The organism is Ruegeria sp. ABF4_144, assembly GCF_056160045.1.
Genome location: NZ_JBSWWK010000001.1, coordinates 3,461,993 through 3,517,735, shown reverse-complemented (window position 1 = coordinate 3,517,735; position 55,743 = coordinate 3,461,993). Strand labels below are relative to the sequence as shown.

Below are 55,743 nucleotides of genomic sequence, written 5' to 3'. Positions count from 1 at the left end.
CGAGGCGGTCAGGAAGTCGATCGCCTTTTCGATACCGTTCAGCCCGCTGCCCGGCATGGACAGGTCGCGCGAATTGTAAACACCTGTCGCGATGATCACGGCATCATGTTTGGCACGGATCTCTGCAAACTTGGCGGCATCCACGTCGCAGTTCAAAACAAACTCGACCCCGCCATCCGCCAACAGATCATTGCGACGCTGCACGATATCCTTTTCCAGCTTAAAGCCCGGAATACCGTACATCAGCAAACCACCGGCACGGTCATAGCGGTCATAAACGGTGACTTGGACACCCGCACGGCGCAGCATATCCGCTGCGGCCAGACCGCCGGGGCCGCCGCCGATGATGCCGACGCTTTCGCTGCGCTCAGCAACGGGAACAACCGGTTTGACCCAGCCTTTGTCCCAAGCAGTATCAGTAATGTATTTCTCGATAGTACCAATGGTGACGGTGCCATGGCCCGACTGTTCGATCACGCAATTGCCTTCACACAGACGGTCCTGCGGACAGATGCGGCCACAGATCTCGGGGAAAGTATTGGTAGCTTGGCTGGTCGCATAAGCCTCTTCCAGACGACCTGTTGCGGTCAAGCGCAGCCAATCGGGGATATTATTGTGCAGCGGGCAGTGCGACTGACAGTAAGGCACACCACATTGGCTACAACGGCTGGCCTGCTCTTCTGCCTTGGCCGATGCGAATTCCGCGTAGATTTCGTCAAAGTCTTCTTTGCGCACGTCGGCGGCACGCTTTTGCGGCATGACGCGATCAATCTGCACAAATTTTAACATCGGTTGCTTGGCCACGGGTCTGACTCCATGAATTGGCTGAGTTCGACTTCTTTAAGAGATACATTCCGGGATGAAAAGTCAATTATGCTGACCTAAAATGAAAAAACTCGAACCCAAATTCGGAATCAGCGAAAAATATTCAGTTTTTTAGCTCCGAATCGGACCTATTTACACACTTTCCTTTTCGACACCACACTTATACCCATTGCGCGCAAAGAACACGTGACGGCGGCACGGCAGGTTATATGAGTTTTTTTCAACTGATTCTCGCGGCAATTATTCAGGGTATCACCGAGTTTTTGCCAATCTCCTCTTCGGGCCATCTGATCTTGTTGCCCAGCCTGACCGGCTTGGACGATCAGGGGCTGGCCATCGATGTTGCCGTGCATGTAGGCACTTTGGGTGCCGTGATCCTGTATTTCTGGTCGGACGTAAAACAAGCCATGGCCGGTCTGCCGCGCGCATTGACCGGCAAAACCGACACCCCGCAGGCCCGACTGGCGATGGGTTTGATCATCGCCACGATTCCCACCGTCGTCGTTGGCACCATCTTGTTCAAAACTGGGCTCAGCCAATCTTTACGCTCGATGACAGTGATCGGCTGGACCATGCTGGGTTTCGGGTTGGTGCTGTATTGGATGGATCAGAAGGGTCCGCAAACCAAGCAAGCCAAAGACTGGGGACTGCGTGACGCCTTGATCATGGGGTTGTGGCAGGTTCTGGCACTGATCCCCGGTACATCGCGATCAGGCATCACCATCACCGGCGCGCGGCAACTGGGGTACAGCCGAGAAGACGGCGCACGGATTGCGATGCTGATGTCGATCCCGACGATCTTGGCTTCGGGCGTGTTGCTGTCAGCAGAGGTGATCCGAGAAGCGGATGCGCAACTTGCCAAAGACGGCGCGATCGCCGCTTTTTTTGCCTTTGTCTCGGCCTTGCTTGCGCTGACGCTGATGATGCGCCTGCTGCGCAGCGTCAGTTTCACACCCTATGTCATCTATCGCGTGATCCTGGGAGCAATCCTGTTGGTGATCGCTTACAGCTGATCAGGTCCGCAGGTTGTCAGCCGAGTTCTGGATGTCGTCATACTGACCAGCCGGGCGGAACTTCCACAGGTAATCCGGCAGCACCGATTCCAGAGTGGCCGGTTCGATACCCAAATCGTCAAAACCCTTGGCTCCCTCGGACACCACATTGTCGCGGCGCAGGTTTTTTAGTTGATCGCGGGTCAGGATGTGGTTCGGGAACAGCTGAAAGCTGACGAATTTCGCAATATCCAGTATGCCCGCCATGACCTTGGCCGCGAAGAACGGCACACTGATGATGACACGGCGGCGGTGGATTACGCCCAGCATCTGCTGCATCAGCGCGCGGAAGGATTTCACCTCGGGTCCACCCAGCTCATAGATACCAGCCTCAGCCTGACCCAACACACCCTGCACGGCGGCCTTGGCCACGTCATCCACATAGACAGGCTGGAACTTGGTATCCGCGCCTACCAGAGGCAGGAACGGCCCCATGCGGGTCATGCCTGCGAAACGGTTAAAGAACTGGTCCTCGGTTCCGAAAATGACCGAGGGCCGCAGGATTACCGCGTTCGGCATATGTGAAAGCACGCCGGCCTCGCCATGCGCTTTGGTGCGGGAGTATTCACTGTTGGACTCGGCGTCCGCTCCGATGGCCGAGATATGGACCATCCGCGCGACACCCTGTTCAGCGGCGATCCGCGCGATCCGCTCGGGCCCTTCTGCCTGCACGGCATCGAATTCGTTCTTGCCCAGCTCGTTCAGCACACCGACGCAGTTCACCACCGCATCGGCACCATGCATCACCGCGGCCACTGAGGCATCATCGCGGATATTGCACAAAATGGGTTCGACCTGACCAACCACACCATAAGGTTTGACGAACATCGCCTCGTTCGGGCGACGCACCGCGACCCGCACGCGCCATCCTTCGTTCGCCATGCGACGTGCGATGTAACGACCGACAAATCCCGATCCGCCATATATCGTGACCAGTTTGGACATGCGAGGGCTCCTGCTGAAGGGTCTTGATCCGATCTAGCGCCCAAAGCCCCGGCAAACAAGGCGCAATAACGCCGCGCATCCGGGAAAAAACCCACCGTTTCCGGAGTGTTTGAGGCATGGGTCAAAAAACTTTCAAAAAACTTCCCGAATCCTGTTGACGCCCCCCGCCAGTAGGCTTAAACGCCCCTCCACGACACCTGCCCAGGTGGCGGAATTGGTAGACGCGCTAGCTTCAGGTGCTAGTGTCCGTATGGACGTGGAGGTTCGAGTCCTCTCCTGGGCACCATATCCCCGATAACCTTCTGATAGTGTTATGACTTTCTACCCGAGCTAGACAGTCTCAGAATATCGCGTGTAGCGTCACAACTCCTATCACGCACACTAGGAACGGCGGCTACTGTTTCGAGGGGCGGGTGCCGTAGAACTGATCTTTTTGGGATGGGTGGGGTTTCGGCCTCGAACCAAGTTGCACGGATCAGCATTGAACGTCTTTGATGTGCATTGACCCGTTGCCGAATTTCCGGGTGCGCAACAGATCCTGCGCGATTGCGTGTGATCTAAGCTGAAATCCAGGAAGCAAGTGTAGACTTCGAAATGCGCAGTGTTTATGGCGTGGCTGCGGCGCAAAGCTCAGACGACAGGCCAATCATAGTGTAAGGACCCTCAACAACTTTTTGTCGAAAAGCTCACAAAACCGACCACTTCGGACATTATTGACGCCGTTGCGGTTTCAACTTGAGCCCCCAATGCCCTTTATTCAGGCATTTAGTTCATCCGCTACAAATAAATCCTTACGCTTATCGTCGTGATGACACGCAAACTGAATTTCATCGTTGCTCACCGCGTTAAAAGTACAAGCCACGCGGCAATTATTGGCGTCATCAGAGGTGAAGATTTGACTTACGGTTACGATTTAAGGGGAATTTGGAATACAGGGATCGAGCTCAGAATACTAGCGATTTGAGCAAAGTGCATTTTGCGGAAACGCCCACTCTTTCAGAGATGAACAAAGCCATTAATGCGGAAAACTGGGTTAAGGCGACGAGTTGCTTGGCATGCGGCTGCGACGATATCAAATTTTTCGCCAATATCAGAAGTCTGGACTATAGCCGTTGTGCAGAATGCGGGTTCACTTTCGCCAATCCGGTGCCATCTCTTGACGATATTGATACCTTCTACAATTCCCCATTTTACAATAATTACAGGGTTTTAGAGAGTTCAAAAATTCGAAATGACAAGTTTTACAGTGTCAGCTTCGAAGCCAACGCAGATCTCGCAAAATGGGTAGAAATAGACCCCGAGGCCCACATACTTGACTTCGGATGCGGCCCGGGCAGTTTTGTTGCGTACATGCATGAACAAGGGTTTTCAAACACCGACGGGTTTGAACTGAACCGCAGGAGCGCTGACGTCGCCCGGGAATGTTATGACCTTGAATTGATAACGGATACCCAATCGCTACCACTCGAAAAATATGACCTGGTTGTTCTGATAGAAGTGGTCGAGCACCTCGCAGACCCCGTTTCTGTCCTCGAAGACATCAAGCCACATATTAAGCCCGGAGGACGGATGCTTATTACCACCGATTCTGTGCGCAATTTGGTATCGCGACAGTTTCCGGCCTATTCTTCACACTTCACCGGACCCAGCCATATCAGCCTGTTTACCGAGCAGGCCATGAGCGCAATGCTCGGCAAGATAGGGTTCGAGGTTGAGAAGATCGAAACGTCAAAATCAGTCGAGACGTTCGGCTATCTCATCGCCAGTCCTTTCTACACCTTGGATTTCCTGAGCCCGCAGTCCGAAAGTGACACGTCGGATCTTCTTCTTGTTCCCAGCGGATTTGGCAAGATGCTGGATCTTAAGCCGGTGCGAACAATGCCGCTTCCCTTGCGTGCGCTGCGCAAGATTGATCACTTGATTACAAATGCGATAGGTCGGTTCGCGCCCGATTTATCCACCGAAGGTATGACGGTATTGGCACGCAAAAAGTAGTGAAGCCCCCGAAGGCCTGCCCAACCCGCAATCCTGGAAACCTCCTGCGTCAGCTGGGGGTCATACTCTGTGTTCACCATTTTCAATGCTGCCCAATCAGGCAGGGAATCCCGTGAATTCATCCGGCCTGAGCGACTCTTGCTGGCGGTTTTTGCGGTAGCTTAAAAAGTGACGTGACGTCACGAAAGGTAACCTCTCCTTCAACATCTTTACGTAAAGGTAAGGGGAAAAACCACTTTTTGATTGAACAGTCAAAAATGACGTAAATCGGCAGATTCTTCCCCCTTGCTCAAAAAAACTCGATGCGTAAATGCCCTCTGTCGCTGCGGATCACCACTCACGGATCACCGATCCTTGAGCCCGAAGCCAGCGGGTTCGGATCAGGTCCGCAGCGGCAAAGTTGTTTTTTTTAAAGACCAGAATTTTGGAGGAAAGCGAAAGTGCCGATCAAATCATTTCTCAATCGCTTCAAAGTGGCCAAATCTATGCAGGGCGCTGTTTCAGAAGACATAGAAACCACTTCGGCACAGGGTCGCAGAGCGCGTCCGATAAAGAAATCCGAGCTGACTGCACTGTTTCAAACCGTTCTGGAAGAAAAACGCGACGATCTTCCGGCCGGGCGCAAGTAACTTGCGCCTGACCTTCCCTCTCTCCGGTGCTATTTCGTAATCGGGGACCGTTTCAAACCCGCGATTTTTCGAATTTCTCCCAGGCCGATTGAAAGGCCGGAAAATCAAAGCCCGGCTGAGTGGCGGCATCAAGGACGATCCGTTCCGTCGTCAGCAGTTTCTGAATCGCTGCCTCAAGCTGATCAACTACATCTGTCGGTACCACCAGCGCGCCATGCCTGTCGGCGTGGATCAGATCACCGGGATTGACCGTCAGGCCAAAGACCGACACCGGCGTGCCGATCTCACGCACATGGACAAATCCATGGCTGGGCCCGACAGAACCGGCAACCACAGGAAAGCCTTCGGGCAGATCGCCGAGGTCACGCATGACGCCGTTGGTCAGGGCGCCCGACATGCCAAAGCCTTTGTGGACAGTGGTATTGATCTCACCCCAATAGGCACCGATGCAGTTGGGAAAATCCACGTCCTCAACTACCGCGACCGAGGGCGCGGGACCTTCGGCCATGTATTTGTAATAGGCCATGCGTCGTTCCCGGATGACCTCTGGCGCCTCGGACGGTGGCGCGACTGCAGCGATTCTGGCGGTGCGAGCGTATCCCACGATTGCGGGTTCGGACGGGGCCGAGCTCAGCATCGTTCCGCGGGTGAACGCATTGAACCCGCGCTTGCCTTGAGCAACCTCGATGGCGTTGCAGACGGTGGGGGTATCGACCTTGCGCAACAGGGTCAGAAGGGACGGTGTCATGTGGCCTCCAGCCAGCGGATCAAGGCCGCTGTCGTGTCGTTGGGTTGTTCAAGAGTGGGCAAGTGTCCGGCCTCTTCGATGATTTGCAGGCTGCTGCCGGGCAGCAGATCGTGCATGAGCTGGTGCCGCTCGACCGGGCATAAGCCGTCGTCACGGCCGCACAGAACCAGCGCTTTGCCGGGATAGGTTTTCAGTGTTTCGGTTTGGTCAGGGCGATCCATCAATGCGCGGGACTGCCGCAGGAACACACCGGGACCCAAGGCCTCGGCCATTGCCATGCACAAGTCCAGAATAGCGCCCTGATTGGGTCCATCAGCCAGATAGTTGGGCTTCATCTCGTCCCGCATCACCTGCCGCAGCTTCCCTTCGCGGACGGCCTCCATTTGCGGGCCGCGCCGCTCCTTGACCTCGGGCTTTTCGGCCAGCGGGTTGGTGTCCAGCAGGGCCAGCCGATCGACGCGGTCAGGGGCTTGCCGCACGACCTCCATCGCGACGATGCCGCCCATCGACAAGCCTGCCAGCGCAAAGACAGGCGGCGCGTTGACCAAGATATCGGCGGCCATTGCCTGCACGCTGTCCTGCGCTGCCAGCGGGAAGGTCAGCAAGGGTCTGGACCCGGACAATGCGGCGATCTGAGGCTGATACAGCCGCGCGTCGCACATCATACCGGGCAAAAGAACCAGTGGTGTCATGCAGACGCCAGTTTCGCGCCTTCGGACAGCGCGGACAGCTTGGCATAAGCGATGTCGGGGTCGACTGCGCCAAAACCTGCAAAGGTACCAAAGCCACAATCGCTGCCCGCGATCACCCGGTCCGCTCCGACGATATCGGTGAAACGCGTGATGCGCTGCGAAACCAGTTCGGGGTGTTCGACAAAGTTCGTCGTGGTGTCGACGACACCGGGCACAAGAACCTTGTCGTCCGGAATCTCGGCCTTGCGGTCACGGAACACGATCCATTCATGCGCGTGGCGCGGATTCGAGGTTTCGAACAGCACATAGCGGGATTTTGTGTTCATCAGAGTCGCAAACACCGTGTCCATCGCAATGTCACAGCAATGCGGGCCTTCGTAGTTGCCCCAGCAGATATGCACGCGCACGCGGTCTTGAGGAACGTTCTGCAACGCGTGGTTCAGGGCCTCAACATGCATGTCGGCGATCTTGACGAATTCCGCGTCGGACAGATCGGTGAACAGCATATGACGCGACAACGCCAGATCTGGGCAATCCAGTTGTAAATCCAGCCCGGCGGCCACGATGGTTTCGTATTCGTCCTTCATCGCATCGGCCAGCGCAGCCAGATAGGCCTCACGCGTGGGATAGAAATCGTTCTGCAGAAACAGCGAAATCACACCCGGAGATGCAGCGTTCATGAAACCGCGCTCGGCCCCGTGCTGCGCCATCGCCGACTTGAGGTTGGCGATGTCCTTCTCCAGCTCGCCCTGTCCCTTGGAGCGCACCTCTCCGGTGCATTGCGGGCGGGCGTATTGCGGCGTTCCGCCATCGTCAGCCAGACGTTGCAGAAAGCCGGGGAACATCTTCAGATCAGCCGGAGCATTGCGCGGGCTGTCACCTGAAAACCCGGTATAGCGATCCTTGACGTAAGTCGCGTAGGAAATCTTCGAGGTCTCGCCGTCGCTGACAATATCCACCCCGGCCTCAACCTGTTTGCGCACGGTCTCGGCCACAGCGGCGGCCATGCTTGCGTCAAAGGCGGCCTGATCGAAAGGCTCTTCGCGTTCGCGGGCAAAGATGAAATCCACCACCTCTTGCGAGCGTGGCAGAGACCCGACATGTGTTGTCTTTACGGTCATGTAACCTCCGTTAAATCTTGCGTGCCATCAGCACGGTGTGGCTTTGGGTGTCCGGGTCCTTGGCCAGAAACCCGGTCAGGATCATCCCGTTTTCCTCTAGGCAGGTGGCGTATCCTGCGGGCGAGAGGGAGGCATGATAAACCAACTCTCCGCCGACTGTTCCCTGTTCCTCGCCTGCGCTGGGGCCGACGGTCAGCATCAACATCCCACCCGGACGCAAATGACGCGCCATGCGGGCGATGCAGTCTTTTTGTTCGTCAGCTGTCAGGTGAAAAAAGCTGTTCCAGGCGATGATGCCATCAAAGCGGCGGTCCAGTTCAAAACCACGCATATCCGCCTGTAACCAATCGCCGTCGGGCCAGCGGCTGCGGGCGATCTCAAGCATCGCTTCCGAAAAATCGACGCCGGTAACGGCGAATCCTTCGGCCTTGAACCAGCGGGCGATAGGCTCACCCGTCCCGCAGCCCAGATCCAGCACATGATCACCGGGTTTCAGGCTTGCGGTGAAGCGCGCCAACCAGCGCGCTTCGAACAGGGCCTTCGAGCGTTGCTCGTCATAGGCCCTGGCCTGCCGTTCATAGACGGCATGGGTATCGTCGGGATCGACGGTCATCCGACCCAGGTCGCACCGGCAGGATCGTCGGTGGCCGTGATACGATACAGACCCGCCTGGCCGGTCATGGAAGGAGCGACAGTGTAAGTTTCACCCGGCATGACAACCGCAGTGTCACCGTTCGACAAAGTGGTCGAATAGCCATCGACGGTGATCCGCCAGTGACCGCTGGCTGGCATCAGAACCACAGGCTTCTCAGCCTTGACAGCATCATTCTGGGCCGAACCACGGGTCAGGAAATCAACCTCAAAGCCCGGCTTGTCTTTGATGAGGCCGTTTTCACCGATCACAGTCGCAGGTTTGTCCGCTCCCAGCGCCATCAAGTCCCAATAACGCGCAACGTACTTGCCGATCACGGCATCAACGGGAACCTCGGGATAGGCTTTCAGCTCTTCTTCGGTCAGCAGAGGCATAGGCTGCACATTGTGTGGCAGTTCCTGACCCTTCTTCGAGTCATACAGAACGCCGTTGTTGCCCAGCATCAGGCCATGCGCCTGCGCGTCTTCGATCACCTGCGGGGCCCATGTCACACCGCCGCCTGCATCGTCGCCGCCGAGGATCGACATGATCATGCCGTAGTCCTGACCAACGTTCTCGAACCCGCGGAAGATGCCGGTCGGGATGTTAAAGATATCGCCTTCCTCGGCAATGAACTCGCCCGCCGTGCCATAACGGCCCCAGAAGAACCGCCAGCGGCCCTTGGCGACAAAGAAAACCTCAGCAGTGGTGTGGCTGTGCAGTGAGTTGCGGCATTTAGGGGGTTGCCCTGCCGCGCCAATGTTAAAGCCGATCTTGTCGGTGATGTGGACGTGCTGATCGGGGGATTCCGAGACGCCGCCACCAACGATGGTAAAGTTCTCTTTCTGGTCGCTGCCCGGGGTGTGGGCGTCGATAAAAGCGGTTTTGCAGGGTTGCAGCTCGCCATAGCGGACGATGCGTTCTTGGATGGTGCTCATTCTAGTCTCCTAACGGGTTTGATGTTGCAACAGGGTGTTAGCCCGCTGCCCCGGGAGGTCGGTTGTTCAACCGCTTGGCCCGCAATGAGGCCCGGTGGCAATGATACCGCCGGGTTCCTTCGCTGGCATCAAGAATTGCAGGCACCAGAGGCATCAAATGTCCCCAGTCGCCAGGATGAGTTGTTTCCACACCGCTGTTTCATCGAACAGCGTCCACTCACGACGCAGCCTGATGTCTCCGCCAATCAGTTCACCCCACTCGGCATGGCTGATGCCCAATACATAGAGCTCGGCCCCGGTCGGAACGCCAAAGGCGCCCCAGCCGTCATGCTTGCCGTGCAGGCTCCAGCGAATGGCCGAGCGCGGCGGCATGTTCGGATCGTCACGCCCGATCTGGTGGTGGATGGTGAAGGTCGCGCTGGGCATCGCTGCACGCAAGGACATCCAGAAACTGTCAACCGGGCCACGCCCGTGATCGCTTGCGCCGCCGGGATATTCGGTCTGAACCGCGCGGTCATATTCACGCTCGATCGCGCCCATATCCGCGCTCATCATCCGGGTCAGCAGATCGGCGTGGCGCTGACCCCATTCGTTGTCATTGCCACGACCGGAATACGGACCTTCCATGTCATTGGCCGGGGTCAGCGGTTTGACGCAATTTTCCGGCCCGCCTTCACGTTCGATCAGATCCCGGGTGAAGTCTTTCGGATCCCACCCCATCTGACGCACCACCGCGCCGTTGTCGCGGATCAGCCACTCGTCATCGATGGTGTTATTGCGGGCATGGCAGTCGGCCAGAATGCGATAGCGCAACTTGGCACCTGTTGCCTGACCAAACATGCCGTCACCAAGATGGGTCGCAGTAGACATGATGCGGTGACTCGACAGCATCCCGTCTTCGGGGGTGCCGGACCAGATCACATCTTCGCCCAGCAGGGTGCGGTCTGGAAACTCGGCCAGCGTCGCCATGGTTGCGCCGATCACGCCCTGATTACCGGTCGACACGCTGCCCGGCATTCGAACAACGATGTCGGACCCGTAATATTCGTGCAGGGTGGAAATCCCCCGGTCTTCCCAGATCTCTTTAGTAATGCCGATGATGTAGTCGGGAAAATCCCGGAACTTCGGATCGAAGCCTTTCATGTCTCTATCCTTTGTGGAGGCCACCCTTTGGGCAAACGGGTCGAGGTCCGCACGATCAAAGGCCCGTCGATGGACACTTTGCGCGGTTTTGCCGTTGTCGGGGAATCGATATTTTCAAGCAATGCGGTGACGGTTTCAGCCACCATAAGATTGGCGCGTTGCCGGATCGTGGTCAGGTTATAGGCAGGCCAGGCGGCAGGCGGCACATCGTCATAGCCAACGACCGAAACATCCTCGGGCACGCGCAGGCCCAGTTCAAAGCGCATCACATCCATCACCGCGAACGCCATGTGATCGTTTGCAACGAACACAGCATCCGGGCGCTTTTCAGGAACAACATCGAACATGCGCCGCGCCGCCGCACGGGCTTTTTCCGTATGAAAGTCTCCAACCTCATGAGCAAACAAGCTTTGGCCGCCGTCGCTTAACCCTGCGCGAAACCCTGCCTCGCGGTCGCGCTGAGTCGAGGCGCCCTGCCAGCCGGCAATATAGCCGATACGTTCATGCCCTCCGGCCAGAAGGAACTCGGCCACCTTGCGACCGCCGACATGGTTGTCGGATGTGACCGAAGTGATGCCGTCGATATCCTGACTGCGGTTGAACAGCACGACTGGAACACCGGCCTGCTGACAGCGCATCGCAATTTCCGACGACATCGCGACCGAGGCCAAAATGACCCCGTCCACCTGATAGTCGAGGATCTCTGCCATCACATCTTCGATGTTGCCAGCTGTACGAGAGGCCATGAAGATCAGGACGTGATAGCCCTTCTCCTGCAAAGCGTTGGACAATTTCTCAAGCGCTTCGGGATAGAAATAGTTGTCCAGGTATCCGACGACCAAACCGATCATACGGCTTTTGCCTGACACCATCGCGCGGGCCAGAACGTTGGGGCGATAGCCTAGTTCAGCAGCAGCCTTGCGCACCTTTTCTTCGGTCTTTTTGCTGACCGACGCGCCGGGCGTGAACACCCGGCTGACTGCCGACTGGCTGACACCTGCCAACTGCGCAACTTGCAGCGATGTGACTTTCTCAGCCATCAGTCTGCCGTCCATCCTCCGTCAATCAACATCGAAGTGCCCGTAACCAGCGCCGAAGCGTCCGAGGCCAGATAGGTCACCGCGCCCATGATGTCCTCGACTTCACCAATCCGGTCCAGCTTGATCTTTTCCATGATCCACGCGGCCCGTTCGGGGTTGTCGAAGGTGGATTGGGTCAGCGGCGTGCGGATGAAAGTCGGGCAGACCGTGTTGATACGGATGCGCTGCTTGCCCCATTCGATCGCCATGGCTTTGACCATGCCTTCTAGCCCGTGCTTGGTGGCACAATACAGCGCCCGGTCGACACCACCCACATGACCCATCTGGCTTGAGATGTGGATGATCGACCCCGGCTTGTCCGCCGCCAACAGCGCCTTGGCTGTGTAAGACGACAGGAAATAGGCCGAGCGCAGATTGACGTCGGTCACCGCGTCAAAATCCTCGGCTGAGGTTTCAATCGCCGGGCCATGACGCGCCGTTCCGGCAGAATTCACCACCACATCAAAAACACGACCGTCGAACAGCCCCTGCAGCGCATCCAGGTCCCCCTGATCCACCACCGCCGCCTCAGCCGACCAGCCCTGCTCTTGGAATGCGGCAACGGTCTCGTTCAAACGATCTGCACCACGCGCGGCGCAAACCACATGCGCACCCGCTTCGGCCAGCGCGACGGCACAGCCCTGCCCAATGCCCGATGATGCACCGGTTACCAGAGCGGTCTTGCCTACCAAAGAAAACGAAGGGGTGCGGGGCAGATCGGTCATCAGCTCATTCCATCCGGGATATTGATACGCCCAATATTGCGGGCCTTGTTGAATTCCCGCAGTCGGGCGAAAACGTCAACGCCTAGCTGGCGATATGCGTCCAGAAGGTCGACCAGAACCCAGTTTTCGCGGATTTTGCCGTTCTCTACCCGCCAGAAATCGAGGCTGCGCATGGTGATCCGTGTGCCCGCAGGCGCGATCCCCATCCAGCCATCATGAGTCACGGTCTGGATCATGTTGGGCCAACCCGTCACGGCGGCGTAATCACCGTCTCCGAAAAAGTGATAGGTGATGTCACCGACATACTGCCCGCGATCCGGCATGCCGTTGAGGAACGGAATTTGATGCCAATTGCGAAAGCCCGAGAACCCGCGCCCGGTGCCGATACCCGATGGGCCGTACCAGTTCATGCGCGGATGCCAGAACCGCTCTGGCTCCATCACTTCCGGCCCGCCTTGCGAGGGGTGTTTCTTGAGGTAGTCCAGCATGTCGATGATGTGCTGGCAGGTCGCCTTACCTTTGGCCTCGTCATAAGGGCCCGGCACGAAACCGTCCTGCGTGGCTGGCCCGGGCACATGCCATTCGCGACCAAGGCTGGGGGCCATCGGCCAGGCGTTTGCCTGCATCATGACTTCGGGGATGTCCCAAAGGGCCTGCATCTCGACCACTTTACCGTCTTCGAAACGGTAGAATTCGTGAAACCGCATCGTCACCTGATGGCCGGTCGGCGGAATATCCAGCCACGGTCCGGTGAAGGTGCCGGTGTAGTAACCGCCACATCCGACCCAATCAGCGTCATGCTCATCCGGGCCAGCCACAACGATGTAATCGCGCCGTTCCAGATCAGGCCAAGCGGACAGCAGGTCTTTGTAGGCGGTATCGAAATACGCGTCGCTGCCAGTGCTGTCGCCAAAAGGATGGCACAGCTTGTAAACAGCATCAGGGGCGCTGATATTAGCCAGCGCCCTGCGCACACCGTCCTCACTGAAGTCGTACATCGCCGCCCGAAGCGGCGCTATCAACGATTTGTGATGTGTGTGCTTGTCACTCATTCAGCGGCGTCCCGATAGGGCGCGGGCTCACCGTAAGGTACGTTGATCCCGCCATAGCGTCGCACGCGCACATTGCACTGCTCGGCATGGCCAACAAAGCCTTCGAGCATGCACAGGCGCGAGCCGTACTCACCGATCAGCGTCGCCGCCTCATCGGTCAGAACCTTCTGATAGCTGTGCGTCTTTAGGTACTTACCAACCCACAGACCGCCGGTATAGCGACCCGCCTTTTTGGTGGGCAGCGTGTGATTGGTGCCAATCACCTTATCCCCGTTCGAGACGTTGGTGCGCGGACCAAGGAACAGCGCGCCATAGCAGGTCATATTCTCAAGGAACCAGTCGTCGCGGTCGGTCATGACCTGAACGTGCTCGGACGCGATTTCGTCGGCGACCTGCAGCATCTCATCGTAGGTGTCACAGACGATGACTTCGCCATATTCATCCCACGAAACTTTCGCAGTACCAGCCGTCGGCAGAATGCCCAGAATACGGTCAACCTCAGACAGCGTTTCCTCGGCCAGTTTGCGCGAGTTGGTCAGAAGAACGCAGGGGCTGTTATAGCCATGCTCGGCTTGACCCAGTAGGTCGGTGGCGCAGAGCTCGGCATCCGCTGCGGTTTCATCGGCGATGACCATCGTCTCGGTCGGACCGGCGAATAGATCGATACCAACGCGGCCGAACAGTTGACGCTTGGCTTCGGCAACGAACGCATTGCCGGGGCCGACCAGCATGTGAACCGGATCGATGGTCTCGGTCCCGATTGCCATGGCACCAATGGCCTGAATGCCGCCCATGACATAAATCTCATGCGCGCCGCCCAGATGCATGGCTGCGATCACGGCTGGGTTAGGCTTGCCGTTGAACGGAGGCGTGCAGGCGATGATGCGCGGAACACCGGCGACCGACGCCGTTGCCACGGACATATGCGCCGAGGCCACCATCGGGAATTTACCGCCGGGAACGTAGCAGCCCACGGACTGAACGGGGATATTCTTGTGACCAAGGATCACGCCCGGAAGGGTTTCAACCTCGATATCCAGCATCGAGTCGCGCTGTGCCTGTGCGAAGTTGCGCACTTGTTCCTGCGCGAACTTGATGTCCGCCAGCTCACGCTCAGTCAGCTGGCCAATCAGGTCGTCGATCTCTTGCTGCGACAGCCGGAAGGAGGCGGGTGAGTAGTTGTCGAACTTCTCGCTCAGCTCACGCACGGCGGCATCGCCGCGGGTTTCGATGTCTTTCAGCGTGGCTTCCACCACGGCGCGGGTCTTGGCGTCATCCTCTGCCCGGTCGGCGTCAGACTTACCGCGTTTGAGATACTCAATTGCCATTGTCTAAACCCTTTTTATTCAGGACGAGGAGCTGTTTTTTCACCACGGTCATAGGCTTCCCAGCCTTCGCCATTGAAGATATCGACGCCCAGTTGCGCGGCGACATGAGCGAAATCAACGTTCACCCAGTTGTCGACAATCTTGCCATCGACCACTTTCCAGAAGTCCATGTAGCGGATTTCAACCCGCTTGCCGGTGGGCGCGATGCCTAGGAATTCGCCTGAATGGGTGGCTTCCTGACGGCCGAATGCCGCTGCCCACTCACCCATATACAGGCGCGCTTCATCGATGCAGGTCTTGTCCGAGAACGCCGCCTGGAACGGGCGCTGCCAGTTGTCCTGAAACTCTTTAAGGCCGGTCTTGGTGCCGCAGCCCTGATTGCCCAGCCAACGGAAGCCTTCCGAGAAGAACTCGCCAATATCGTCGATGCGGTGATCGTTCAGACCGTCAACCATAGTTTCGATGACACGACGGGTGTCTTCGGTTTTGCTCAGGTCCGTGTCGCGGGTCAGTACCGCTTGTTCGGGACGGGAACCTTTCATTTTCTATCCTTTCAGATCGCAAGAAGTATGTGATGAGGGACAAAAGTCCCGCTTCACAAAAAGTCCCTCGGCATTCTGTTCAGCGCCGGATGGCGCGAGACTGCGCTGCTGCGCGACCGACTGCTCATCAGCCTTTCACCGCCCCTGCGGTCAGACCGCTGACGATCTGGCGCTGGAAGATCAGCACAAGGAAGATCAGCGGCGCGGTGATCGACACGGCGGCGGCCACGGCGACAACCTGATCGGTCGTGGTGGTTTCGCGGTTGAACATGCCGACGATGGCCGGAACCATGGTCTGGTTCTGCGCATCCAGCAGCAGTGAGGTCACGAGGAAGTCGTTATAGGCCAGCAAAAAGCTGAACAGACCCGTGGTAATCACACCCGGCCACATCACTGGCATGATGACACGGCGGAAAGCCTGGAAGTGGCTGCAGCCATCGACGCGGGCGGCCTCATCCAGTTCTGCCGGGATGTTCTGGAAGAACGACCGCAGCATCCAGATGGTGAAGGGCTGGTTGATCGCAACCAGAACCGCAATCACCGCAAAGGGCTTGCCGTAGAGCGTCGGAGCGTTTTCACCCAGGATCGGGCTGAGCCATTCGGCCGAGTTGATGAAGACCGGCAGGTAGCCTGCCACCAGAACCGAGTGCGGCAGGGCGCGGAACACCAGCGCCACGATCAGGATCCAGAACGCGAATGTCGACCCCGAACGCGCCAGACCATATCCCGCCAGCGTTCCAACCGTCAGCGAGACGGTCACAACACCGGTGGTCACGATCAGCGAGTTGCGGAAGTTGTCCGAGAACCCACGATCAATCCAGACGGTTTTGTAGTGTTCGGTGGTCAGGCCCAGAACGTTCCGACCCAAGGGACCAAAGAGCGGGTTCAGCACGCCAAGGATCGCAGGCAGGATCACGAAGAACGCGACCAGAAAGCCCACGGCGACCGCCAGTACACCGATCACCCAGCCGATCCATTCCTGACCGGGCTTGGAATAGGATTTCACCATCGACGGCAGGGTCTTGGTCGAGATGATGATTGTGCCCCAGAAGACCGCGATACCCAGAATGATATCCAGCAGCGACAGGCCGTTGCCCTTGGCCAGGGTCTCGGGCCCGAAAATCACGTTCAGCGCGTTGCTGTCAAAGGCATCCACGGGGGATTTGAAGCTCATCACCGCGATCCAGAAGATCGGGAAGGCTGCGACCAGGCACCAGAAGACCAGGAAGATGTTCGAGGTCAGCCGCAGGCCGAACGGTTGTTGAAGCGCGCGTGAGGACATATCAGTGACCCCCTTTGTGATCGCGCCATGTCCGGCGCAGCGGAAGGATAAGCAGGATGACGATGCCGATCATGGTCAGCATGGCGCTGGCCGAGGCCCGGCTGATCGACCGGTTACCGGCCTGATCCGGCACCAGGAAGTCATAGGTCAGCCACTGCAGCGAGATGACATAACCCTGGCTCGAGAAACCGACGATCTCTTCGAACACGCGATAGGCGTCCATCAGGTGGATCATCGCAACAAAGATGATCAGCGGCATCAGATGCGGGATAACGATGTATTTCATACGCTGCCAGCGCGTGGCGCCATCGATCACGGCGCTTTCCAGACTGTCCTGATTAACGGTCTGCAGACCAGCGTAGAAGATAATGGCGGCGAAAGGTGCCACGTGCCACACGCGGTAGAGCATCATCAGGATTTCAATCGTCCACGCCTGAGCAAACAGGGCAATATCCCGGTTCAGCCACCATTCCAGCATTGCGGTCAGGATACCGTCGCCCCGGAACAGCCAGTTGATCGACAGCACCCCAATCACCGGCGTGATGATGAAGGGTAGCAGCGAGATAAAGATCACCGGCCCGCGGATAGCACGCGCTGCATTGTTGATAAGAACCGCAATCCCCAACCCGCAGACGATGACCAAAGGCAGCGTGATCAATGTGAAGGTCAGAGTAAACCGCAGCGCTTTCCAGAAGTTGATGGTGGACAGAACGCTCAGGCTGCCTTCGCTGATTGCCCGCCATGCCCGATCGGGTTCCAGCACGTTGCGATAGCTTTGCAGCCCGACATATTCGGTCCTGGTAATGACATCACCATGTTCGTCCAGCTTTGGTTGCGACTTCAGCTCGGTCGTACAGGTCTGGGTCAGGAAACCGGGGGTGCAGGTTTCAACCTCGACCGTCTCATAGATCGGCTGGGTGATATAAAAGCTCTGCTTGAACACGCTGACCAGCGGGAAAGCGATAAAGAGAAGCATCATAAAGACAGAGGGGCCAACAAAGGCGGCAAATGTCCGGAAGTTCATGGCTCTGCCTTTCTCATGGTTCTCAAGGGGTCAGGAGAGGATGGGAGGGCCGGAGCCCTCCCCCCGGGAGGATCAGTTGTTGATCAGGCCGGCTTCTTTGGCGGCGGTCAGGTACTCGGCTTCGATATCGGCCAGAGTGGTCGACGCATCCTTGGCACCGGTCAGGTAATCGGCCAGACCGTTGCCCAGCGCGCTGTGCAGGACGCCCATCGGGGCGGAAGCAGGGTACGCCTTGGCGCCATTTTCCGCCGAAGCAGCGGCACCGGCTGCCAGTTCACCCGGCGTGTAGGCGGGGCTCAGCCAGACGGCGGTGTCGTTGTTGGCGCTGACCATGTCACCATCAATGCCTTCCAGAACCAGACGGAACGCGGCATCCGCTTCTTCGTCGCTCATGTTTGCGGCCAGAACGATACCGTCCCACCAGATGGTGGTCGCCGGAGCGGCAGCCCCCATCGGCGCCGACGCCATGGTCACTTTGCCAACCACCTGGCTTTCGGCTTCGTCGTTCATCGCAGCGGCGCGGCTGGCCCACAGGTTCGCCATAGCGATCTTGCCCTGCTGGAACTGCTGCTGAACGTAGGTCGAGTCTGAGACCAGGAACTCCGGATCCATGTACTCGGTCATCGCCTTCATGGTTTCCAGCGCTTTGACGCCCTGTTCATTGTTGATCGCAGGCATGTTGCCTTCGCCAAAGAACTCACCGCCTTCGCCCATGTACATGTTGACGAATTCCTGAGCCAGGTTCCAACCGGTCTTGAAGGTACCGCCGATCGGGTACTCCATTACGCCAGCTTCTTTGATCTGGGCAGCGGCAGCCAAAACGTCGTCATAGGTTTTGGGCTCTTCGATACCCAGATCGGCCAGAACGTCGTCGCGATACATCAGGTGCTGTGCGTTCACCATCATGGCAATCGCCATGACTTTGCCGTCCACCTTGATCAGCTGGTTCGGCAACAGGTCCTGACCGTATTTCTCGACCAGATCATCTAGTGGGCGCAGCGAGCCTGCGTTCAGCAGCGGGATCATGGTTTCGTTGGCAACGCCACCGATTTGATACAGCGAGGGGTTCGCAGCAAAGGCTTCAGGCTGCTTTTCGCGGAACTCCTGGTCCAGCGACGCGCTGAAGTTGCCGCATTCGGCCATTGCATCGGTGACGGCTTTCCAAGCCTCAAAACCAGCCGAAAGCGATTTCAGTGGCACTTCGTTTTCATACGCACATTCGGCCCATGCGCCGGTTGCTGCGAGGGACATGGCGCCTGCCATGAAAAGTGATTTGAGTTTCATGTGTTTCTCCCTGTCAGGATCGGTCCGTCGTCGACGTCCGGACCGCTGTTGTGCCCGTTTGGGCTGTTCGTGGGATTACTCCCCAATCCGTGCACCGCTTTCAGCTTCAAAGAGGTGACAGATATCTGTTGGCACCGAGAACGAGACCATCTCGCCAATCTCGGCACGGAAGGCTTTGTCGGCCTTGACCGACACCAGAGCGCCATCAACCCGGACCGAGATCATGGTCGCATCGCCCAGTAACTCGAGCGTGTAGATCGGGGCCGTGATCTGGCCCTGGCCTTCGGCAATGCTGGCGTCTTCGGCGCGGAAGCCCAATGTCATCGGACCATCCGGCGCATCGACCGGAATTTCCGCATTCTCGGCACGGAACACACCGCCCGACACCTGACCGTCCATCAGGTTCATCGCAGGCGAACCGATGAAGCTAGCGACGAATGTATTCGCGGGGCGGTCGTAAATTTCGGTCGGGCTGCCAACCTGCTGCACCACACCTTTTTTCATGACCACCACGCGATCGGCCAATGTCATCGCTTCGATCTGGTCGTGGGTCACGTAGATGGTGGTGACCGCCAGTTCGTGGCTGAGGTTCTTAATCTGCGCACGGGTCGAAACCCGCAGCTTGGCATCCAGGTTCGACAGCGGTTCGTCCATCAGGAACACGTTGGGTTCGCGGACGATGGCACGGGCCAAAGCAACACGCTGACGCTGACCACCGGACAGTTCGGCGGGCTTGCGGTGCAGGAACTCGTCCAGCTCAACCATCGCACTGGCGCGACGCACCTTTTCGTCATGGGTTGCCGGGTCGATGCCGCGCACTTTCAGAGGAAAGCGGATGTTCTCATAGACGTTCATATTCGGGTAAAGCGCGTAGCTCTGGAACACCATTGCCACGTCGCGATCTTTGGGCTCCAGGTCGTTGACCACTTTGCCGTCGATCAGCAGCTCGCCTTCGGTGACGTCTTCCAGACCCGCGATCATGCGCATCGTTGTGGTCTTGCCGCAGCCCGATGGACCCAACAGAACGAGGAACTCGCGATCCGCGATGGTCAGGTCAAAATTGTGGACCCCGACAAAGTTGCCCCAGCGTTTGCCGACGTTACGCAGTTGAATTTCCGCCATGGTGCCCCCTGCAAGGATTCGCTTTGCATACGTTTGCAAAACTGTATTCTTCGTGAATCATTTCTGGCAAGACTTTTTTGCATACGTATGCAAAAAATCCCTAACCAGCGATTCTCAATCGCTTAAATCCGAAGCAAGCCATCAGGAAAACGGTGCAATCGTGAGCTTTCAGGAAGAAAAAACACTCGTCTCCTCGTTCTTCGAGGCCCTCGACTCAGTAGACGAATCGAATCTGCCCGACGTTTTTGGGCAGTTCTGCGCGCAGGATTTGCTGTGGCGCGGCTTTCACCCCTTCGACGAAATCACCGGTGCGGACGCGGTGGCGCGCACGTTCTGGCAGCCGCTGAAATCCAGCTTGAAACGGATGCAGCGCCGTCAGGATGTCTTCTTCGCTGGCACCAACTCTCTGGAACCAGGTGCGGATGTCTGGGTGGTTTCGATGGGTCACCTTATGGGCCTGTTCGATACGCCATGGCTTGGGATACGTCCTACCGGCAAGATGGCCTTTCTGCGCTATTGCGAGTTTCACCGGATCGTAGACGGCAAGATTGCCGAAACGGCGATGTATTTCGACATTCCGCATCTGATGGTTCAGGCTGGACACAACCCGTTTCCACCGCAAACCGCAGCACATCTGATCCAACCCGGGCCGCTGACCCATGACGGTCTTCTGTATGCAGACCAGCCTGAGGAAGAAGGCCATAAGACGCTGGCGGCAATCAACGCCATGATCTCGGACCTCGGCCAATGGAACAGCGGCTTGTCGCTTGAGGATGAGCTGGCCCGCACATGGAATGACGACATGATCTGGTGGGGTCCCGAAGGGATCGGCGCCACCTACACGATCGAGCGCTATGCGAAACAGCATTCTGGCCCGTTCCGTGCCGGTTTTTCTGACCGCTCCAAGACCAAACATATCTGCCGTCTGGCCGAGGGGCATTACGGCGGGTTCTTCGGTTGGCCCAATTTCACCGCGGTGCCGACGGGCGGGTTCATGGGTATGCCCGCCACCGGAAAACCCGGTGAGTTCCGGGTGATCGACATCTACCGCCGCGCTGGGGATAAACTGGCCGAGAACTGGATTTTCATCGACCTTCTGCATTTCTGGAAACAGCAGGGAGTCGATGTTTTGGCCCGAACAACAGGGATTGAAACACCATGAGGATTGATGCGCATCACCACCTTTGGGACCTGAACGCCGTGAACTATCCTTGGTTGATGGAAAAAGGTGCAGTTCGGTTCTTTGGTGATCCAACTCCGATTCAGCGCAACTATCTTCTGCCTGAATTCCGCGCTGATGCCGAAGCCGCAGGGTTTTCGGCTTCGGTCCATATTCAGGTCGGCGCTGCCGATCCTTGGGCCGAGGCGCAATGGGTACAGTCCGTCACTGATCAATTTCCGAGCTGGCCGCTGGTGCAGGTAGCATTTTGTGATTTGACTGCGGGTGATTTGACCGAACAGCTGGACCGGTTGCAAACCCTGCCCTCACTGCGCGGCGTGCGCCAGATCATCGGCCGTGCGCCGGGCGAGGATCAGCTTTCGGGCACCAACGACCTGCTGGACAATCCCAAGTTTCTGGCCGGGCTGAAACAACTGGGCGATCGCGGCCTGTCCTTTGATCTGCAACTATTGCCCGAATTGATGGTGCGGACCGCCGCCGTGCTGGATCAGGCACCGACAACGCAGGTGGCGCTGTGCCATGCCGGGTCACCGCATGACCGATCCGAAAAGGGGTTGGAAAGTTGGTCCAAAGCGTTGCGGTCCCTCTCAGCCCTGCCGCAGGTGACCTGCAAGCTCTCGGGTCTTGGCATGTTCGATCACAATTGGAACGCCGACAGCGTCAAGCCCCTCGTTGAGACCTGTCTGACCCAGTTCGGGCCCGAACGCTGCATGTTTGGGTCTAATTTTCCGGTCGACAGCCTGTCATCCAATTACCCGGACCTGATTGCCAGACACAAAGCCCTGGTGCCCGAAGCAGACCACGATCAGGTCTTCGGGCGCACCGCGCAGCATTTCTATCAGATGTAGCTGGCAGGGTGTTCTTCCAGTCAGGACGCCGCTTGCTCGGACACGATCTCGCCAAATCGGGTGAAGAACTTGCCCGACAGTTTTTTGGCCGTGCCCGAGATCAGGCGGCTGCCCAATTGGGCGATCTTGCCGCCGACATCGACCTTGGCGGTATAAGACAGCACCGTTTCGTCCCCGTCTTCGGTCAGCGTCACGTCGGCCCCGCCCTTGGCAAAACCCGCAGCGCCGCCCTTGCCCTCGCCGGACAAGGAAAACCCATCAGGGGCGTTGGAGGTGTCCAGCGTGACCTCTCCGGCGAACTTGGCTTTGACCGGGCCGATTTTCAGCACAACCTTGGCCGCAAGCTCATTAGGCGCGTTCTGGGTCAGTTCTTCGCAGCCTGGAATGCACTCCTGCAGGATCTCGGGGTTGTTTAGGGCTTGGTACACGACATCCCGCGGTGCCGAAATGCGGATTTCATCACTCAGGTCCATGCGCGCTTCCTTCGATCAGTGGCTTGCCTTGTTCAGCAAAGTTACAGGTTCCACCGCATCTTACCAGAGGCTGTTTGGGCGCCGCCGATCCATGACCGGCGGCACCTGTAGTATCAATCGCTGATCGCGCCTTCCTCATCCCGGCGCTGGTGCATCTTGGCCTTGACCCGCGCACCCACGATCAGGGGCAGAACAAAACCGATAATGGCAATGGACCACAGCGCGATGGACAGCGGGCTGTCGATCAGGGTCCACCAGTTGCCGTTGTCGATGGTGACCGCGCGGCGCAGGTTGTTCTCCATCGAGTTGCCCAAGAGCGTGCCAAGGATGATCGGTACCAGTGGCACGTCCAGCTTGCGCAGGACCCAGCCCATCACGCCGAACCCGATCATCACCAGCAGGTCAAAGCTAGAGCCCGAAATGCCGTAGATGCCGACAAAGCTAACCATCGCTACGATCGGCATCAGGATGCGCGAGGGGATCATGAGGACACGAGTGAACAGGCCAACCATCGGGATGTTCATCGCCAGTAGCATAAAGTTCGCGATGAACAGCGCAGCGATCAGGCCCCACACCACATCAGGGTTCTGTGTGAACAGCAGCGGACCGGGTGTGATGTTTAGCGCCAGCAGAACCGCAAGCAGCACGGCCGTGGTGCCCGATCCCGGCACGCCCAGCGCCAGCATCGGCACAAGCGCACCGCCAGCGGCGGCGTTGTTCCCGGCCTCAGGCGCGGCCACGCCACGCGGATCACCGGTTCCGAAGGTGTTTTCCTTGTCGACCAGCCGTTTCTCCATCGAGTACGAGATAAACGAACCCAACGACGCACCAGCCCCCGGCAGAACGCCCGCGATGAAGCCCAGGAATGAAGTCCGCAGCATGGTCGGCGTGCATTTCTTGACCATCGACATCGGCGGATAGAGGCGGCCGATGTTCAACTTGCGGCCTTCGGCATCCGACCCGCCATGGCGGTGTTCGAGGAAGATGAACACTTCGGACAGGGCGAACAGGCCCACGATGGCGACAAGGAAATCGAGCCCGTCATACAGATGCACTTCGCCAAAAGTGAAACGCGGGACGCCGGTTTGGGTATCCACGCCAATCGTCGCCAATCCAAGACCCAGCGCAGCGGCAAAGGCCGATTTCGCCTGATTGGTCGAGGACACGCCACCCAGCGTCATGAAGGCTAGCGCGAACAGGGCGAAATACTCGGCCGGTCCGAACAACAACGCGATCTTCACCAGCTGCGGTGCAAGGAAGATCAGGCCCCACGTCGCCAGAAACGCACCGACGAAGGATGCGATGCCGGAAAGCGATAGCGCCTCACCGGCAAAGCCCTTTTTGGCCATCGGGTGTCCGTCTAAGCACGTCATCATGGCGGGCTCGTCCCCGGGGATGTTCAGCAGGATCGAAGATATCCGACCCCCGTACATTGCCCCGTAATAGACACTAGTCAGCAGGATCAGCGACGGCGTCGCCCCCAGCCCCAGCGTGAACGCCAGCGGGATCAGGATGGCCACACCGTTTGATGGGCCCAGACCGGGCAGCGCGCCCATGATCGTGCCCAAAAAACAACCCAGCAGGGCCAGCATCAGGTTTTGCCATGTCAGCGCGATGGCGAAACCGTCTCCGAGGGATGCAAGAGTTTCCATTTTCTATTCCTCAGAACCCCAGCGGGCCGCGGGCCAGCGACAGGCCCAGAACCAGATGGAAAATGACGTAGATACCGACCGAGGTGCCGATGCCCACCAGAACGGATTCGATTGGCCCGGACCCCAGGCGCCAGGCCAGGTAGGCGGCGGCAAAGGCAGTGGCGATGACAAAGCCGATTTCCGGCAGAAGCTCGGCGTAAAGGATCATCATCACCACGGCGGCGCCGACCTCGACCAGACGGCCCAGCGCGGGCCATTCGGGTTCGGTATCCGGGCGCAGGGCAATGACGATGCTCGACAGGCCCAGAATGGCAGCGATGATAAGGGGGAAGGCTTTGGGTCCGACGGCATCGGACAGAAAGCTCTCCTCGATCGCCAAAGCGGAAAAGGCAAATCCGATGGCGAGCAGCAGTCCGACGACCCCGAAGATACGGTCACTCATCGGTGTCTCCTATTGTTCGGGTAAATGAGTGGATCCGGGCACAGCATGGTGCCCGGATCGCGGTGAGTGGTGTTACTTGATGATCCCGATCTCTTTCGAGATCGTCTGGATCTGACCCACGGATTCGGCGACGAAGTCCTGGAAGGCTGCACCCTGCAGGTCCAACGGCGCCAGACCGTTGGCGGCCATCACCTGCTTCCATTCGTCTGAGGCATAAAGATCACCGATCTTGCCGACCCAATCACCATAAGCCTCATCGGTCATACCACCGGGGGCATAGAAGCCGCGCCAGTTTGCACCGATGGCGTCAATGCCCTGCTCCTTGGCGGTTGGGAAATCAGCGAATTCACCGGGCAGGCGTTCGGGGGCCAGAACGGCGATCACCTTGATGTCGCCGGAATCCACGAAACCCTTGGCCTCGGAGATATCGCCGGTGAAGGCCTGAACCGATCCGGCCAGCAACTGAGTCACCGCTTCACCACCACCGTCAAAGGCGATGTACTTGACCGAGCGCACGTCGTCGATGCCATAAGCATTGGCCGCGATCAGCACCTTTAGATGGTCCCAGCCACCCACGGCCGACCCGCCAGCAACCGACACCGACGCCGGATCGGCTTTGATCTGGTCCAGCAGTTCGGGCAGCGTGTTGACCGGGCTGTCCGCCGCCACGGCGATCACGCCATAGTCGGCCCCAATGGCCGCGAGCCAGCGAACCTGATCCATTGTGTTGCCCGGATAGGCACCCTGCGCCAGACGAGTCGCAGTGGCGGCACTGGCGGCAACGATCAGTTCGTTATCCTCGCCACGCTTGTTCACCACTTCGGCAAAGGCCACACCACCGCCACCACCGGCAAGGTTCACGACCTGCATGGTCTGGTCGATCAGACCAAGATCCTGCAGCGACTTACCCACCTGACGGCAAGTGAAATCCCAGCCGCCGCCGGGGTTGGCCGGGGCAATACATTCCTGTGCGCTGGCGGCCACGCCGGACAGGGCAAAAACAGCAGCCGCAATCGCGCCACTGGTTCCAAACAGTTTCATTCGTGTCTCCTCCTAAGGTCTTTTTGGGCCGCTCTTCCGCGACCGAAACCGATCCCCGCAGGCGCGTGTCCTTGCAGGTCGTAACTGTTTACCGAATAATGCTGTCACGAACCTGTCACAGTTCCGGCGTTCGACTTTGGGAGGGGTCATGCGCGTTTTGATGATCGAAGATGCCGAGGATCTGGCCGAGGGCGTCGTGGCACATCTGGCCCGGTCCGGCGTGGTGTGCGACTTGGCCACCACGGTGGAATCTGCCAGTGATTTCCGCGCGGTGCAAAGCTATGACGCGATGCTGTTGGACATCAACCTGCCCGACGGGTCCGGGTTGAACTTCCTTGGCAAGATCCGCGCCTCAGGGGATCGCACACCGGTTCTAATGCTGACTGCGCTGACCTCGGTCGAGGATCGGGTGGCCGCCTTGGACAAAGGTGCCGACGATTATCTGGGCAAGCCATTTGATCAGCGCGAATTGGAGGCCCGATTGCGCGCTCTTGTCCGCCGGGACGCTGACCGCAAAAGCGAGCAGATCACATTGGGTCCGCTGATCTATGCCCCCAAAGACCGCAGCGCTACACTGGAGGGCAAGCGCCTGACCCTGACCGCACGCGAGGCCGCTGTGTTGGACGCGCTGATCCGGCACGAGGGGCAATACCTGTCCAAAACACGACTCTATGACTCGCTCTACGGTTTTGAAGACGCTGATGTGGGTGAAAACGCGATTGAGCTTTATATCGCGCGCCTGCGTAAGAAGTTCACCGGAAGTGTCGTCAGCATCACCACCCAACGCGGGGTCGGGTATCGGATCGGTCTGGATGGCTAGGCTGCACTTGCCCTACAGCCTAACGGCGCGGGTTCTGAGCGCGGTGATGCTGATCCTGATCCTCGGCGGCTGTCTGGTGGCACTGTCGATTTGGGCCAATGGCCGGCTGGCGGCACGGCAAGCCTATGATCGTCTACTGCTGGGCGCAGCCAGCGATATTGCCGAATCCGTGCGCATTCAGGATGGTGAGCCGTTCGTGGATCTGCCGGTTTCGGCCTTTCAACTGCTGGCGCAGGCCCCGGATGACCGGATTTTCTATGCGGTGCAGGTGCCCGGTGGTCCGTTCATCACCGGGCTGGACCGCGACACGGTGATCGAAGTGCCACAGCAACCCAGCGCTGCACCCTTCTATTTCACCGCTGACCTGAACGGAGAACCCGCCCGATTTGTCCGCGTGGCCCGCCTGTTTGCTGAACGGGAATTCTCGGGCGAGGTTGAAGTGCTGGTTGGCCAAACCTTGCGCGCACGTCAGTCCATGACCGCCGGTTTGATGCGTGACGCTTTGCTGCCCATGGCCGTTGCAGGCATTTTGCTGTTGGTCATGTCGTGGTTCGTAACACGCTCTGCCCTGCGCCCGCTTGAGGCCCTGTCCGATGACCTGACCCTGCGTGACCCACATGACCTGACACCGATGGCCAGCGACGGGCTGCCGCGTGAACTGCAGGTAATGCTACATGCGATGAACCGTTTCATGGGGCGGCTCGACCGGCAGGTGGACACGATGCGCAACCTGATCGCCGATACCGCGCACCAGCTGCGCACCCCGGTCGCCGCCATCCGGGTACAGGCCGAGATTGCGCAGGATGACCCCGAGCCCCCGGCCCGCGCACGGGCTTTGGACAGGTTGCTGCGGCGGACGCGGTCGCTCGGTACCTTGCTGGATCAATTGCTGTCACGCGCCATGGTGATCCACCGCATCGACAGCGCCCCCCGCCGCCCCGTCGACCTGCGCGAGGTGGCGCTGGACGTCCTGGAACAGAGCGACCACGAACTGGTCGCACCCGGTGTCGAAGTGCGGCTGGAGATCGGTGACTCTCCGGTACTTATCAACGCCGACGCCTTTTCTCTTGGCGAGGCCGCCAAGAACCTGCTGGGCAATGCGCTGCGGCATGGAGACCCTCCGGTCAGCATCGGAGCGACGCAAGAGGGCACCCGCGCCGTTCTGTGGGTGCGCGATCACGGCCCCGGGCCTGACACGCCTGTCGCCGATCACATCGGCGACCGTTTCAACCGCACCACCGGCTCCGGCGAAGACAGCAGTGGGCTGGGTCTGTCGATCGTGAAGTCCACTGCCGAGGCTTTTGATGGCAAGGTTGAAATGGCCCGCGACGATATCGGGTTTCGCGCAGCACTCAGCTTTCCGGCCACGAGGGGGATGGAATGATCCGCGCCTTTTTGATCTGCCTTCTGTTTGCCTTGCCCGGCACCCCGCGCGCGCAGGAAGCCACAGCCAGCTTCGGCAGCGGCAATGACCCGATGCTGATCCGGTCAACCACCGACATCGCCATCATCGCCCCGGTGTTAGACCGGTTTGCCGAGCTGAACCCCGACCTGTTAGTCACCTACGAACAATGGGGATCGAACGCGCTGTTTCAACACAGCCGAACGGTATGCAAGGGCGGGCAGAGCCCCGCTGATGTGGTGTTTTCCTCGGCCATTCAGCAGATGGTGTGGCTGGTTAATTCCGCCTGTGCCCACCGCTATCGCTCGCCCCGAACTGAGGCCCTACCGGATGCGCGGCGCTGGCGGGATGAGCTGTGGGGAATCACCACCGAACCCGCTGTCATCGCCTATAACAAGGCGCTGCTGGACGATCAGCAAGTGCCTCGAAACCGCTTCGCTCTGCTAGACGCAATGCGCACGCAGCCCGAACTGCTACGGGGTCGGGTGGCGACCTATGACATCGCCGCCTCGGGCCTGGGATACCTGTTCGCCTATGGTGACAGCCTTGAGGCCACGACTTTTGGCTCTCTGATCGAAGGCTTTGCCCGCATTGACGCCGTAGCCACCTGCTGTTCGTCTGAGATCATCCGTGATGTGGCCGAGGGGCGGTTTCTGATCGCCTACAATGTTCTGGGGTCTTACGTGGCCAACGCCAAAGCGCCCGGTGTGGGCGTGATCCTGCCCGAGGATTACACGCTGGTCCTGTCCCGCGCCTTCATGATCCCGGCACAGGCAGGCAACAAGGATGCAGCGACCGAATTTCTGGATTTCCTGCTGTCACCCGAGGCGCAAAATCTGCTGGCAGCCTCAGGCCTTGTAGCCCAGATGGACGCATCTGAGACCGGCCTGACGCCCAGCGCCCGCCGTTTTATCGCGTTGTCCCCGGCGTTGCTGGTCGCACGCGACCAAAACCGCCGGGCAGAGCTGTTCAAGCTGTGGAACGATGCCTTTGACGTGGAAACCGCGCGCTAGGCCTGTTTCTCGACCACCGGTTCGCCTTCAGCATTGACCGCTGGTTCGATATCGGGGCGGACCGGTTCCGCCTCCATCTCGATAACCTCGGGCTCGACCGTCTCTTCGACCTCTTCGATTTCAGGTTCCGGCTCAGGTTCGGGTTCTGGCTCTGGCGCTGGTTCGGACTTGTCCTCAAGCGCGCCGATGATCAGCGGCAACATGTGAACGCCGGTGGCCGTAGCGATTTCGGGTGTTTGTGGGGTTTGCCAGCTAAGCGTGTCAAAGCTGCCGCAGTTCTGACAGACCGGTGCCCATTCGGGCTGAATGTCGTGGCAATTGTCGCAAACCCATTGCGGCCCACGCGGAGCGTTTAGCGCCTTGGCCAGCCAGCCCTGCACTACCGCGTCCGAGGCACCCTCACCCCGCTCAATCGCCGCCATCAGCGTGTAAGCGCGCGCGTCGGCCTGTTTTTCGACAACATCACCCAACGCCCGGCGGGCTTCGGGGAAATCCTCGGCCACGATGTTCAACTCGGCCAGGATCAGACGCGTTTCCGGGTTTTCCGGATGAATGCGGGTCAGCGCGGTAAAGCGTTTGATCCGCGCCTCAGGGGTTTCATCCGGTGCGATTTCAGCAAAAGCATGGGCCAGATCAGGATGCGGCTGCACCTCCCACGCCTTTTTCAGAATCTTGGTCGCAGCACGCGGTTTGCCCTTTTCGATGTAGGCCCGCGCGGCCATCGCGGCGGCAGGCACCAGATCAGGCGACAGGCGGTTGGCCTCGATCGCGTGTTCCTGTTGTTCGACCGTTGCGCCCTCGGCCAGAATATCCTTGGCCTCGGACAAGGCCAGCACCGCGTCGCGGCGTTTGAACACGTCGCGCGGCAGATGACCGGCCTTCAGCTTGGCGGTCAGGGTCGAACGCGCGCCGCTCCAGTCCTGCGATTTGGTCTGAAGACCCAACAGAATATCCTGAGTTTCGGCATGGCGCGGTTTGATCGCCAGCGCTTTTTCAGCCAGCTTGCGGGCGGTGTCGTCATCGCCCTCGGCCAGCTTCTGTTTCATGATGCCGCGCACACCGACAAAGCGGGTGGCGTTGTTGGTGACCAGTTTTTTGTAGGTCTCCGACGCCTTTTTGGTATCCCCATTCATCTCAGCCGCCTGCGCCACCAGAAGGTTGGTCAATTCCGGCTTGTTCAGCAGCTTTTCGGCCTTGTAGGCCTTGTTCATCGCCACGCGACCCTCGCCCGAGGCCAGCGCCATCAGACCATCGGAAAGCGCCTGATAGCCCCGCTTTTCACGGTTGCGGTCGAAATAGCGCGACAGCGCGGTTTCATCCCCGTTTAGGAATTTCAGCGTCGCGATCAACAGGGTCAACAGCTTGAAGAACACCCAGATCAAGACAACCAGCACGCCCAGCGCTATCACCGATTGTAGCGGGCCTAGGGTAAATTCCTGACCCCACGCGGTAATCTGCACGCCGCCACTGGTTTCCATCAGGAACATCGCACCCACGGCGATCAGGCCGATAATCGCTACAAAAACAAGGATCTTTAACAATGACCACAGCATGGCAGGTCCTTCAGTTCGAGTTTACGCTGGATTGCAGCGCATTTGCGGCGTCCACGGCGGCCACACGAGTCTGAGCCGCCTGCTCCCAATCGGCCATCGCTGTTTGGGCCGCTTCGGGCAGGGATTTCAGTTCGTTCAGCGCGGCGGCAACATCACCACCCGCCAATGCAGCTTCGGCCCGAGACAGGACCGCATCCGGGCTATCGCCCTCTTGCGGCGTCACCGATCGCGCGCCGGTCTGGCGTTGCAGAAAGGCGACCAAACCTGTGGTCTTGTCGGCATCGCGCGCATCCGCCAGCGCGCTTCGGGCCGCAGGCGCAAAAGAGCTCCGCAGAGCGGCCAGGGTCGCAACACCTTCTTTTGCCGGGGCTGACAGAGCATCGGGTACGGTCACGCCGCCAGCCGCCAGTTCGTCCATCAGGCTGTTATAAGGCTGTCCCGCGTCCAGTTGGCTGTGTATCTGAGACAGGACCGCCGCATTGCTGGCCGCTTGCGCCTTGGCAGCTGCCTGCGCCTCAAGCGCCTGCGCGTCCGAGACCATTTTTTCCACTTCGGCCCGCTGCGCAGTAAGCGAATCCTGCAGTTTCTTCAGTTCGGCCTCAAATTCGGCCGAGGTCTCGGGCGAGGCGCCTTGCGTCAGCGCACCGCTTTCCAGATCGCTCAGACGACTGGCCAGAGGGTCGATTTTGCCCGCCAGCCCGTCGAGCCCGGATTTCACCGCATCCAGTTCCGCGCTGATCGGTGTGATCTGATCGGTCAGGGCAGCGATTTTACTGTCTACATCCGAACTGGCTGAACTTTCGGCCAGGGACTTCGTCAGCGCCTCGATCTGGCTGGATTGATCGTTGAGCTTGGCTTCAAGCGCGGCAAGGCCGTCGGATTCACCAGACCCGAAGAAACCCGCGCTGCCTGCGGCGAACCCGATCCCGGCAGCAAGTACACCGCCCAGCAGAGCCGGCACAAAGCCGCTGCCTTTTTGCTGTTCAGGGTCTTTGGATTGTTCCGCGACCGCCGCAACGGGTTCTTCCACTACCGGCTCAATGGCGGCTTCGGCTTCGGCTTCGGCTTCGGCTTCGGCTTCGGCTTCGGCTTCGGCTTCGGCTTCGGCTTCGGCTTCGGCTTCGGCTTCGGCTTCGGCTTCGGCTTCGGCTTCGGCTTCGGCTTCGGCTTCGGCTTCGGCTTCGGCTTCGGCTTCGGCTTCGGCTTCGGCTTCGGCTTCGGCTTCGGCTTCGGCTTCGGCTTCGGCTTCGGCTTCGGCTTCGGCTTCGGCTTCGGCTTCGGCTTCGGCTTCGGCTTCGGCTTCGGCTTCGGCTTCGGCTTCGGCTTCGGCTTCGGCTTCGGCTTCGGCTTCGGCTTCGGAAAGGGCCTCGTCTACCGGCCCGGCCGCGTCAAGAGGTGCATCGTCCTGCGTGGAAACGGTTTCAACCGCTTCGTCCGACTTGGGGTCTTCCACTGGCTTTTGATCGGTTTTTTTCTTACGAGCCACCGCAACATTCCCCTTATCGAATCCAATTTCACATGAATAACAGGCCACTCTAGGTTAATCGGTGGTCTCGCCGCCCTCAACCCGCATCGCAAGTTTCACAAGCTTTTTAACGGCTTTCTGCATTTTCTTCGGTGTTGGCTCTTTGGCGATCTTCAGGCGCGCATAGTCCAACGAATAAAGGGGTTCCGCCGTTGCTTCGCTGATTACGGCCAGCCAAAGGGGCGCTGAACCGACCCAGATATCGGCAAATTGTCGCGCCGTTCTAGGCGAAAACAAGGGCGCAACGACCGGAACATCCCCCTCGGCGGCCGCGGCAGCCTCGGGTGTCAGCGGTAACAGGCGTTGCTGATAGACGGGCTGTTCGCGCACGGTCAGGCCTGACTCGGTCAGGCGGGTGGCGATATTGCCCCGACTGTGTTCGCCGCGCAGGTGCAGCAGCGGGCTGTCGGGCCGGTGTTTCAACAGATAGGCCACCAACTCCTCGGCAGTCGCGCCAACCATCTGCGCATCCCACCCGGCGCCTTTTGCAGTGCCGGTTGTAGACGGACCGACGCAAAAAGCAGGCATGTCCCGCGCCAAATCTAACGACACCGCGGCATTCACACCGTTGGCCGAAGTGAAAATCAGCCCACGCACACCGTTGGTATCGACGCTGATCGGCAGCGGCTTGATCTCGAGAATTGGGGAATAGATGACCTCGACCCGTGATCTGGTGCGGGTCGGCAGCTGCGCGACAAACCGTTCAGAGGCAGCACGCGGGCGGGTCATCAGCAAATACAACAGTCGGCGCCTTCCGCCTTGGGATTGTTTGCATCCGCGCAGGGTGATACCCCGCTTGGCAATCAAGGTGTAACGGATCAAGCCAATGGTGCAAACACTTACCGTCCTCGGGCTGGAAAGCAGCTGTGACGACACAGCCGCCGCCGTGGTGCGCCAAACCGACGGATCCGGGGCCGAAGTGCTGTCGTCCATTGTGCACGGCCAAACCGAATTGCACAGCGCCTTTGGCGGCGTGGTGCCCGAGATTGCTGCGCGTGCCCATGCGGAAAAGCTTGATATCTGCGTGGTGCAAGCACTGGAGGCCGCGGGCCTGACTTTAGCGGATATGGATGCCATTGCGGTGACCGCTGGGCCGGGTCTGATCGGAGGGGTCATGTCCGGCGTCATGTGTGCCAAAGGGCTGAGCGCAGCGACCGGGCTGCCGCTGATCGGGGTGAACCATCTGGCGGGTCACGCGCTGACGCCGCGCCTGACCGACGGGATTGCGTTTCCCTATCTGATGCTCTTGGTGTCGGGTGGCCATTGCCAGTACCTGATCGCCCACGGTCCGGAAAAATTTACCCGCTTGGGCGGCACCATCGACGACGCGCCAGGCGAGGCCTTCGACAAAACCGCCCGTCTATTGGGACTACCACAACCCGGTGGCCCGTCGGTCGAAGCCGAGGCGCGTTCGGGCGATCCTAAACGTTTCCGCTTTCCCCGGCCTTTGCTGGACCGGCCCGGATGTGATTTGTCATTCTCGGGCCTCAAGACCGCACTAATGCGGATGCGGGATCAGATTGTCGCCGAAAAAGGCGGCCTGACCCGTCAGGACCGAGCTGACCTGTGTGCCGGATTTCAGCAAGCCATCGTCGACACTCTGGCCGAGAAAACCCGCCGCGCAATGGATCTGTATCTGGAGGAAAACCCCTCTGACGCAGTGATTGCCGTGGCCGGGGGTGTCGCCGCAAATTCGGCCATACGCTCTGTGTTAGAGACTGTTTGCGCCGAAAAAGGTGCGCGTTTCACAGCGCCACCGCTGGCGCTGTGCACCGACAACGCCGCCATGATCGCCTATGCCGGGCTAGAGCGGTTTCGCACAGGCGCTCGCGATGGTCTGGACCTGACCGCACGTCCCCGCTGGCCTTTGGACCAGACCAGCCCCGCCATGCTGGGCAGCGGCAAAAAAGGCGCAAAGGCATGAGTGTTTCGGTGCTGGGATCAGGAGCCTTTGGCACAGCGCTGGCGATTTCGCTGGCCGGGAACGGACCGGTCACGCTGTGGTCGCGGAATCCCGATCAGGCCCGGCACATGCAGAGCAGCCGCGAGAATACCGCGCGATTGCCGAAAGTGACGCTGCCGGATGCGCTTCTGGTAACGGCCGATATTCAGAATGCGATTTCGGCCGATGTGCTGTTGCTGGCCGTACCCATGCAAAAACTACGCGCGGCCTTGACGGAACACGCCTCGGTGCTGGCTGGGAAAACACTGGTCGCCTGCTGCAAAGGGATTGAGCTTGCGTCCGGTCTCGGCCCCATTTCCGTTATCCGCGAAACCATCCCGGACGCGCGCCCCGCCCTTCTCACCGGCCCCAGCTTTGCCGACGACATTGCGCGCGGTCTTCCGACGGCACTGACGCTGGCCTGCGCCGATGACGATCTGAGCCAGAATCTGCAACATGAACTAACCACCGCCAACTTGCGCCTGTATCGCACCACCGACGTGATTGGGGCGGAACTGGGTGGCGCGTTGAAAAACGTCATGGCCATTGGCTGCGGGGCTGCTATCGGGGCAGGCCTCGGCGACAGTGCCCGCGCAGCCCTGATGACCCGCGGGTTTGCAGAGATGCAACGCTTTGCCCTGATGCGCGGCGCGCAACCCGAAACGCTGATGGGACTGTCCGGGTTGGGGGATCTCGTGCTGACCTGCTCGTCCGAGTTGTCTCGAAACTACCGTTTTGGCCTTAGTTTGGGTCTGAACAAGGCCTTTGACAGCCATACCACTGTCGAAGGTGTCGCCACCGCGCGCGCCATGTCCGATATCGCCACCAACGAAGGCCTGGACATGCCCATCAGCGCCACAGTGGCAGACCTAAGCCATGGCGCCTACAGCGTCGCACAAGCCATCGAAACCCTGCTCAACCGACCCCTGAAGGAGGAATAACATGCTGATCGCCCTCATCGCCCGTGACAAGGACGGCGCCCTGCAAACCCGGCTGGACAACCGCGCGGCCCATCTGGCCTATATCGAGGAAACCGGCGTCGTTTCGCAGGCCGGTCCGTTGCTGAACGGTGACGCGATGATCGGCTCGCTGGTGATCCTTGAGGTTGAGGATATGGCCGCTGCTGAAATCTGGGCCGAAAACGATCCCTATGCTAAGGCAGGGCTGTTCCAGTCCGTTGACCTGATCCCGTGGAAGAAGGTGATTGGCTGATGGCGTTTTGGCTGTTCAAATCCGAGCCATCAACCTGGAGCTGGGACCAGCAGGTTGCCAAAGGGGATTCAGGCGAAGAATGGGACGGCGTGCGCAATTATCAGGCGCGCAATTTCATGCGTCAGATGGCCGTTGGCGATCGCGGGTTTTTCTATCACTCGCAAAAAGACAAGGCGATTGTCGGTATCGTCGAGGTCTGCGCCGAGGCCCACCCCGACAGCACCACTGATGATGAGCGTTGGGAATGCGTGGATATCAAGGCGGTGCGGCCGTTCACAACGTCGGTGACGCTGGACCAGATCAAGGCGGATGAGCGTTTGGCCGATATGGTGCTGGTGAAAAACTCTCGCCTGTCGGTGCAGCCGGTTAGCGACACCGAATGGCTGGTTATCTGCGCACTTGGGGATACGCAGGCAGACTGAGCAATTCGCTTACGCGGATTGCGCTGTTTTCCTGATCCAATCCAGCACCAGAGCGGCGATCTGGTCCGAGTTGTCATCCATCATCATGACATGCGAGTTCCCGGTTATCCCTTCGCTGGGAAGGTCGATAACTTGAACCGAACCGCCCTCTGATCGCAGCTGATCCACATGCTGATCTGCCTTCGCACGATAAAAGGTCCAGATCGCAAACTCATCGATGAAATCGCCCCAGACAAACAGATGCGGTACTTGCGCAGCCCTGCCTGTGACCGGGGGGGCCGAGGCCGGTTCGATGACAACAACGCCTTTAAAGAACTCCGGATGCGTTGCGGCCGCTTCCAACGCAAAGTTGCCACCCTGACTGTGGGCGATCAGCCAGACCGGACCAACCCGCGCAAGCGCCTGATAATAGGCATCAAGCGTAATTTCCGCATGCGTTGTCCAACGTGGCACCAGTTGAGCACCCAACTTATCCAACGCATTCAGCGGGAATCTGATGCCGTCAAATGGCTTTCTTGCGCTTTCCTCAGACTCATACGCACCCACCGGCCCGAACCTGAACATGGTCCAGACATCGTTCTGAGTGCGAAACACGGGATCGTCCTTGTAGACTTGAGGATATGGCGACCAGCTTGCCCGGCCGCGCTCGACCGCATCACAGAGATATGTATCGAAACCCGCGTTCAGAAAGAAGTTGTGCCATCCGGTGCGACCGTCAGGTGTGGATTCCCATGTGGCACCCGTCATTCCACCCCCGTGCCAGAACATGAGCGGGGCATCGAATACGGGTGCGGATTGAAACAGATACTGAACGTAGCACTGCCCGGTGATGTAATCGCCATTCATGTCAACCGTTCGGGCAGGCGCGTTCCGCGCTACCTGTATCTTCTGGATCGGCTGACCAGTGAGTGTCACCCTGTGCCCACCAGCAAAGAAACTGCCGGCCTCTTTGATTGAAACACCCGACTTGTCTTCGCTGTTTCGGTTCTTGAATGGCATGGCACTCTCACAAACAACTTTAAATTTCGGTCGAGTCTATCTGGCGATACCGTTGATCTCAAAGCAGAATGTGAAAAAAGGGAAGGTCCTGACGGATGCAGAACCTTCCCTACCCCCGCGTGCTCCCTACTCACCACACGCGTATGGAAATCTCTGGTTCTGACCGTCCTGGTCACTCTCGGACTATAGCCGGGTTTCGGAAGTCAATTCAAATGCCAAGTCCCTAAAATAAGGCTCAAATACGAAACGCCCGCCGATGGGGTGGCGGGCGTTTCATTGGAAAACGTGTGGCCTAGGCGTAGACGGCTTCTTTGCCGAAATGCTTGGTCAGCATGTAATAGACCACCGCGCGGTACTTGTTGCGCTCGGACATGCCATAGGTTTCCAGAACCGAATTGATCGCTTCCATCAGCTCGGGACCGTCGGCCAGACCCAGCTTTTTGATAAGGAAGTTGTTCTTTACGGTCTCAAGCTCACCGTCCTGCGTGGCTGCCACTGTAGACGCGTCGGCGTCATAGATCGCCGGACCACAACCGATAGTGACCTTGGTCAGCAGGTCCATATCGGGGTCCATCCCGCATTTGCCTTTCAGGTCTTCAGCATATTTGGCGATCAGCTCGTCGCGTTTACCCATGTCCAAATCTCCTAAACTTGTGTTGTTACGGCGCATTGCGCCGTTCCCAGAAAGACTAGCCGCGACTGTGGTCATCCCAAAAGGAAAAAAAACTGCAGTTTCTCCCCCTATTGAGGGCGCTCTATCGGCAATAGCCCCAACCGGGGCCTTGCAAATGGAAATGGTCCGCATGAAGACGGTTGAAATCGGGGCTCAGAACCACCCGGAACCAATCGCAGGCGCCCTGCCCGATTTGGTGCAGGAATTCGGCTTCTGGCCCGGGCGCTGTCCAGTCCTGAAGCAAGCTGAGCTTTCGCCCATCCTCAAGCTCTACCCCGATGATATCAATCGAATCCGCCGTGGCGTGACTGCTCCAACCGCTGTTTTCACCCTGAGCGGTGCGCATACGGCGGCAATTGTAGCTGCCCAAATGACGGATGCGCTGGACCTTGGTTGCTAAGATATTCCGAGCAGCGGGGTTGACCACATGGTGCTCCCACATTGCCAGCCGTAGTGCAGTGGCGCAGCGTGTTTCAACCGGTGCGAGGCGGGCCTGACCTAGTTGTGACAGCTCACCCCGACCCGAAATCCCACAGTTCTGATCCACGACAAGATCTTCCATCGGTGCGAATTGAACACCAGCCTCGGACAACGCTGAACGGCATTGCGCATCATCTGCCAAAGCCCGGTTCAACTGGTATCGGGTAACCGGTGTCACCGGGGCGGTTACTGATAAGTCCCGCAACGGATTCCAATGTGCCGGCAGGGGTGTTTTCGGGTGAGACAGCAGCAACCACCCGCCAGAACCAACAAGAAATAGAAATACGATGATAGAAAAGAAAAACGCCGCCAGATACAGAATCCAGCGGCGTCTCGAGCGTTTGGTCATTCCCGACCCGCGATCAGTAGCGGTAATGCTCGGGCTTGTAGGGGCCTTCGGGTTTCACACCGATGTAAGCGGCCTGCTCGGCATCCATCTTGGTCAGTTTCACGCCGATGCGGTCCAGATGCAGGCGGGCCACTTTCTCATCCAGATGCTTGGGCAGGATGTAGACGTCGTTCTTGTACTCGTCGCCTTTGGTGAACAGCTCAATCTGCGCCAGAACCTGGTTGGTGAACGAGGCCGACATCACAAAGGACGGGTGACCGGTTGCGTTACCGAGGTTCAGCAGACGACCTTCGGACAGCAGGATGATGCGGTTGCCCGAGGGCATCTCGATCATATCCACCTGTTCCTTGATGTTGGTCCATTTGTGGTTCTTCAGGCTGGCCACCTGAATTTCGTTGTCGAAGTGGCCGATGTTTCCAACGATAGCCATGTCCTTCATCGCGCGCATATGCTCGATGCGGATCACGTCCTTGTTGCCAGTGGTGGTGATGAACACGTCAGCGGAAGCAACTTCGTCTTCCAGCAGAGTGACTTCAAAGCCGTCCATAGCAGCCTGCAGGGCGCAGATCGGGTCAACTTCGGTCACTTTCACACGGGCACCTGCGCCTGCCAGCGAAGCGGCCGAGCCTTTGCCAACGTCGCCATAACCGCAAACCACGGCAACCTTACCCGCCAGCATGGTGTCGGTGGCGCGGCGGATACCGTCGACCAGCGATTCCTTACAGCCGTATTTGTTGTCGAATTTCGACTTGGTGACGCTGTCGTTCACGTTGATCGCGGGGAACGGCAGGTGGCCTTCTTTCACCAGCTGGTACAGGCGGTTCACACCGGTGGTGGTTTCCTCGGAGACGCCTTTGATCTGATCACGCATCTTGGTGAACCAGCCCGGGCTTGCCGCCATACGCTTGGCGATCTGCTTCTTGATCACCTCTTCCTCTTCCGAACCCGGAACAGGGATGATGTCTTCGCCCGCTTCGGCGCGTGCGCCCAGCAGGATGTAGAGCGTTGCGTCGCCGCCATCGTCCAGGATCATGTTCGGGCCTTCATCGAACAGGAAGGACTTGTCCAGGTAATCCCAGTGCTCTTCCAGCGTCTGGCCCTTGATGGCGAAAACGGGAATGCCGGCTTCGGCAATCGCGGCCGCAGCGTGGTCTTGGGTCGAGAAGATGTTGCACGACGCCCAGCGCACATCCGCACCCAGCGCAACCAGCGTTTCAATCAGAACCCCGGTTTGAATGGTCATGTGCAGCGAACCAACGATCCGCGCGCCTTTCAGCGGCTTGCTTTCACCATATTCTGCGCGCAGGGACATCAGTCCCGGCATCTCGGTTTCGGCGATATCCAGCTCTTTTCGGCCAAACCCGGCCAATGAAATGTCTTTGACGATATAGTCCCCGGCCATCAGGTGCTCCATTCCGGTAAATCACGTTCTGGCTGCCCCTAACATTCCTTGGGGCAGGTGGCAACGCGAATGGCCGGAAACGGGGTTTTCCGCCGTTTAATTCAGCTGGGTTGTCCCTTTAGCTTAATCTTCGGGATCGCTTCAAAAAAATCTGTGCCAACGGCGACAATACAACTAATGCCGTTCGCCTGGGTCACTAGAACCGTGTAACTTCCGGTTTCCTTCGAGGTCCAGACCTCCATGACCGCCTGCGCGCCACGCGTTTTCTGCAATCCGCCAAAGACCAGCTCTTCCGAATAGCTGTCTTGCAGTTTGGCGATCACATGCTCGCGCTGTGCACAACTTTGGGCAAATGCGGGTGGGGCAGTGGCGGCCATTCCAAAGGCCAAGGTAATTCCAAACAGTCGCTTAAACATAGCTAGCTCCTTTCGATACGAGTTACGTTCCGAGAGGGGCACACCAGGAGGAGCATGCACCCCCCTCAGCACAAATGTCGGTATCACCACGCACTGGTTCAAAGCACGACTGGTCAAGAAAAAGTTGGCAGCTGGTGATCTCGACAGGTACATCATAACACAAAAGCACGAAATTAACGTGTCCAACTTCACATGGTATGGCAGAATGGCAACACAACCTAGAGCATGGCAGCGGATGTTGTCGGGTCGCAGGCTGGACCTGCTGGACCCGACCCCGGTGGACATCGAAATCGAAGATATCGCCCACGGACTGGCCTTTGTAGCCCGCTGGAACGGCCAAACGGCGGGCGACTTTGCCTATTCCGTGGCCGAGCATTCCCTGCTGGTCGAGGAACTTTTTAGCCGGATTGCGCCGAAGGCACCGGTGAAATGGCGGCTCGCAGCCTTGTTACACGACGCGCCGGAATATGTGATCGGAGATATGATCTCACCGGTCAAATCCGCCGTCGGCCCCGATTACGGTGCGTTGGATGACCGCCTGGCAGCAGCGATCCACATCCGCTTCGGCCTACCCGCTGCGGTGCCGAAAACGGTGAAACGGCAGATCAAAAAGGCCGACAAGATCAGCGCCTGGATGGAGGCCACCCAGATCGCGGGCTTTTCTGAAGCCGAGGCGGCCAAATTCTTTGGCCGCCCGGACAAAGCGGTGATGGAAGGGTTGGAGATTACCTTGCGCCCGCCGGTTGAGGTCCGAAAGGCGTATACGGCACGTCATCGGGAATTGCTGCGGGAGCTGTAGCCCTAAGCCACGTCTTTGACCCAGCGGGTCAGGGGAAGATGTCCGGGTCTCCAAAATCGTTCGCACCAGCCTGACTTGGCTGAATGTAGAAGTATAGTAGGACTAAGGTTCCGATTATTGGAATGAAGCCAATCAACAGCCACCAACCGGTTCGTCCAATGTCGTGTAAACGTCTGGCTCCGATCGCAAGATTGGGAAGCAAAAGCCCAAGCGACACCAGAACTGACAGCGGTTGGCCGGCGCTCGGCTCGAACGCACCAAATCCAAGCATCGGCGCGATTAGGGCCCCGTCAATTATCCGCGTCACCACAAGAACGAGAATTACGGCCAATACCCACCACCAAAATGTCGGACGCGAAGCTCGCCCGTTGAAATTAGCGTAGTTTGACAGGGCCCGCCGAAATGCCGTCGAAAGATTGTTCATTCCACTCTCCGCGATTGGACGGCATTCACATATCATCATTTCTTGTTATTTAACACGAAAACAACTGAATTTCGCTTCAGTATACAGCCTTGGGAACTGGCACCAGAAATCCTGACGTACTATCAAAACGGTGCGCTAGACTATTATTCCACTGCTAGAGTGCGTTGAAATCCGCTTTAATCGGCCAGAAAGAGGGCTACCGCGGGCTGCGTTTCGCCAAAATCCGCTGCAACGTCCGGCGGTGCATGTTCAGGCGACGGGCGGTCTCAGAGACGTTCCGGTCACACAGCTCATAGACCCGCTGGATATGCTCCCAGCGCACGCGATCCGCGCTCATGGGGTTTTCCGGTGGCGGGGGCAGTTCGTCGCCCTTGGCCAGCAGTGCGCTGGTGATGTCGGTGGCATCAGCGGGTTTCGACAAGTAATCGGTCGCGCCGATCTTGACGGCGGCCACAGCAGTCGCAATCGCGCCATATCCGGTCAGAACCACAACCCGGCTGTCGGGGCGTTTTTCACGCAGAACCTCGACCACATCCAGACCGTTGCCATCCTCAAGCCGCAGATCAACGACGGCATAGGCGGGCGGACGGGCGGTGGAGATGGCGCGACCGGCGGCGACGGAACCCGCGGTTTCGACCTCGAACCCGCGCTTTTCCATGGCTTTGGCCAGACGTCTCAGAAACGGCTCGTCATCATCCACCAGAAGCAGGGATTTATCGGGGCCGATATCGAGGTCAGAGCTGTCCGCCATATTCTGTTCTTTCCGCTATTTCACGCCGTTGGCTTAAACATGAGTAATAGCAGCGCCATTCCAAAGGTCAAACGCATCAGAGCTTGTCAAGAAAACACCCAACCTTGTCAGCCATCTGTTCAGCAGTGTCATCGCGGTTGAAGAATTCAAGAAAACCCTGCTCTGGCGTCACCAGATAGGTAAAGGTGGAATGGTCGACCAGATAGTACTCGTCGCTTTTGTCATGCGCCCGGTAGTAGGTTTTGTAAGCTTGGCTGGCGGCCTTGACCTGCTCGGGCGAACCGGTCAGCGCGATGGTCTTTCCGCCCAGATTGAAGGCAAAGTCATCCACCACTTGCGGCGTGTCTCGGTCAGGGTCGATCGAGATGAACAACGGTGTCACAGACTGTCCGCGCTCGGCCAGAATATCCACGGCCTCGGCATTGCGCGACATGTCAAAGGGGCAGACATCGGGGCAGAACGTATAGCCAAAATAAACCAGCGTCGGTTCAGTTATCACATCGGTGTCGGTGACCGTCTCACCCTTGCCGTTGACCAGTTCAAACGGGCCGCCGATTGCAGCGGTGCCGCCTGCGATCTGGGCCGAACGGCATTGTGCGAACTGGTCATCAGACCCAGCCCCACGTGTCAGCAGCCACATGGCGCCCAGACCGACGGCCAGAACAACGGTTGCAAGGATGGCGTAAAGACGGATCATGACATCAATCCTGAGATGAGGGGTTGTTGATCGTTTCGGCCCGGACACCTATCAAGATGATCAGCCGATGCAACAGGACATAATCGACCGATGGCAAATTCCAACATCACACTATGGCGCAGTCAGGAACGCAGTAGCTGGATTCGACTGCGCACACTGATCCTGCTGCGCTGGGTGGCCATCATCGGTCAGTTCACGGCAATCACGGTTGCGCAGCAGTATTTTCATGTGCAGCTGGAACTGGCGCTGTGTTATCTGGCCATCGGCGTTTCGGTCATGGGCAACATGACCGCCATACTGCTGTTTCCGAAAAACAAGCGCCTGACCGAGTTTGAGAACTTCCTGATGGTGCTGTTCGACCTGTTACAATTGGCCATCCTGTTGTACCTGACCGGCGGCCTGAACAATCCCTTTGCGCTGCTGCTTCTGGGGCCGGTCACAATCTCAGCCAATGTTATGAGCACCCGCTCGACCGTTATTGTGGGGGCGGTGGCGATTGCTCTGACAAGTTTGTTGGCTGAGTTCCACCTGCCCTTGCGTACCGAGCAAGGCCTCATACTGCAGATTCCCGATTTGCTTTTGTTCGGCAACTGGGCGGCGGTCGTGATCGCCATCGTATTCATAGGGGCCTACTCCCACCGCGTCAGCTCCGAAGTGCAATCCATGTCCGAGGCGCTCTCGGCCACGCATATGGCACTGGCGCGGGAACAGAAACTGACCGATCTGGGCGGCGTGGTCGCAGCCGCGGCGCATGAGTTAGGCACGCCGCTGGCTACCATCAAGCTGACCAGTTCCGAACTGATCGAAGAACTGGATGACCGACCAGATCTGAAAGAAGATGCTGCCCTGATCCGCGAACAGGCCAACCGCTGCCGCGATATTCTGCGTGACATGGGCCGGGCCGGAAAAGATGATCTGCATTTGCGTCAGGCACCTCTGTCCGCCGTAGTACATGAGGCCGCAGAACCGCACATCCATCGAGGCAAGTTCGTTCACTTTGCCGAAGGTCCAGCAGGGGATGGTGATGTGCAGCAACCCTCGATCCTGCGCAAGCCCGAGATAATTCACGGATTGCGCAACCTGATCCAGAATGCAGTGGACTTCGCCCGCTCAAACGTCTGGGTCGAGGCCGAGTGGACCGCAGAGCAGATCACCGTAAACATCATGGACGACGGGCGCGGGTATCCGTCACAAATGATCGGTCGGATCGGTGATCCGTTCATGCGTCGGCGTCGGGCCGAAAAAGATCAAAGAACCCGCCCGGAATACGAAGGTATGGGCCTGGGCCTGTTCATAGCCAAAACCCTGCTTGAACGCAGCGGTGCCGAACTGGACTTTGCCAACGGCTCGGACCCGTACCAGACCCTCTGTGACAATCCCGAACGCCGTGGCGCGATCGTGAGGGTATCGTGGCCACGCAATCTGGTGGATGCCCAAACTGGCGATACCCCTGTCCTTTCAGGTGAAAACCAGCATATCCAGATCTGAGTTAAGACCCCGTTAACCATTAACACGCATATTCCTTCCGGTATCAGTTTTGGAGGGCGCATGGTCGATTGGATCATTCTGGCCGCGATCAGTCTGGTGTCGGCCAGCCTGGCCGTGCAGTGGCTTTTGCCCCGCCAACGGCAGAGAGGTGACAATTTCGGTTTGTCTGCACCCGCGTCACTCTATGATGCGGTATTTCTGTTCGATGGAAACCGCCTGATCAGCCATTCCGACATCGCACTCGAAGGCTTTGAATCCGTCCGCGACTGGCCCGACCTGCGCCGTCTGCTGCAGCGCGATTTTCCCAGTTTTCCCGAAACACCCGATGATATCCGACATCAAGGCACGATGGTCATTCCCCCCATTGACTGTACCGTCGAACGCGACATCCTGTGCGAATGGATTGACGGCATCGTTCGTGTTCAGCTGCGTAACAGCGCCGAACGTCCCACCCCGACTCAGCGTGACGCGCAGGACCCCATCCGACTGGCGATGGAACAAGCACCCTACCCGGTCTGGCTGTTGGATCATCAAAGCCATGTCCGTTGGTGCAATGCCACCTATGTTGCCTTGGTCCGAAAGGTTCGTGGCCCGGATACCGATCTGACCGCTCCGCTGTTTCCCGGGGCAGACGGGGATGCTCGGTTGGGTGCAAAAACCCGCGTCTCAATCTCGTCCGAGAGCAGTGAGAACAAGCTGTGGTTCGACCTGACGCTGGTCGATCACCCCGAAGGTCACCTGTGCTATGCAGTTGACATCAATGCCATCGTGGCCGCCGAAACCGCCCAGCGAAAATTCGTTCAGACGATGACAAAGACCTTTGCCCAGCTGTCCATCGGGTTGGCGATCTTCGACCGCAACCGGCAACTGGCGCTGTTCAACCCGGCTCTGATCGACTTGACCACCCTCCCCCCGGATTTCCTCAGCTGCCGTCCCAGCCTGTCCAGCTTTTTCGACCGTTTGCGCGATCAGCACATGATGCCGGAACCCAAGAATTACCGCAGCTGGCGGAGCCAGATGAACGACCTGCTCGAGGCCGCCGAAGACGGAAACTATCAGGAAACCTGGTCGTTGCCCTCGGGGTCGGTCTATTCGGTCAGCGGGCGCCCGCATCCCGACGGAGCGGTCGCGTTCCTGTTTGAAGACATCACAGCTGAGATTACCTTGACCCGCCGATTCCGCTCGGAAATGGACCTGATGCAATCGGTGCTGGACAAGCTGGCCGATGCCATCGCGGTATTCGGCGATGACGGTACACTGGCTTTCACCAACCGCGCCTATCAAAAACTGTGGGGCGAGTCCGACGAGACCGGGTTCGAGCCGGATTCGGTGCTGGACGTGACTCGCAGTTGGCAGGACCAATGCGCCGCCACGCCGCTGCTGGGTGAGGTGCGCGATTTTGTCGAGATGCGCGACAACCGCGCCGAATGGTCCGGCGACATTCGAATGCGTAATGGCACCGATCTGACCTGTGTCGTCAGCCCGATGCAGAACGGTGCAACGATTGTCCGGTTCGTGGTGGACGAGCTGGCGCCGTCGCAACCCATCCGCCAAATCAGCGCCTGAACCGGGTTGCAGCCGACAGGGCCTGAGGTCATTGTGGCGCCATGACGTTGCACCCTCGTTCGATCACCCTGACTTCGCCAGAAGAAACATCGCAATTCGCCGCCCGGCTGGGGGCGGAATTGCGCCCTGGTGACGTGGTTCTGCTTGAAGGTGAGATCGGCAGCGGCAAGACTCATTTCGCCCGCAGTCTGATCCAATCGCTGATGACCGTCCCCGAGGATGTGCCCTCGCCCACCTATACACTGGTGCAGGCTTATGAGACCGAAGCGGGCGAGATCTGGCATTGCGATCTTTATCGGCTCAGCGCCGTGGAAGAGATCGAGGAACTGGGCCTGACCGAGGCGTTTGATACAGCCATCTGCCTGATCGAATGGCCCGACAAACTGGGCCCGCTAACGCCAGAAGCCGCCCTAAAACTAAGCTTTAAAACAGACCCTGAGACGATGGAAAACCGTCATCTGACCCTGTCCTGGTCCGATCCGAAATGGCCCCTAAAACTGGAGGGCGCCGAATGACCAACCGCGCTGTTCTAGCCGAGGCACTGGTTGCACAAACACCGTGGGCCAATGCAACGCGCGCACCGCTGGCTGGGGACGCCTCGAACCGCCGATACGAGCGTCTTACCGATCCCGATACCGGACGGACCGCTGTGCTGATGGACTCTCCTCCGGGCAAGGCTGAACCGGTCGCGGACTTTGTGCGCATGGCAAACCATCTGCGGTCTGTCGGCCTCAGCGCGCCAGAGATTTACGCCGAGGATACGGAGTTCGGTTTTCTGCTGCTGGAAGATCTGGGCGACGACCTGTTTGCCCGCGTCCTGAAACAAAACCCAAAGATGGAGCGGCGGCTATACGAGGCCGCAACCGACGTTCTGATCGCGCTTCACAAGGCCCCCACTCTGTCTCTGCCTTCATATGGCCCGTCGCTGATGACCGAGCTGGCAGCGCTGTCCTTCACCAAATACGCGCAGGCGGTTCAGGGTCAGCACGACACGGATGCGCGGGAACAATTCGAGCACCGGTTTTCGGACATTTTGCATCAAGAGACCTCGGGGACCAAAGTAGTAATCCAGCGCGACTACCACGCCGAGAACATGATCTGGCTGCCGGATCGTGACGGCGTGAAACGGGTGGGCCTACTGGATTTCCAGACTGCAATGCTGGGCCATCCGGCCTATGACCTTGTATCGATGCTGCAAGATGTCCGCCGAGACGTTGCGCCGGGCACCGAGATGCGGATGGTCACCCACTATATCACCGAGACCGGTGTGAACGATCACGACTTTCGCACCGCCTATGCCGTTTTGGGGGCGCAGAGAAACCTGCGTATTCTGGGCGTGTTTGCCCGTCTGGCGACAGAATACGGCAAACCTGATTACGTTGATCTGATCCCAGCCACATGGGCGCATCTGATGCGCGATTTGGATCACCCGGCATTGGCCACGGTGGCCGACCTGCTGCGCGCGGCCCTGCCCGCCCCGACCCCGGAAAATCTGGACAGGCTCAGACAGACATGACCCGACAGCCCAATGCCGTGATGCTGTTCGCCGCCGGGTTTGGAACCCGCATGGGAGCGCTGACAAAAGACCGCCCGAAACCGCTGATCGAGGTCGCAGGCCGCCCCCTGATCGACCATGCACTGGACCTGGTGGACGATCTGGGTCCGGATAGTATTGTGGCAAACCTGCATTATCTGCCCGATCAACTTGAGGCACATCTGGCCCCCAAAGGCGTGCTGCTGTCCCGCGAAGAGCCCGAAATTCTGGAAACCGGCGGCGGTTTGCGCGCTGCTCTGCCCCTACTGGGACCGGACCCGGTTTACACCCTGAACAGTGACGCAATCTGGGCCGGCCCAAACCCTTTGGCCTTGCTGCGCGATGCCTGGGACCCGGACCGGATGGATGCATTGCTGATGTGCGTTCCGACCAGCCGGACCATCGGTCACACCGGCGCAGGTGATTTCACCGCTGATGCCGAAGGCCGGATCACCCGCGGCCCCGGCCTGATTTATGGTGGGGCGCAGATCCTGAAGACCGAAGGGCTGATGGCCATTCCGGATAAAGCCTTCTCACTGAACCTGCTTTGGGATCAAATGCACAGCCAAGGCCGACTATTCGCGGCCTCCTATCCCGGTCGTTGGTGCGATGTGGGTCGTCCTGAAGGGATCGCCTTGGCCGAAGGGCTGATTGCAGATGTTTAAGCCCAGCGCCATGCCCCGCGTTTTTGCTGTTCCGCCAGGATCGGACTTTCCCAAAGCGCTGGTAGAAGGGTTGCGACAGCGCAATGCCGAGCACCCGCCTGAAGCCCTGGCCCGGGTGCAGCTTGTTGTAAACACCCGCCGGATGGCCCGCCGCATGCGCGATCTGTTCGATCAGGGCCCAGCCTGCCTGCTGCCACGACTTTCACTGGTCACTGATCTTGGGGAAAGCGTCGATCTGGCGCAAATCCCGCCTGCGATCCCGCCTCTGCGGCGCCGGTTGGAGTTGACGCAACTGATTGCCAAACTGTTGGAGCAACAGCCTGATCTGGCGGCACGTTCATCGCTGTTTGATCTGTCCGACAGTCTGGCCGCATTGATTGACGAGATGCAGGGCGAAGGCGTCTCACCCGATGCGATCCGTCAGCTGGATGTCAGCGATATGTCCGGCCACTGGGCTCGCGCGCAGGCTTTTATTGGGATTGCCGACCACTTTATCGACGCGGGTCCCGACGCGTTGGATGCGCAAGCACGGCAGCGGCGCGTGGTAGAGAACCTGATCGACCGCTGGCAGGTGGCGCCACCGCAGCACCCGGTAATCCTTGCAGGCTCGACAGGTTCACGCGGCACCACGCTGATGCTGATGGAGGCCGTCGCCCGTCTACCGCAGGGCGCACTAATCCTGCCCGGTTATGATTTCGACCAGCCAGACCACGTCTGGCAGGGGTTGGACGAGGCGCTCACCTCTGAAGATCACCCGCAATACCGGTTTCGTAAGCTAATGACCCGACTTGAGCTTCAACCCGAGCAGATCGAACCTTGGACCGCTGATCCTGCTCCCTCGCCTTCCCGTAACAGGCTGATTTCACTCGCTTTACGACCCGCTCCAATCACCGACGCTTGGATGTCCGAGGGCCCGCAACTGACCGGTTTGGACACCGCAACCACAGACCTGACACTGGTCGAGGCGCAATCCCCCAGGGCAGAAGCGCTGGCCATTGCGTTGCGCCTGCGCGAGGCGGCCGAAACCGGCCAGTCCGCCGCACTGATCACCCCCGACCGGATGTTGACCCGTCAGGTCAGCGCCGCGCTGGACCGCTGGAACATCCTGCCGGATGACAGTGCGGGCCTGCCATTGCAGCTGTCACCACCGGGGCGGTTCCTGCGCCATGTGGCGGGGCTGTTCGCGCGGCGACTTGAGGGTGAGGCCTTGCTGACCCTGCTGAAACACCCGCTCTGCCATGGCGGTGGCGATCGCGGTGCGCACCTGCTGCACAGCCGCGATCTGGAACTGGATTTGCGCCGATATGGCCCTCCGTTTCCCGATAGCACCAGCCTGACCGCTTTCGCCGTTCGCAAAGAAGTGCCCGAGGGCTGGTTGCGCTGGCTCACCATGCATTTCTGCGATCAGCATGTGACAGGTGAACTGCCCTTGTCGGGTTGGGTAACCCGCCTTCGCACGTTGGCCGAGGCGATTTCGGCCGGCAGCGAGGGCGAAACCGGACCGCTCTGGGAGAAGAACGCAGGCCAAAAGGCTTTGAACGTTCTGAGCGCGTTGGAAGACGAGGCCAAACATGGCGGCCCGATGACCGCCCATGATTTCGCCGATCTGATGGGTGCCTTGCTGGCCGGGGAAGAGGTCCGCGACCGCGACGCACCGCATCCGCATATTATGATCTGGGGCACACTCGAGGCGCGCGTGCAGGGCGCCGATCTGCTGATTCTTGGGGGCCTCAACGAAGGCAGCTGGCCCGAAGCCGCCGCTCCGGATCCTTGGTTAAACCGCCAAATGCGCGACAAGGCCGGGCTGTTGCTGCCCGAAAGGCGGATTGGCCTGTCGGCCCATGACTTTCAACAAGCCGTCGGCGCGCCTGAGGTCTGGCTGACCCGCGCAACCCGGTCAGACGACGCTGAAACCGTGCCATCCCGCTGGTTGAATCGCATGACGAACCTGCTGCAGGGCTTGCCGGGGCAGGGTGGTCCTGATGCCTTGTCGGCGATGCGCGCCCGCGGTCAGACATACTTGCGCTGGTCTGAACAGCTTGAAAACGCGCCAAAAATCGACCCAGCGCCGCGCCCATCTCCACGACCGCCGATCGCTGCTCGCCCGCGCCGTCTGAGCGTCACCGAGATCAAACGCCTGATCCGTGACCCTTACGCGATCTATGCCAAACACGTGTTGAAACTGCGGCCATTGGACCCTTTGGTTCAGGCCCCAGATGCCTTGCTGCGGGGGATCGTTATCCATGAAATTCTGGAACATTTCGTCAAGGACAGCGTGTTGGACGGTGCCTTGTTGACGCGAGAGAATTTCCTGAAACGCGCCGAGACCCTGCTGAACCAGCATGTCGCCTGGCCCACTGCCCGTAAATTGTGGCTGGCACGGTTGGAACGCATTGCCGATGACTTCTTAAGCGCCGAAACCACCCGTCGCGGCGATGGTGGGCCGGTGGCGTTTGAAGCCGCGATGCAGCTGGTGTTATCGCCATTGGATTTTACCATCGCCGGCCGGGCAGACCGGATCGACCACAACAGTCGCGGTGCGCTACGGATTGTGGATTACAAAACCGGCACCCCTCCGACCGAAAGCCAGCAGGCCAAATTTGACAAACAGCTGCTGATCGAAGCCGCCATGGCCGAACAAGGCGCCATCGAAGGCATAGACCCGCTTCCGGTGGCTGAAGCTGTCTTTATCGGCATGGGCGGCACCTATAAGGAGGTCGCAGCCCCCTTGGCCAAGGAACCACCTGACAAGGTTCTGGCTGAGCTGAAAGAGCTCATTTCCGCCTATTTAGAGCCTGAACAAGGCTTCACCTCGCGCCGGATGCTGCACAAGGACACCGACATTGGTGATTATGATCATCTGGCCCGTTTCGGTGAATGGGATCGCACAGATGACTCCGACCCGGAGGTGCTGAAATGAACGCCCGCAACGACGCTACCGAGCGGCAAGTGCAGGCGGCGCGGCCCGATGCCTCGACCTGGCTGGCCGCCAATGCCGGGTCGGGTAAAACGCGAGTATTGACCGACCGGGTGGCGCGATTGCTGCTGGATGGGGTGCAGCCACAGCACATCCTCTGCCTGACTTACACCAAGGCCGCCGCCAGCGAGATGCAGAACCGGTTGTTCAAACGACTGGGCGAGTGGGCAATGCTGGGGGATGCACCCTTGCTGGCGCAGCTCACCGATCTGGGCGTGCCGGGGGCGATCGATCCTGACAGGCTTGCGCAGGCGCGTACCCTGTTTGCCCGCGCCATTGAGACGCCGGGCGGGCTGAAAATCCAAACGATCCACTCGTTTTGCGCCTCACTCCTGCGGCGGTTTCCACTTGAGGCCGGGGTCAGCCCACAGTTTTCCGAGATGGAAGACCGCGCCGCCGCCCTATTGCGCGAAGAAATCGTCGAAGACTTCGCCGAAGGCCCGCAAGCCACTCTGATTGAGGATGTCGCCCGGTTCGTCACCGATACAGGCTTTGAAAACCTGACTGCTGCAATCACCCACAAACGCAACCTGTTTGCCCAGTCGTTGGACTGGCCCGACCTGCTGCAGAAATTCGACCTGCCTGACGAGTTTGATGAAAACGCCCTGCAGGCCCGCGTGTTTATGGGTGGTGAGGTGGAACTGATCCGCTCAATCCTGCCTGCTTTGACCGAAAGCGGCGGCAACAATGCCAAGGCTGCCGCCAAACTGGCGGCGTTTGTCGACGCGCGGATCAGCAGCCTGCCGATGTTGGAAAGCGTGCTCCTGACCGGCAAATCCGCGAAAGAGCCGTTTACCGCCAAGATCAACAGCTTCCCGACCAAAGCTCTGCGCGAAGGCACGTTGGCGGCGCAGATGCCGCAGTTGGAATCCTTCATGCTGCGTGTCGAGGCTGCGCGTGAACAGCGATTGGCACTGGTCGCCGCGCGCAAAACACATGTGCTGCATCGCTTTGCCACAGCGTTCCTGCCCGAGTACGAACGCCGCAAGCAGTTGCGCGGTTGGCTGGATTTCGATGACTTGATTCTGCGCGCGCGGCAGGTGCTGAACGACCCGGCCGTGGCGGAATGGGTGCTGTACCGATTGGATGGCGGCATCGATCACATTCTGGTCGATGAGGCACAGGACACCAGCCCCGACCAGTGGGACGTGGTCGAGAAACTGGCGCAGGAATTCACCAGCGGAGAAGGAGCCCGATCCGGGGTCGAACGCACGATTTTCGTGGTCGGCGACAAAAAACAGTCGATCTATTCCTTCCAAGGGGCCGACCCGCAGGCCTTTGACCGGATGCAGCTGGAATTTGGGCGTAGACTGTCAGAATCAGGCTCTAAACTGTGGGATTCGACGCTGGAGTACTCGTTTCGCTCTTCCAGCGCGATCCTGTCTTTGGTCGATATTCTGTTCGAAAACCGGACCGAGGCCGGTTTTCACAAAGATAGCCTGCACCGGGCGTTTAAGGCAGATCTGCCGGGGCGGGTCGATCTGTGGCCGGTGGTCGAAAAAGTCGAAGACAACGATGAGGGAGACTGGACCGATCCGGTTGATCGCCCCGGCGCGCGACATCACACGGTCATACTGGCAGAAAAGGTGGCCCAGTCGATCAAGGGCATGATCGACTGCGGGGAAACGATCCCCGAAGATAGTAAAACGCCCGGCTCGTTCGTACGGCGCAAGGTGCAACCGGGGGACTTCCTGATCCTCGTGCAACGTCGATCTGATCTGTTTGCCGAGATCATCCGAGCGTGTAAGGCCCTGCGCCTGCCCATCGCCGGGGCCGACCGTCTGAAAGTGGGCGCCGAACTGGCCGTGAAAGACCTGGCCGCGCTGCTGAGCTTTCTGGCTACTCCCGAGGACAGCCTGTCGTTGGCGATCGTGCTGAAATCGCCTTTGTTTGGCTGGAACGAACAGCAATTGTTCGATCTGGCGCATCGGCGACAAGAACAGTTTCTGTGGGCTGCGCTACGCCAGCGCGCCGAAGAATTCCCCGAAACTCTGGATATCCTCAATGACCTGCGCGGGCAGATCGACTTTATGCGCCCCTATGACCTGATTGAGCGCATCCTGACCCGCCATGACGGGCGACGTAAACTGCTGGGTCGTTTGGGGGCCGAGGCTGAGGATGGAATCAACGCGCTGCTGTCGCAGGCGCTGGCTTATGAGCGGACGGATATCCCCAGCCTGACCGGGTTTCTGATTTGGATGCAGACCGACGATCTGGAAATCAAACGGCAGATGAGCGGCGTTGGAAACATGATCCGGGTGATGACGGTGCACGGTTCTAAGGGGCTTGAGGCGCCGATTGTGATCCTGCCCGATACCGGCAAAAGACAGGCCCCGCGTGACGCCGAGATCATGGTGGGTGAGGGCACGCCACTGTGGAAAGTGCCCGCAGATGCCTCGCCAAACCTAATTGCACAAGCCCGGGCCGAAGCGCGGGTACGAGAGGAAAACGAACGTCTCCGCCTACTTTATGTGGCTCTAACACGGGCCGAAAAGTGGTTGATCGTGGGTGCTGCGGGGGATGTCGGCAAGGATGGCGCCAGTTGGTATCAGATGGTTGAAGCCGCGATGGCACGGGCAGGGGCCACGCAACTGCCAGGGTCGGACACGCTGCGCCTGTCCCACGCGGATTGGGATGCGCTGCCGATTGTCGAACACGAGGAACCCGAGACCACCCAAACGCCGCTGCCGGATCAGTTCCAGACCCTCGCTGCTATGCCAGAACCAGCACCGGAAACGGTCAGCCCTTCAGATCTGGGTGGGGCCAAGGCCTTGCCCGGTGATTCTGGACAGGATGAAGAGGCCGCAAAGCTGCGCGGAACACGCCTGCATCAGCTGTTGGAACATTTGCCCACAGTCGCGCATGAAAACTGGCCCAAGCTTTGCGCCCGGGTTCTGCCCGATATGCAGGATGCGGACCGGCAGGAGTTGCTGACCGAAGCCCAGACGGTGCTGACGTCGGACCATCTGCAGGCCGTTTTCTCCGCCGACGCGCTGGCCGAAGTTCCCGTCACCGCCGCGTTGAACGGGCAGCGGATGCACGGGGTGATCGATCGGCTGATCGTAACGGAAGCGGACGTGCAGGTGATTGATTTCAAATCAAATGCCACTGTTCCCGACAGCCCTGCAACCTGCCCCGAAGGTCTGCTACGGCAGATGGGGGCTTATGCGCAGGCACTGGCGCAAATCTATCCAGGCCGCGAAATCCGCACGGCGATCCTGTGGACCCGCACGGCGGACCTCATGTGGTTGCCACACGATCTTGTGACGGATGCTCTGGCCCGCACCCAGATATCTTGACCTTGGACGGCGGCGACCCTACGTTCTGATCCCGAGTTTACCCCATTCAGGAGACATGAAATGTCGACCGTAGCCGTAACCGACGATACCTTTGACGCCGAAGTCAAGAATTCCGACATCCCCGTTGTTGTCGACTTCTGGGCAGAATGGTGTGGCCCCTGTAAGCAGATTGGTCCCGCTCTGGAAGAGCTGGCCGCTGAATATGGTGGCAAGATCAAAATCGCCAAAGTCGACGTGGACAGCAACCCGAACTCGGCCGCCGCCATGGGCGTACGCGGCATTCCGGCGCTGTTCATCTTCAAGGATGGTCAGGTTATTTCGAACCGTGCGGGTGCGGCACCCAAGGCGGCGCTGCAAAGCTGGATCGACGAGTCGATCTGATTGCCTTCAGAATATCGCTACAAAGGGTGCCTTGAATTGGGCACCCTTTCTTTTTTTGAGCCTGTCACTCGATTGTCCAGCGCACCGAAATCCCACTGCCATCCTTGTGCGTGAACGTGACTGAGTCATCCGCAAGGGAAACAACCTGACAATCATGGGGCAGGGGTACGCCGTCGATCACAATATCCCGGCAATAATGCGTGCCTTTCCATTCCCATGAGCCGCTGATGCTACCACCTTTGGGGCCTTTGCCCTCAACCACGCCGTTTTTGAGTATTTTCACCCAAGCCTGTCCCTGAACAAGCTTTTTGCCAACGACTAGTTCCATGAACTTGTGTTTGCTTTCAATCTCTTCGGCTGACGCCAGCGTCACGGCACAACCAAAAAACACTACCAACGACATGAGCTGAAACGACCTCATCACAGAAATTCCTTTCCCGACCGAACAGACTAATAGCTTCGACTTTAACCGGAATTTCCGAGATTTTACATCGCTCTGTCCACAAATACGTTCTCGATAATCAGGCCTTGCCGGACATCATGCATCGTTTTCGTTCTTACAATTTGCAGAAACTCGTGCAGGTTGGCTTAGGAACAAACGACAGGAGATGACATGCCCAAGACAAGGGTGCTTGTGGAATTCGGAATGGGAACGTCGTTGCGCCGCGAAGACTATACCGAAGCGGCTTTGCGGGCGATCAAGGACGCGCTGTGGCACAACTCGGTCAATATGGCCGAGCTTTTCGATTTCCCGAAAGAGGCAATGATCATCGATGCCCAGATTGCCGTGCAGAAACCTGATCAGGTGGATCGGGACGCGCTGGAAGCCATCTTTCCCTATGGCCAGCCCAATATCACCGTCACGCAGGGCGGGTTGGATATCGAAAAACCCCACACCGAAGGGCGCACGGTCATTGCCAACGCGGCCGTCGTCGTCTCATTCGACATGGAGCCTGTGGCATGACCGAAAAACGTATCATCCTTGAGATGGGTACTGGGAACGACCTTTACGGTCAGGACTACACCAAGGCTGCGCGGCGGGCGGTGCAGGATGCACTGCACCATTCGTCGATCACTCTGTTTTCCAAGCTGGGCATTGACCACGCCGAGATGCGCGTGATGGTTACGATTGGCGTACAGAAACCGGACCTGGTGGATTGT

At 58.9% G+C, this 55,743-nt stretch carries 56 protein-coding genes and 1 tRNA gene (2 of these 57 only partly in view); 24 read left to right on the top strand and 33 right to left on the bottom strand.

What is annotated here, in order from left to right:
* Window positions 1-804, bottom strand: partial view of an NAD(P)-dependent oxidoreductase gene (locus ACXAGD_RS17590; protein ID WP_475212183.1) — the 5' portion only. Its footprint begins 630 nt before the window's first position; only the first 804 of its 1,434 coding nucleotides appear in the window; it begins with the start codon at window positions 802-804; its stop codon lies off the left edge, out of view.
* Window positions 805-1,034: 230 nt separating this feature from the next.
* Between ACXAGD_RS17590 and ACXAGD_RS17585 the strand changes: the two genes are divergently transcribed.
* Window positions 1,035-1,838, top strand: a complete 804-nt coding sequence (locus ACXAGD_RS17585; RefSeq protein ID WP_475212182.1) for an undecaprenyl-diphosphate phosphatase — start codon at window positions 1,035-1,037, stop codon at window positions 1,836-1,838.
* Here the strand turns inward: ACXAGD_RS17585 and ACXAGD_RS17580 are convergent, their stop codons facing one another.
* Window positions 1,839-2,822, bottom strand: coding sequence for a complex I NDUFA9 subunit family protein (locus ACXAGD_RS17580; protein ID WP_475212181.1), 984 nt, complete (start codon window positions 2,820-2,822; stop codon window positions 1,839-1,841).
* Window positions 2,823-3,021: 199 nt separating this feature from the next.
* On the opposite strand from ACXAGD_RS17580, the gene ACXAGD_RS17575 reads away from it, so the two are divergent.
* From ACXAGD_RS17575 to ACXAGD_RS17565, 3 genes are all read left to right on the top strand, one after another.
* Window positions 3,022-3,108, top strand: a tRNA-Leu gene (locus ACXAGD_RS17575).
* A gap of 683 nt (window positions 3,109-3,791) precedes the next feature.
* Window positions 3,792-4,817, top strand: coding sequence for a class I SAM-dependent methyltransferase (locus ACXAGD_RS17570; RefSeq protein WP_475212638.1), 1,026 nt, complete (start codon window positions 3,792-3,794; stop codon window positions 4,815-4,817).
* A gap of 440 nt (window positions 4,818-5,257) precedes the next feature.
* On the top strand, window positions 5,258-5,446 hold the full coding sequence (locus ACXAGD_RS17565; RefSeq protein WP_475212180.1) for a hypothetical protein: 189 nt from the start codon (window positions 5,258-5,260) through the stop codon (window positions 5,444-5,446).
* Window positions 5,447-5,498: 52 nt separating this feature from the next.
* On the opposite strand, the gene ACXAGD_RS17560 is transcribed toward ACXAGD_RS17565, so the two are convergent.
* The 15 genes from ACXAGD_RS17560 to ACXAGD_RS17490 form a co-directional block, all read right to left on the bottom strand.
* Window positions 5,499-6,194 carry an RraA family protein gene (locus tag ACXAGD_RS17560; protein ID WP_475212179.1) on the bottom strand — a complete coding sequence of 232 codons (696 nt, stop codon included), beginning with the start codon at window positions 6,192-6,194 and terminating at the stop codon, window positions 5,499-5,501.
* Window positions 6,191-6,886, bottom strand: coding sequence for an alpha/beta fold hydrolase (locus tag ACXAGD_RS17555; RefSeq protein WP_475212178.1), 696 nt, complete (start codon window positions 6,884-6,886; stop codon window positions 6,191-6,193). The genes ACXAGD_RS17560 and ACXAGD_RS17555 overlap by 4 nt, the downstream gene beginning before the upstream one ends.
* Window positions 6,883-8,007, bottom strand: a complete 1,125-nt coding sequence (locus tag ACXAGD_RS17550) for a cobalamin-independent methionine synthase II family protein (protein WP_475212177.1) — start codon at window positions 8,005-8,007, stop codon at window positions 6,883-6,885. Before ACXAGD_RS17550 ends, ACXAGD_RS17555 begins: the two co-directional genes overlap by 4 nt.
* Before the next feature lie 10 nt (window positions 8,008-8,017).
* Window positions 8,018-8,620, bottom strand: a complete 603-nt coding sequence (locus ACXAGD_RS17545; protein ID WP_475212176.1) for a class I SAM-dependent DNA methyltransferase — start codon at window positions 8,618-8,620, stop codon at window positions 8,018-8,020.
* A complete protein-coding gene (locus tag ACXAGD_RS17540; RefSeq protein ID WP_475212175.1) occupies window positions 8,617-9,576 on the bottom strand; it encodes a cupin domain-containing protein in 960 nt (319 codons plus the stop codon). Before ACXAGD_RS17540 ends, ACXAGD_RS17545 begins: the two co-directional genes overlap by 4 nt.
* Window positions 9,577-9,729: 153 nt before the next feature.
* Window positions 9,730-10,719, bottom strand: a complete 990-nt coding sequence (locus ACXAGD_RS17535) for a nuclear transport factor 2 family protein (RefSeq protein ID WP_475212174.1) — start codon at window positions 10,717-10,719, stop codon at window positions 9,730-9,732.
* Entirely contained in the window at window positions 10,716-11,759 is a 1,044-nt protein-coding gene (locus ACXAGD_RS17530; RefSeq protein WP_475212173.1) for a LacI family DNA-binding transcriptional regulator, read from the bottom strand. Before ACXAGD_RS17530 ends, ACXAGD_RS17535 begins: the two co-directional genes overlap by 4 nt.
* Window positions 11,759-12,523 (bottom strand): SDR family NAD(P)-dependent oxidoreductase, encoded by a 765-nt coding sequence (locus tag ACXAGD_RS17525; RefSeq protein WP_475212172.1) that lies wholly within the window; start codon window positions 12,521-12,523, stop codon window positions 11,759-11,761. The genes ACXAGD_RS17530 and ACXAGD_RS17525 overlap by 1 nt, the downstream gene beginning before the upstream one ends.
* Entirely contained in the window at window positions 12,523-13,575 is a 1,053-nt protein-coding gene (locus tag ACXAGD_RS17520) for an ester cyclase (RefSeq protein WP_475212171.1), read from the bottom strand. Before ACXAGD_RS17520 ends, ACXAGD_RS17525 begins: the two co-directional genes overlap by 1 nt.
* Entirely contained in the window at window positions 13,572-14,903 is a 1,332-nt protein-coding gene (hisD, locus tag ACXAGD_RS17515; protein WP_475212170.1) for a histidinol dehydrogenase, read from the bottom strand. The genes ACXAGD_RS17520 and hisD overlap by 4 nt, the downstream gene beginning before the upstream one ends.
* Window positions 14,904-14,917: 14 nt before the next feature.
* Entirely contained in the window at window positions 14,918-15,445 is a 528-nt protein-coding gene (locus ACXAGD_RS17510) for an ester cyclase (protein WP_475212169.1), read from the bottom strand.
* A gap of 127 nt (window positions 15,446-15,572) precedes the next feature.
* Window positions 15,573-16,727, bottom strand: coding sequence for a carbohydrate ABC transporter permease (locus tag ACXAGD_RS17505; protein WP_475212168.1), 1,155 nt, complete (start codon window positions 16,725-16,727; stop codon window positions 15,573-15,575).
* A gap of 1 nt (window position 16,728) precedes the next feature.
* A complete protein-coding gene (locus ACXAGD_RS17500; protein ID WP_475212167.1) occupies window positions 16,729-17,751 on the bottom strand; it encodes a carbohydrate ABC transporter permease in 1,023 nt (340 codons plus the stop codon).
* A gap of 72 nt (window positions 17,752-17,823) precedes the next feature.
* Entirely contained in the window at window positions 17,824-19,035 is a 1,212-nt protein-coding gene (locus ACXAGD_RS17495; protein ID WP_475212166.1) for an ABC transporter substrate-binding protein, read from the bottom strand.
* Window positions 19,036-19,110: 75 nt separating this feature from the next.
* Complete coding sequence (locus tag ACXAGD_RS17490; protein ID WP_475212165.1) at window positions 19,111-20,157, bottom strand: ABC transporter ATP-binding protein; 1,047 nt, start codon at window positions 20,155-20,157, stop codon at window positions 19,111-19,113.
* Between the two features lie 157 nt (window positions 20,158-20,314).
* Here ACXAGD_RS17490 and ACXAGD_RS17485 point away from each other — a divergent pair, with 157 nt between their 5' ends.
* Both ACXAGD_RS17485 and ACXAGD_RS17480 read left to right on the top strand, forming a co-directional pair.
* A complete protein-coding gene (locus ACXAGD_RS17485; protein ID WP_475212636.1) occupies window positions 20,315-21,319 on the top strand; it encodes a nuclear transport factor 2 family protein in 1,005 nt (334 codons plus the stop codon).
* Window positions 21,316-22,185, top strand: a complete 870-nt coding sequence (locus ACXAGD_RS17480) for an amidohydrolase family protein (protein ID WP_475212164.1) — start codon at window positions 21,316-21,318, stop codon at window positions 22,183-22,185. Before ACXAGD_RS17485 ends, ACXAGD_RS17480 begins: the two co-directional genes overlap by 4 nt.
* A gap of 20 nt (window positions 22,186-22,205) precedes the next feature.
* Here ACXAGD_RS17480 and ACXAGD_RS17475 read toward each other — a convergent pair whose 3' ends face one another.
* From ACXAGD_RS17475 to ACXAGD_RS17460, 4 genes are all read right to left on the bottom strand, one after another.
* Complete coding sequence (locus tag ACXAGD_RS17475) at window positions 22,206-22,658, bottom strand: SRPBCC family protein (RefSeq protein ID WP_475212163.1); 453 nt, start codon at window positions 22,656-22,658, stop codon at window positions 22,206-22,208.
* Window positions 22,659-22,771: 113 nt separating this feature from the next.
* Complete coding sequence (locus ACXAGD_RS17470; protein WP_170326072.1) at window positions 22,772-24,310, bottom strand: tripartite tricarboxylate transporter permease; 1,539 nt, start codon at window positions 24,308-24,310, stop codon at window positions 22,772-22,774.
* A gap of 10 nt (window positions 24,311-24,320) precedes the next feature.
* Window positions 24,321-24,752, bottom strand: coding sequence for a tripartite tricarboxylate transporter TctB family protein (locus ACXAGD_RS17465; protein ID WP_475212162.1), 432 nt, complete (start codon window positions 24,750-24,752; stop codon window positions 24,321-24,323).
* A 72-nt stretch (window positions 24,753-24,824) separates the two neighbouring features.
* The gene (locus ACXAGD_RS17460; RefSeq protein ID WP_475212161.1) at window positions 24,825-25,793 is read right to left on the bottom strand and encodes a Bug family tripartite tricarboxylate transporter substrate binding protein; all 969 of its coding nucleotides are present in this window, start codon (window positions 25,791-25,793) and stop codon (window positions 24,825-24,827) included.
* Window positions 25,794-25,941: 148 nt separating this feature from the next.
* Between ACXAGD_RS17460 and ACXAGD_RS17455 the strand changes: the two genes are divergently transcribed.
* Genes ACXAGD_RS17455 through ACXAGD_RS17445 form a run of 3 tightly spaced genes read left to right on the top strand, consistent with a single transcriptional unit; the run spans window position 25,942 to window position 29,028 of the window.
* Window positions 25,942-26,613 carry a response regulator transcription factor gene (locus tag ACXAGD_RS17455; RefSeq protein WP_475212160.1) on the top strand — a complete coding sequence of 224 codons (672 nt, stop codon included), beginning with the start codon at window positions 25,942-25,944 and terminating at the stop codon, window positions 26,611-26,613.
* Window positions 26,606-27,997 (top strand): sensor histidine kinase N-terminal domain-containing protein, encoded by a 1,392-nt coding sequence (locus ACXAGD_RS17450; protein ID WP_475212159.1) that lies wholly within the window; start codon window positions 26,606-26,608, stop codon window positions 27,995-27,997. Before ACXAGD_RS17455 ends, ACXAGD_RS17450 begins: the two co-directional genes overlap by 8 nt.
* A complete protein-coding gene (locus ACXAGD_RS17445; protein WP_475212158.1) occupies window positions 27,994-29,028 on the top strand; it encodes an ABC transporter substrate-binding protein in 1,035 nt (344 codons plus the stop codon). The genes ACXAGD_RS17450 and ACXAGD_RS17445 overlap by 4 nt, the downstream gene beginning before the upstream one ends.
* Here ACXAGD_RS17445 and ACXAGD_RS17440 read toward each other — a convergent pair.
* Genes ACXAGD_RS17440 through ACXAGD_RS17430 form a run of 3 tightly spaced genes read right to left on the bottom strand, consistent with a single transcriptional unit; the run spans window position 29,025 to window position 32,835 of the window.
* Entirely contained in the window at window positions 29,025-30,581 is a 1,557-nt protein-coding gene (locus tag ACXAGD_RS17440; protein ID WP_475212157.1) for a heme biosynthesis HemY N-terminal domain-containing protein, read from the bottom strand. The genes ACXAGD_RS17445 and ACXAGD_RS17440 overlap by 4 nt on opposite strands.
* A gap of 10 nt (window positions 30,582-30,591) precedes the next feature.
* Window positions 30,592-32,067 (bottom strand): COG4223 family protein, encoded by a 1,476-nt coding sequence (locus ACXAGD_RS17435; RefSeq protein ID WP_475212156.1) that lies wholly within the window; start codon window positions 32,065-32,067, stop codon window positions 30,592-30,594.
* A 54-nt stretch (window positions 32,068-32,121) separates the two neighbouring features.
* Entirely contained in the window at window positions 32,122-32,835 is a 714-nt protein-coding gene (locus ACXAGD_RS17430; protein ID WP_475212155.1) for a uroporphyrinogen-III synthase, read from the bottom strand.
* 97 nt (window positions 32,836-32,932) lie between these two features.
* Between ACXAGD_RS17430 and tsaD the strand changes: the two genes are divergently transcribed.
* Genes tsaD through ACXAGD_RS17410 form a run of 4 tightly spaced genes read left to right on the top strand, consistent with a single transcriptional unit; the run spans window position 32,933 to window position 35,682 of the window.
* On the top strand, window positions 32,933-34,030 hold the full coding sequence (tsaD, locus tag ACXAGD_RS17425) for a tRNA (adenosine(37)-N6)-threonylcarbamoyltransferase complex transferase subunit TsaD (RefSeq protein WP_475212154.1): 1,098 nt from the start codon (window positions 32,933-32,935) through the stop codon (window positions 34,028-34,030).
* Window positions 34,027-34,989: an NAD(P)H-dependent glycerol-3-phosphate dehydrogenase gene (locus ACXAGD_RS17420; RefSeq protein WP_475212153.1), complete on the top strand. Its 963-nt coding sequence runs from the start codon at window positions 34,027-34,029 to the stop codon at window positions 34,987-34,989. The genes tsaD and ACXAGD_RS17420 overlap by 4 nt, the downstream gene beginning before the upstream one ends.
* 1 nt (window position 34,990) lies before the next feature.
* Window positions 34,991-35,260, top strand: a complete 270-nt coding sequence (locus tag ACXAGD_RS17415; RefSeq protein WP_170326081.1) for a YciI family protein — start codon at window positions 34,991-34,993, stop codon at window positions 35,258-35,260.
* Window positions 35,260-35,682, top strand: coding sequence for an EVE domain-containing protein (locus ACXAGD_RS17410; protein WP_475212152.1), 423 nt, complete (start codon window positions 35,260-35,262; stop codon window positions 35,680-35,682). The genes ACXAGD_RS17415 and ACXAGD_RS17410 overlap by 1 nt, the downstream gene beginning before the upstream one ends.
* A 9-nt stretch (window positions 35,683-35,691) precedes the next feature.
* Here ACXAGD_RS17410 and ACXAGD_RS17405 read toward each other — a convergent pair whose 3' ends face one another.
* From ACXAGD_RS17405 to ACXAGD_RS17385, 5 genes are all read right to left on the bottom strand, one after another.
* Entirely contained in the window at window positions 35,692-36,681 is a 990-nt protein-coding gene (locus tag ACXAGD_RS17405; RefSeq protein WP_475212151.1) for an alpha/beta hydrolase, read from the bottom strand.
* A 292-nt stretch (window positions 36,682-36,973) separates the two neighbouring features.
* Window positions 36,974-37,315 carry a DUF2853 family protein gene (locus tag ACXAGD_RS17400; protein WP_475212150.1) on the bottom strand — a complete coding sequence of 114 codons (342 nt, stop codon included), beginning with the start codon at window positions 37,313-37,315 and terminating at the stop codon, window positions 36,974-36,976.
* Window positions 37,316-37,436: 121 nt separating this feature from the next.
* Window positions 37,437-38,183: an extensin-like domain-containing protein gene (locus ACXAGD_RS17395; RefSeq protein WP_475212149.1), complete on the bottom strand. Its 747-nt coding sequence runs from the start codon at window positions 38,181-38,183 to the stop codon at window positions 37,437-37,439.
* 13 nt (window positions 38,184-38,196) lie between these two features.
* Window positions 38,197-39,585 carry an adenosylhomocysteinase gene (ahcY, locus tag ACXAGD_RS17390; protein WP_475212148.1) on the bottom strand — a complete coding sequence of 463 codons (1,389 nt, stop codon included), beginning with the start codon at window positions 39,583-39,585 and terminating at the stop codon, window positions 38,197-38,199.
* A 101-nt stretch (window positions 39,586-39,686) separates the two neighbouring features.
* Window positions 39,687-40,001, bottom strand: coding sequence for a hypothetical protein (locus ACXAGD_RS17385; protein WP_475212147.1), 315 nt, complete (start codon window positions 39,999-40,001; stop codon window positions 39,687-39,689).
* Window positions 40,002-40,206: 205 nt separating this feature from the next.
* Here ACXAGD_RS17385 and ACXAGD_RS17380 point away from each other — a divergent pair, with 205 nt between their 5' ends.
* On the top strand, window positions 40,207-40,800 hold the full coding sequence (locus tag ACXAGD_RS17380) for an HD domain-containing protein (protein ID WP_475212146.1): 594 nt from the start codon (window positions 40,207-40,209) through the stop codon (window positions 40,798-40,800).
* 28 nt (window positions 40,801-40,828) lie between these two features.
* On the opposite strand, the gene ACXAGD_RS17375 is transcribed toward ACXAGD_RS17380, so the two are convergent.
* The 3 genes from ACXAGD_RS17375 to ACXAGD_RS17365 all read right to left on the bottom strand — a co-directional run bounded on the left by ACXAGD_RS17375 (window position 40,829) and on the right by ACXAGD_RS17365 (window position 42,672).
* Window positions 40,829-41,224 carry a DUF805 domain-containing protein gene (locus tag ACXAGD_RS17375; RefSeq protein WP_475212145.1) on the bottom strand — a complete coding sequence of 132 codons (396 nt, stop codon included), beginning with the start codon at window positions 41,222-41,224 and terminating at the stop codon, window positions 40,829-40,831.
* Between the two features lie 196 nt (window positions 41,225-41,420).
* On the bottom strand, window positions 41,421-41,975 hold the full coding sequence (locus ACXAGD_RS17370; RefSeq protein ID WP_058283361.1) for an ActR/PrrA/RegA family redox response regulator transcription factor: 555 nt from the start codon (window positions 41,973-41,975) through the stop codon (window positions 41,421-41,423).
* A gap of 76 nt (window positions 41,976-42,051) precedes the next feature.
* The gene (locus ACXAGD_RS17365; RefSeq protein ID WP_475212144.1) at window positions 42,052-42,672 is read right to left on the bottom strand and encodes an SCO family protein; all 621 of its coding nucleotides are present in this window, start codon (window positions 42,670-42,672) and stop codon (window positions 42,052-42,054) included.
* Between the two features lie 90 nt (window positions 42,673-42,762).
* Here ACXAGD_RS17365 and regB point away from each other — a divergent pair, with 90 nt between their 5' ends.
* The 8 genes from regB to trxA are packed head-to-tail and all read left to right on the top strand — an operon-like array spanning window position 42,763 to window position 54,582.
* Entirely contained in the window at window positions 42,763-44,160 is a 1,398-nt protein-coding gene (regB, locus tag ACXAGD_RS17360; protein ID WP_475212143.1) for a sensor histidine kinase RegB, read from the top strand.
* A gap of 60 nt (window positions 44,161-44,220) precedes the next feature.
* Window positions 44,221-45,726 (top strand): PAS-domain containing protein, encoded by a 1,506-nt coding sequence (locus ACXAGD_RS17355; protein ID WP_475212142.1) that lies wholly within the window; start codon window positions 44,221-44,223, stop codon window positions 45,724-45,726.
* Window positions 45,727-45,767: 41 nt separating this feature from the next.
* A complete protein-coding gene (gene tsaE, locus ACXAGD_RS17350; protein ID WP_475212141.1) occupies window positions 45,768-46,241 on the top strand; it encodes a tRNA (adenosine(37)-N6)-threonylcarbamoyltransferase complex ATPase subunit type 1 TsaE in 474 nt (157 codons plus the stop codon).
* Complete coding sequence (locus ACXAGD_RS17345; protein WP_475212140.1) at window positions 46,238-47,242, top strand: aminoglycoside phosphotransferase family protein; 1,005 nt, start codon at window positions 46,238-46,240, stop codon at window positions 47,240-47,242. Before tsaE ends, ACXAGD_RS17345 begins: the two co-directional genes overlap by 4 nt.
* Window positions 47,239-47,925 carry a nucleotidyltransferase family protein gene (locus ACXAGD_RS17340; RefSeq protein WP_475212139.1) on the top strand — a complete coding sequence of 229 codons (687 nt, stop codon included), beginning with the start codon at window positions 47,239-47,241 and terminating at the stop codon, window positions 47,923-47,925. The genes ACXAGD_RS17345 and ACXAGD_RS17340 overlap by 4 nt, the downstream gene beginning before the upstream one ends.
* Window positions 47,918-50,845: a double-strand break repair protein AddB gene (addB, locus tag ACXAGD_RS17335; protein ID WP_475212138.1), complete on the top strand. Its 2,928-nt coding sequence runs from the start codon at window positions 47,918-47,920 to the stop codon at window positions 50,843-50,845. The genes ACXAGD_RS17340 and addB overlap by 8 nt, the downstream gene beginning before the upstream one ends.
* Window positions 50,842-54,201 carry a double-strand break repair helicase AddA gene (gene addA / locus ACXAGD_RS17330; RefSeq protein WP_475212137.1) on the top strand — a complete coding sequence of 1,120 codons (3,360 nt, stop codon included), beginning with the start codon at window positions 50,842-50,844 and terminating at the stop codon, window positions 54,199-54,201. Before addB ends, addA begins: the two co-directional genes overlap by 4 nt.
* A gap of 60 nt (window positions 54,202-54,261) precedes the next feature.
* On the top strand, window positions 54,262-54,582 hold the full coding sequence (gene trxA, locus ACXAGD_RS17325) for a thioredoxin (protein ID WP_475212136.1): 321 nt from the start codon (window positions 54,262-54,264) through the stop codon (window positions 54,580-54,582).
* A 64-nt stretch (window positions 54,583-54,646) separates the two neighbouring features.
* On the opposite strand, the gene ACXAGD_RS17320 is transcribed toward trxA, so the two are convergent.
* On the bottom strand, window positions 54,647-54,985 hold the full coding sequence (locus ACXAGD_RS17320; protein WP_475212135.1) for a hypothetical protein: 339 nt from the start codon (window positions 54,983-54,985) through the stop codon (window positions 54,647-54,649).
* A gap of 210 nt (window positions 54,986-55,195) precedes the next feature.
* Between ACXAGD_RS17320 and ACXAGD_RS17315 the strand changes: the two genes are divergently transcribed.
* Window positions 55,196-55,546 (top strand): Lin0512 family protein, encoded by a 351-nt coding sequence (locus ACXAGD_RS17315; protein WP_475212134.1) that lies wholly within the window; start codon window positions 55,196-55,198, stop codon window positions 55,544-55,546.
* Window positions 55,543-55,743, top strand: partial view of a Lin0512 family protein gene (locus tag ACXAGD_RS17310; protein WP_475212133.1) — the 5' portion only. Its footprint extends 162 nt past the window's final position; only the first 201 of its 363 coding nucleotides appear in the window; it begins with the start codon at window positions 55,543-55,545; its stop codon lies beyond the right edge, outside the window. The genes ACXAGD_RS17315 and ACXAGD_RS17310 overlap by 4 nt, the downstream gene beginning before the upstream one ends.

Excerpts from the sequence above, each read along its gene's own strand:
- ACXAGD_RS17585 (WP_475212182.1), top strand. The coding sequence starts at position 1,035 with ATGAGTTTTTTTCAACTGATTCTCGCGGCAATTATTCAGGGTATCACC.
- ACXAGD_RS17580 (WP_475212181.1), bottom strand. The coding sequence starts at position 2,822 with ATGTCCAAACTGGTCACGATATATGGCGGATCGGGATTTGTCGGTCGT.
- ACXAGD_RS17560 (WP_475212179.1), bottom strand. The coding sequence starts at position 6,194 with ATGACACCGTCCCTTCTGACCCTGTTGCGCAAGGTCGATACCCCCACC.
- ACXAGD_RS17555 (WP_475212178.1), bottom strand. The coding sequence starts at position 6,886 with ATGACACCACTGGTTCTTTTGCCCGGTATGATGTGCGACGCGCGGCTG.
- ACXAGD_RS17550 (WP_475212177.1), bottom strand. The coding sequence starts at position 8,007 with ATGACCGTAAAGACAACACATGTCGGGTCTCTGCCACGCTCGCAAGAG.
- ACXAGD_RS17545 (WP_475212176.1), bottom strand. The coding sequence starts at position 8,620 with ATGACCGTCGATCCCGACGATACCCATGCCGTCTATGAACGGCAGGCC.
- ACXAGD_RS17540 (WP_475212175.1), bottom strand. The coding sequence starts at position 9,576 with ATGAGCACCATCCAAGAACGCATCGTCCGCTATGGCGAGCTGCAACCC.
- ACXAGD_RS17535 (WP_475212174.1), bottom strand. The coding sequence starts at position 10,719 with ATGAAAGGCTTCGATCCGAAGTTCCGGGATTTTCCCGACTACATCATC.
- ACXAGD_RS17530 (WP_475212173.1), bottom strand. The coding sequence starts at position 11,759 with ATGGCTGAGAAAGTCACATCGCTGCAAGTTGCGCAGTTGGCAGGTGTC.
- ACXAGD_RS17525 (WP_475212172.1), bottom strand. The coding sequence starts at position 12,523 with ATGACCGATCTGCCCCGCACCCCTTCGTTTTCTTTGGTAGGCAAGACC.
- ACXAGD_RS17520 (WP_475212171.1), bottom strand. The coding sequence starts at position 13,575 with ATGAGTGACAAGCACACACATCACAAATCGTTGATAGCGCCGCTTCGG.
- hisD (WP_475212170.1), bottom strand. The coding sequence starts at position 14,903 with ATGGCAATTGAGTATCTCAAACGCGGTAAGTCTGACGCCGACCGGGCA.
- ACXAGD_RS17510 (WP_475212169.1), bottom strand. The coding sequence starts at position 15,445 with ATGAAAGGTTCCCGTCCCGAACAAGCGGTACTGACCCGCGACACGGAC.
- ACXAGD_RS17505 (WP_475212168.1), bottom strand. The coding sequence starts at position 16,727 with ATGTCCTCACGCGCGCTTCAACAACCGTTCGGCCTGCGGCTGACCTCG.
- ACXAGD_RS17500 (WP_475212167.1), bottom strand. The coding sequence starts at position 17,751 with ATGAACTTCCGGACATTTGCCGCCTTTGTTGGCCCCTCTGTCTTTATG.
- ACXAGD_RS17495 (WP_475212166.1), bottom strand. The coding sequence starts at position 19,035 with ATGAAACTCAAATCACTTTTCATGGCAGGCGCCATGTCCCTCGCAGCA.
- ACXAGD_RS17490 (WP_475212165.1), bottom strand. The coding sequence starts at position 20,157 with ATGGCGGAAATTCAACTGCGTAACGTCGGCAAACGCTGGGGCAACTTT.
- ACXAGD_RS17480 (WP_475212164.1), top strand. The coding sequence starts at position 21,316 with ATGAGGATTGATGCGCATCACCACCTTTGGGACCTGAACGCCGTGAAC.
- ACXAGD_RS17475 (WP_475212163.1), bottom strand. The coding sequence starts at position 22,658 with ATGGACCTGAGTGATGAAATCCGCATTTCGGCACCGCGGGATGTCGTG.
- ACXAGD_RS17470 (WP_170326072.1), bottom strand. The coding sequence starts at position 24,310 with ATGGAAACTCTTGCATCCCTCGGAGACGGTTTCGCCATCGCGCTGACA.
- ACXAGD_RS17465 (WP_475212162.1), bottom strand. The coding sequence starts at position 24,752 with ATGAGTGACCGTATCTTCGGGGTCGTCGGACTGCTGCTCGCCATCGGA.
- ACXAGD_RS17460 (WP_475212161.1), bottom strand. The coding sequence starts at position 25,793 with ATGAAACTGTTTGGAACCAGTGGCGCGATTGCGGCTGCTGTTTTTGCC.
- ACXAGD_RS17455 (WP_475212160.1), top strand. The coding sequence starts at position 25,942 with ATGCGCGTTTTGATGATCGAAGATGCCGAGGATCTGGCCGAGGGCGTC.
- ACXAGD_RS17450 (WP_475212159.1), top strand. The coding sequence starts at position 26,606 with ATGGCTAGGCTGCACTTGCCCTACAGCCTAACGGCGCGGGTTCTGAGC.
- ACXAGD_RS17445 (WP_475212158.1), top strand. The coding sequence starts at position 27,994 with ATGATCCGCGCCTTTTTGATCTGCCTTCTGTTTGCCTTGCCCGGCACC.
- ACXAGD_RS17440 (WP_475212157.1), bottom strand. The coding sequence starts at position 30,581 with ATGCTGTGGTCATTGTTAAAGATCCTTGTTTTTGTAGCGATTATCGGC.
- ACXAGD_RS17430 (WP_475212155.1), bottom strand. The coding sequence starts at position 32,835 with ATGACCCGCCCGCGTGCTGCCTCTGAACGGTTTGTCGCGCAGCTGCCG.
- tsaD (WP_475212154.1), top strand. The coding sequence starts at position 32,933 with ATGGTGCAAACACTTACCGTCCTCGGGCTGGAAAGCAGCTGTGACGAC.
- ACXAGD_RS17420 (WP_475212153.1), top strand. The coding sequence starts at position 34,027 with ATGAGTGTTTCGGTGCTGGGATCAGGAGCCTTTGGCACAGCGCTGGCG.
- ACXAGD_RS17415 (WP_170326081.1), top strand. The coding sequence starts at position 34,991 with ATGCTGATCGCCCTCATCGCCCGTGACAAGGACGGCGCCCTGCAAACC.
- ACXAGD_RS17410 (WP_475212152.1), top strand. The coding sequence starts at position 35,260 with ATGGCGTTTTGGCTGTTCAAATCCGAGCCATCAACCTGGAGCTGGGAC.
- ACXAGD_RS17405 (WP_475212151.1), bottom strand. The coding sequence starts at position 36,681 with ATGCCATTCAAGAACCGAAACAGCGAAGACAAGTCGGGTGTTTCAATC.
- ACXAGD_RS17400 (WP_475212150.1), bottom strand. The coding sequence starts at position 37,315 with ATGGGTAAACGCGACGAGCTGATCGCCAAATATGCTGAAGACCTGAAA.
- ACXAGD_RS17395 (WP_475212149.1), bottom strand. The coding sequence starts at position 38,183 with ATGACCAAACGCTCGAGACGCCGCTGGATTCTGTATCTGGCGGCGTTT.
- ahcY (WP_475212148.1), bottom strand. The coding sequence starts at position 39,585 with ATGGCCGGGGACTATATCGTCAAAGACATTTCATTGGCCGGGTTTGGC.
- ACXAGD_RS17385 (WP_475212147.1), bottom strand. The coding sequence starts at position 40,001 with ATGTTTAAGCGACTGTTTGGAATTACCTTGGCCTTTGGAATGGCCGCC.
- ACXAGD_RS17380 (WP_475212146.1), top strand. The coding sequence starts at position 40,207 with ATGGCAACACAACCTAGAGCATGGCAGCGGATGTTGTCGGGTCGCAGG.
- ACXAGD_RS17375 (WP_475212145.1), bottom strand. The coding sequence starts at position 41,224 with ATGAACAATCTTTCGACGGCATTTCGGCGGGCCCTGTCAAACTACGCT.
- ACXAGD_RS17370 (WP_058283361.1), bottom strand. The coding sequence starts at position 41,975 with ATGGCGGACAGCTCTGACCTCGATATCGGCCCCGATAAATCCCTGCTT.
- ACXAGD_RS17365 (WP_475212144.1), bottom strand. The coding sequence starts at position 42,672 with ATGATCCGTCTTTACGCCATCCTTGCAACCGTTGTTCTGGCCGTCGGT.
- regB (WP_475212143.1), top strand. The coding sequence starts at position 42,763 with ATGGCAAATTCCAACATCACACTATGGCGCAGTCAGGAACGCAGTAGC.
- ACXAGD_RS17355 (WP_475212142.1), top strand. The coding sequence starts at position 44,221 with ATGGTCGATTGGATCATTCTGGCCGCGATCAGTCTGGTGTCGGCCAGC.
- tsaE (WP_475212141.1), top strand. The coding sequence starts at position 45,768 with ATGACGTTGCACCCTCGTTCGATCACCCTGACTTCGCCAGAAGAAACA.
- ACXAGD_RS17345 (WP_475212140.1), top strand. The coding sequence starts at position 46,238 with ATGACCAACCGCGCTGTTCTAGCCGAGGCACTGGTTGCACAAACACCG.
- ACXAGD_RS17340 (WP_475212139.1), top strand. The coding sequence starts at position 47,239 with ATGACCCGACAGCCCAATGCCGTGATGCTGTTCGCCGCCGGGTTTGGA.
- addB (WP_475212138.1), top strand. The coding sequence starts at position 47,918 with ATGTTTAAGCCCAGCGCCATGCCCCGCGTTTTTGCTGTTCCGCCAGGA.
- addA (WP_475212137.1), top strand. The coding sequence starts at position 50,842 with ATGAACGCCCGCAACGACGCTACCGAGCGGCAAGTGCAGGCGGCGCGG.
- trxA (WP_475212136.1), top strand. The coding sequence starts at position 54,262 with ATGTCGACCGTAGCCGTAACCGACGATACCTTTGACGCCGAAGTCAAG.
- ACXAGD_RS17320 (WP_475212135.1), bottom strand. The coding sequence starts at position 54,985 with ATGTCGTTGGTAGTGTTTTTTGGTTGTGCCGTGACGCTGGCGTCAGCC.
- ACXAGD_RS17315 (WP_475212134.1), top strand. The coding sequence starts at position 55,196 with ATGCCCAAGACAAGGGTGCTTGTGGAATTCGGAATGGGAACGTCGTTG.